General features: G+C 33.9%; 41 protein-coding genes. 20 read left to right on the plus strand and 21 right to left on the minus strand.

Features of this window, described 5'->3' with window-relative positions; genetic code table 11:
- Window positions 1-920 precede the first annotated feature (920 nt).
- From EKL96_RS13830 to EKL96_RS13840, 3 genes are all read left to right on the plus strand, one after another.
- On the plus strand, window positions 921-1748 hold the full coding sequence (locus EKL96_RS13830; protein ID WP_199739627.1) for a phosphatase PAP2 family protein: 828 nt from the start codon (window positions 921-923) through the stop codon (window positions 1746-1748).
- Complete coding sequence (gene eptA, locus EKL96_RS13835) at window positions 1729-3258, plus strand: phosphoethanolamine--lipid A transferase EptA (RefSeq protein ID WP_126463379.1); 1530 nt, start codon at window positions 1729-1731, stop codon at window positions 3256-3258. Before EKL96_RS13830 ends, eptA begins: the two co-directional genes overlap by 20 nt.
- 781 nt (window positions 3259-4039) lie before the next feature.
- Window positions 4040-5392: a DEAD/DEAH box helicase gene (locus tag EKL96_RS13840; protein ID WP_126463381.1), complete on the plus strand. Its 1353-nt coding sequence runs from the start codon at window positions 4040-4042 to the stop codon at window positions 5390-5392.
- A 147-nt stretch (window positions 5393-5539) separates the two neighbouring features.
- Here the strand turns inward: EKL96_RS13840 and EKL96_RS13845 are convergent, their stop codons facing one another.
- Window positions 5540-6652, minus strand: a complete 1113-nt coding sequence (locus EKL96_RS13845) for a lactonase family protein (RefSeq protein WP_126463383.1) — start codon at window positions 6650-6652, stop codon at window positions 5540-5542.
- Window positions 6653-6834: 182 nt separating this feature from the next.
- On the opposite strand from EKL96_RS13845, the gene EKL96_RS13850 reads away from it, so the two are divergent.
- From EKL96_RS13850 to EKL96_RS13865, 4 genes are all read left to right on the plus strand, one after another.
- Window positions 6835-8763: a BatA domain-containing protein gene (locus EKL96_RS13850; RefSeq protein ID WP_126463384.1), complete on the plus strand. Its 1929-nt coding sequence runs from the start codon at window positions 6835-6837 to the stop codon at window positions 8761-8763.
- Window positions 8764-8874: 111 nt separating this feature from the next.
- Window positions 8875-10128 carry a dihydroorotase gene (locus EKL96_RS13855; protein WP_126463386.1) on the plus strand — a complete coding sequence of 418 codons (1254 nt, stop codon included), beginning with the start codon at window positions 8875-8877 and terminating at the stop codon, window positions 10126-10128.
- Window positions 10129-10132: 4 nt separating this feature from the next.
- Window positions 10133-10471: a hypothetical protein gene (locus tag EKL96_RS13860; RefSeq protein WP_126455457.1), complete on the plus strand. Its 339-nt coding sequence runs from the start codon at window positions 10133-10135 to the stop codon at window positions 10469-10471.
- A 3-nt stretch (window positions 10472-10474) separates the two neighbouring features.
- The gene (locus EKL96_RS13865) at window positions 10475-11125 is read left to right on the plus strand and encodes an alpha/beta hydrolase (RefSeq protein WP_126463388.1); all 651 of its coding nucleotides are present in this window, start codon (window positions 10475-10477) and stop codon (window positions 11123-11125) included.
- A 51-nt stretch (window positions 11126-11176) separates the two neighbouring features.
- On the opposite strand, the gene EKL96_RS13870 is transcribed toward EKL96_RS13865, so the two are convergent.
- Complete coding sequence (locus EKL96_RS13870; RefSeq protein WP_126463390.1) at window positions 11177-11677, minus strand: hypothetical protein; 501 nt, start codon at window positions 11675-11677, stop codon at window positions 11177-11179.
- Between the two features lie 11 nt (window positions 11678-11688).
- The gene (locus EKL96_RS13875) at window positions 11689-12453 is read right to left on the minus strand and encodes an MBL fold metallo-hydrolase (protein ID WP_126463392.1); all 765 of its coding nucleotides are present in this window, start codon (window positions 12451-12453) and stop codon (window positions 11689-11691) included.
- A 94-nt stretch (window positions 12454-12547) separates the two neighbouring features.
- Here EKL96_RS13875 and EKL96_RS13880 point away from each other — a divergent pair, with 94 nt between their 5' ends.
- Window positions 12548-14011 (plus strand): TonB-dependent receptor, encoded by a 1464-nt coding sequence (locus EKL96_RS13880; protein ID WP_126463394.1) that lies wholly within the window; start codon window positions 12548-12550, stop codon window positions 14009-14011.
- 144 nt (window positions 14012-14155) lie between these two features.
- Here the strand turns inward: EKL96_RS13880 and bcp are convergent, their stop codons facing one another.
- Entirely contained in the window at window positions 14156-14608 is a 453-nt protein-coding gene (gene bcp / locus EKL96_RS13885) for a thioredoxin-dependent thiol peroxidase (RefSeq protein ID WP_126463396.1), read from the minus strand.
- 77 nt (window positions 14609-14685) lie between these two features.
- Here bcp and EKL96_RS13890 point away from each other — a divergent pair, with 77 nt between their 5' ends.
- Window positions 14686-15336 carry an endonuclease III domain-containing protein gene (locus EKL96_RS13890; protein ID WP_126463398.1) on the plus strand — a complete coding sequence of 217 codons (651 nt, stop codon included), beginning with the start codon at window positions 14686-14688 and terminating at the stop codon, window positions 15334-15336.
- Between the two features lie 287 nt (window positions 15337-15623).
- Here EKL96_RS13890 and EKL96_RS13895 read toward each other — a convergent pair whose 3' ends face one another.
- Both EKL96_RS13895 and EKL96_RS13900 read right to left on the minus strand, forming a co-directional pair.
- On the minus strand, window positions 15624-16208 hold the full coding sequence (locus tag EKL96_RS13895) for an RNA polymerase sigma factor (RefSeq protein ID WP_126463400.1): 585 nt from the start codon (window positions 16206-16208) through the stop codon (window positions 15624-15626).
- Between the two features lie 226 nt (window positions 16209-16434).
- Window positions 16435-16770 carry a hypothetical protein gene (locus tag EKL96_RS13900; RefSeq protein WP_317125149.1) on the minus strand — a complete coding sequence of 112 codons (336 nt, stop codon included), beginning with the start codon at window positions 16768-16770 and terminating at the stop codon, window positions 16435-16437.
- A 224-nt stretch (window positions 16771-16994) separates the two neighbouring features.
- Between EKL96_RS13900 and uvrA the strand changes: the two genes are divergently transcribed.
- On the plus strand, window positions 16995-19790 hold the full coding sequence (uvrA, locus tag EKL96_RS13905) for an excinuclease ABC subunit UvrA (protein WP_126463402.1): 2796 nt from the start codon (window positions 16995-16997) through the stop codon (window positions 19788-19790).
- 3 nt (window positions 19791-19793) lie between these two features.
- Here uvrA and EKL96_RS13910 read toward each other — a convergent pair whose 3' ends face one another.
- The 7 genes from EKL96_RS13910 to EKL96_RS13940 form a co-directional block, all read right to left on the minus strand.
- The gene (locus EKL96_RS13910) at window positions 19794-20093 is read right to left on the minus strand and encodes a hypothetical protein (RefSeq protein ID WP_126463404.1); all 300 of its coding nucleotides are present in this window, start codon (window positions 20091-20093) and stop codon (window positions 19794-19796) included.
- A 202-nt stretch (window positions 20094-20295) separates the two neighbouring features.
- Complete coding sequence (locus tag EKL96_RS13915; protein WP_126463406.1) at window positions 20296-21756, minus strand: lipopolysaccharide biosynthesis protein; 1461 nt, start codon at window positions 21754-21756, stop codon at window positions 20296-20298.
- A gap of 41 nt (window positions 21757-21797) precedes the next feature.
- Window positions 21798-23087 (minus strand): glycosyltransferase family 4 protein, encoded by a 1290-nt coding sequence (locus tag EKL96_RS13920; protein WP_126463408.1) that lies wholly within the window; start codon window positions 23085-23087, stop codon window positions 21798-21800.
- A 2-nt stretch (window positions 23088-23089) separates the two neighbouring features.
- A complete protein-coding gene (locus tag EKL96_RS13925; RefSeq protein ID WP_126463410.1) occupies window positions 23090-23317 on the minus strand; it encodes a hypothetical protein in 228 nt (75 codons plus the stop codon).
- Between the two features lie 274 nt (window positions 23318-23591).
- Entirely contained in the window at window positions 23592-23795 is a 204-nt protein-coding gene (locus EKL96_RS14530) for a hypothetical protein (RefSeq protein WP_233579320.1), read from the minus strand.
- A gap of 235 nt (window positions 23796-24030) precedes the next feature.
- Window positions 24031-26451 carry a YfhO family protein gene (locus EKL96_RS13935; protein ID WP_126463412.1) on the minus strand — a complete coding sequence of 807 codons (2421 nt, stop codon included), beginning with the start codon at window positions 26449-26451 and terminating at the stop codon, window positions 24031-24033.
- A 48-nt stretch (window positions 26452-26499) separates the two neighbouring features.
- Complete coding sequence (locus EKL96_RS13940; RefSeq protein ID WP_126455421.1) at window positions 26500-26784, minus strand: DUF4834 family protein; 285 nt, start codon at window positions 26782-26784, stop codon at window positions 26500-26502.
- Between the two features lie 123 nt (window positions 26785-26907).
- Between EKL96_RS13940 and EKL96_RS13945 the strand changes: the two genes are divergently transcribed.
- Window positions 26908-27792 carry a transporter gene (locus tag EKL96_RS13945; RefSeq protein WP_199739629.1) on the plus strand — a complete coding sequence of 295 codons (885 nt, stop codon included), beginning with the start codon at window positions 26908-26910 and terminating at the stop codon, window positions 27790-27792.
- A gap of 144 nt (window positions 27793-27936) precedes the next feature.
- Here the strand turns inward: EKL96_RS13945 and EKL96_RS13950 are convergent, their stop codons facing one another.
- Window positions 27937-28869 carry a peptidylprolyl isomerase gene (locus EKL96_RS13950; RefSeq protein WP_126463414.1) on the minus strand — a complete coding sequence of 311 codons (933 nt, stop codon included), beginning with the start codon at window positions 28867-28869 and terminating at the stop codon, window positions 27937-27939.
- Window positions 28870-29093: 224 nt separating this feature from the next.
- Between EKL96_RS13950 and EKL96_RS13955 the strand changes: the two genes are divergently transcribed.
- Window positions 29094-31613 carry a M14 family metallopeptidase gene (locus EKL96_RS13955; protein WP_126463416.1) on the plus strand — a complete coding sequence of 840 codons (2520 nt, stop codon included), beginning with the start codon at window positions 29094-29096 and terminating at the stop codon, window positions 31611-31613.
- Window positions 31614-31700: 87 nt separating this feature from the next.
- Here EKL96_RS13955 and EKL96_RS13960 read toward each other — a convergent pair whose 3' ends face one another.
- Complete coding sequence (locus EKL96_RS13960; RefSeq protein ID WP_126463418.1) at window positions 31701-32879, minus strand: MFS transporter; 1179 nt, start codon at window positions 32877-32879, stop codon at window positions 31701-31703.
- A gap of 143 nt (window positions 32880-33022) precedes the next feature.
- Window positions 33023-33559, minus strand: coding sequence for a lipocalin family protein (locus EKL96_RS13965; protein ID WP_126463420.1), 537 nt, complete (start codon window positions 33557-33559; stop codon window positions 33023-33025).
- A gap of 419 nt (window positions 33560-33978) precedes the next feature.
- Between EKL96_RS13965 and EKL96_RS13970 the strand changes: the two genes are divergently transcribed.
- The gene (locus EKL96_RS13970) at window positions 33979-34497 is read left to right on the plus strand and encodes a GNAT family N-acetyltransferase (protein ID WP_126463422.1); all 519 of its coding nucleotides are present in this window, start codon (window positions 33979-33981) and stop codon (window positions 34495-34497) included.
- 120 nt (window positions 34498-34617) lie between these two features.
- On the opposite strand, the gene EKL96_RS13975 is transcribed toward EKL96_RS13970, so the two are convergent.
- Window positions 34618-35175, minus strand: a complete 558-nt coding sequence (locus EKL96_RS13975; RefSeq protein WP_126455916.1) for a DUF4494 domain-containing protein — start codon at window positions 35173-35175, stop codon at window positions 34618-34620.
- A 243-nt stretch (window positions 35176-35418) separates the two neighbouring features.
- Here EKL96_RS13975 and EKL96_RS13980 point away from each other — a divergent pair, with 243 nt between their 5' ends.
- The 4 genes from EKL96_RS13980 to EKL96_RS13995 all read left to right on the plus strand — a co-directional run bounded on the left by EKL96_RS13980 (window position 35419) and on the right by EKL96_RS13995 (window position 40196).
- On the plus strand, window positions 35419-36072 hold the full coding sequence (locus EKL96_RS13980; protein WP_126463424.1) for a TetR/AcrR family transcriptional regulator: 654 nt from the start codon (window positions 35419-35421) through the stop codon (window positions 36070-36072).
- 52 nt (window positions 36073-36124) lie between these two features.
- Window positions 36125-37456 (plus strand): TolC family protein, encoded by a 1332-nt coding sequence (locus EKL96_RS13985; protein WP_126463426.1) that lies wholly within the window; start codon window positions 36125-36127, stop codon window positions 37454-37456.
- A 10-nt stretch (window positions 37457-37466) separates the two neighbouring features.
- Complete coding sequence (locus EKL96_RS13990; protein ID WP_126463428.1) at window positions 37467-38546, plus strand: HlyD family secretion protein; 1080 nt, start codon at window positions 37467-37469, stop codon at window positions 38544-38546.
- Between the two features lie 66 nt (window positions 38547-38612).
- Window positions 38613-40196, plus strand: coding sequence for an MDR family MFS transporter (locus EKL96_RS13995; protein ID WP_126463430.1), 1584 nt, complete (start codon window positions 38613-38615; stop codon window positions 40194-40196).
- Window positions 40197-40219: 23 nt separating this feature from the next.
- Here the strand turns inward: EKL96_RS13995 and yaaA are convergent, their stop codons facing one another.
- A complete protein-coding gene (gene yaaA, locus EKL96_RS14000) occupies window positions 40220-40978 on the minus strand; it encodes a peroxide stress protein YaaA (protein ID WP_126463432.1) in 759 nt (252 codons plus the stop codon).
- 170 nt (window positions 40979-41148) lie between these two features.
- Here yaaA and EKL96_RS14005 point away from each other — a divergent pair, with 170 nt between their 5' ends.
- Window positions 41149-41676 (plus strand): GNAT family N-acetyltransferase, encoded by a 528-nt coding sequence (locus EKL96_RS14005; protein ID WP_126463434.1) that lies wholly within the window; start codon window positions 41149-41151, stop codon window positions 41674-41676.
- A 526-nt stretch (window positions 41677-42202) separates the two neighbouring features.
- Here EKL96_RS14005 and EKL96_RS14010 read toward each other — a convergent pair.
- The gene (locus EKL96_RS14010) at window positions 42203-43735 is read right to left on the minus strand and encodes a SulP family inorganic anion transporter (RefSeq protein ID WP_126463436.1); all 1533 of its coding nucleotides are present in this window, start codon (window positions 43733-43735) and stop codon (window positions 42203-42205) included.
- A 373-nt stretch (window positions 43736-44108) separates the two neighbouring features.
- Between EKL96_RS14010 and EKL96_RS14015 the strand changes: the two genes are divergently transcribed.
- A complete protein-coding gene (locus tag EKL96_RS14015; protein ID WP_126463438.1) occupies window positions 44109-45527 on the plus strand; it encodes an adenosine deaminase in 1419 nt (472 codons plus the stop codon).
- A gap of 90 nt (window positions 45528-45617) precedes the next feature.
- Here EKL96_RS14015 and EKL96_RS14020 read toward each other — a convergent pair whose 3' ends face one another.
- On the minus strand, window positions 45618-48086 hold the full coding sequence (locus EKL96_RS14020) for a zinc-dependent metalloprotease (protein WP_126463440.1): 2469 nt from the start codon (window positions 48084-48086) through the stop codon (window positions 45618-45620).
- A 344-nt stretch (window positions 48087-48430) separates the two neighbouring features.
- Between EKL96_RS14020 and EKL96_RS14025 the strand changes: the two genes are divergently transcribed.
- Window positions 48431-49492: an alkaline phosphatase D family protein gene (locus tag EKL96_RS14025; RefSeq protein WP_126463442.1), complete on the plus strand. Its 1062-nt coding sequence runs from the start codon at window positions 48431-48433 to the stop codon at window positions 49490-49492.
- A gap of 244 nt (window positions 49493-49736) precedes the next feature.
- On the opposite strand, the gene EKL96_RS14245 is transcribed toward EKL96_RS14025, so the two are convergent.
- Entirely contained in the window at window positions 49737-49886 is a 150-nt protein-coding gene (locus tag EKL96_RS14245; protein WP_158615230.1) for a hypothetical protein, read from the minus strand.
- Between the last annotated feature and the right edge of the window lie 221 nt (window positions 49887-50107).

Consider the following 50107-nt stretch of genomic DNA (forward strand, 5'->3'; position numbering starts at 1 on the left):
GAGCAAAAGCAAGACCCTAGGATAATAAAAGTTATTAAAACGTAACAATATCAACCGGTTAGAAATGGAATACAAATCCCTCTTTCTCCGCAAAAGAAAAACCTAATTTTTTTTCATATTTTTATATATACTTTTTTCTATTACTCTAATCTCTAAAGTGTTCGACTGTGAAAAAGAGTTCGACAGTCGAACTCTAACGGTTCTTTTAAACACAACTTTTTATCTTTAAAAAACTTAGAATTATTGAAAAACGTTAAAAACAGTTAGGTAAATATTTTAAACCTAAAAAATAATCATTGAATTAAAAAAAATCAAATCACTTAAAATCAAATGATTACATTACAATTTTAAGCTGTCAAAAAAAGTTAATATAGGAATTAGGTGTTCGATTGTAGTCCCATCGACTCCACTTTAAAAAAATCGTAATAAGCTATATTTTAAGCTTTTACGATTTTTTTATTTTACTATTTCCCAACAAAATAAATTAAAATTTATTTACAATAGAATACAATCCTATTTTTTGTTTTTAACTTGTAAATTCCATTCCTGATTCATAGAAGCGTTTCACAGAAAACATTGTTATATGGCTTTGCATATCCCTCTTTTATCAAAATTTCGTTTAAAACTCTACCAATCATTTAGAATTAGATAGCCAAGTTTGCTTTATTGCAACCTAAATAGTTACAGATAGGATAATTCACTCCGCAATTAGGTTCGAACATAAGGGTGAATCGATGCATAAAAAAATGAAAAATAATTAGAAAAAAACATCTAATTTTGATCCCAGAAAATATCATTAAAAAAGTGGTACAGTTTCACCGGAATACTTATTAAGTGGTTCGTTAACCGAATAAGGTGTCATAAATGTATGTGAGTTTTAAATAAATTTGTTCATCTAAATCTGAAAACATAAAATTATAATGAATGTAAAAGTTATTAATAATTACGCCAAACTAAAAACAACTTTGTTTTTTTTACCGCTTATATTGTTATTGGTTATTCTTATATTTCTTTTCAGCCAAGATTCTTTAACTACTTTTAAGTATGTACAAATTCAAAAGGACTACTTTTTATATATTAACCATTATTTAGGTCAATATCCAAATTTAGAATACAATCTTACCCAATTAGGCGATGCCTCTGTTTTTTTGTCATTTTTAATTATTTTCATCGTGTATGCACCTAAAATATGGGAGGCAATATTAACAGCTTCATTGGCTTCCCTCCTATTTTCTTGCCTCTTAAAAAACTTGTTCTTAGTACCTCGACCTGCTCAAATTTTTGACAATCATAGTTTTATCATTGTAGGAAAAACAGCTATCGGATTTAGTAGTTTGCCTTCTGGGCATTCCATTACAGTTTTTACTATACTCACCGTTTTGTTGTTTGCATTTATGACTGAAAAGTTAAACTATAAAATCTTATGGGTCTTTTCTGTTGTATTTACAGGATTGATTATTGTGTTTTCCAGAGTGGGTGTTGGAGCACATCATCCGCTAGACGTCATTATAGGCAGTATTATAGGATATATTTCGGGTCTTATTGGTATTTTTGCCAGCCGAAAATATAAAATATGGAATTGGGTGAATAATAAAAAATACTATCCAATTTTTATTCTGTTGATTGTGATCTGCGGTATTTCATTCATCATCAAAATAAATCGAGAAAGTTTCATCATATTTGATTTGGCGTTAATTAGTTTAATTGTTTCACTTTATAAAATCATTCATGTATACGTTAAAAAATAATTTAAAATTAACTCGTTTTGTCTTATTGATGAGTTTTCTTAATTTTATATTCTTTCATTATCCGTTTTTTAAATTTGTGTTTAATAACGTTGAATATAAAAACTTGAACGGAATGTTTTTAATTCTTAGTTTGATGATTCTAATGTTAGTGCTAAATGCTTTCGTTTTTTTTCTGCTTTTTTTCCTGTCGCGTTATGTTGGGAAATTTCTTTTAGTGTTGTTCTTTATAATAAATTCAGTTGCCGTTTACTTCGTTAATACCTATAGTGTTATCATTGACGAAAGTATGATAGGCAATATACTTAATACCAATTATGACGAGTCTAGCAGTTTTTTTTCATTCAAATTAGTTGTATACTTACTTTTTCTGGGCATAATCCCTAGTATTTATATCATCAAAGTTAAAGTCATAAATGTTACAATAAAAAGATTTTTTGTCCTGATCTCATTGACTTTATTATTTATTTTAGGTTTAGTAATTGCCAATTCAAGTAATGTTTTGTGGATTGATAAAAATTCAAAAACTTTGGGCGGACTTGCAATGCCTTGGTCTTATACTGTAAATATTTCACTTTTTTATGCACATGAATCCAAAAAAAATGAAAAAGAAATTTTATTACCAAATGCAACAATAAAAGATAATCAAAAATCAGTTGTAGTTTTAGTTATTGGCGAATCTGCAAGAAGTCAAAATTTTTCTTTGTATGGATACAACAAAAACACAAATCCCCTACTCTCTAAAACTAATAATGTATTTCATTTTAATGCAAAATCGGATGCAACCTATACCACTGCAGGTGTGAAAAGTATTTTAGAACATAAAAAGACCGATGATTTGTATGAAATTTTGCCCAATTATTTGCATCGAAATAATGTTGAGGTTATTTGGAGAACAACAAATTGGGGAGAGCCACCAATTCATATAAAAAATTATCAAAACAGAGCATTTCTAATGCCAAATTGCAAAGGCGATGGCTGTAATTATGATGAAGTACTTTTGAGCGGATTAAAGGAACAAATTTTAGCCAGTAAAAAGAATAAAATATTAATCGTTTTACATACAAGTACAAGTCATGGACCTACATACAGCAAGAAATATCCTTCTGAATTTGAGACTTTTAAACCCGTTTGCAAAAGCGTTGAATTAGCTAATTGTTCTCAAACAGAACTAATCAATGCTTACGACAATACCATTGTGTATACCGATTATATATTAGCCAATATAATTAAAGATTTAAAGCAATTGACTGCCTATAAAAGTACTATGATTTTTGTGTCTGACCATGGTGAATCTTTGGGAGAAAAAAACCTATACATGCATGGTTTACCTTTGAGTATTGCACCAAAAGAACAATATGAAATCCCTTTTATAGTTTGGTATTCTGATAACAGTTCAAAACATTTAAAACCTAATGAGATGTTGTCTCAAAACCATGTATTTCACAGTGTTTTAAATTTTTTAAATATTCAAAGTCCTATTTATAACGAAGAATTGAACATTTTTAAATAAGTAAAACTTCGTATCTCTTTTAGTAAAAACATTTTTAACCCTTGGAATTCAGTGCTTTTTATTCACAAACTATTTAAAATGATTACTTTCAAGAAATCGATCATTTGATTTATATTGTCAATATAGTAGTGACCAAAAGAGCATTACCGTTTTTCGGTTTCTGGCGTTGCGAGTTTTTAAGTCCTGCTTGACTATTTTCTGCTTGAAGTATAATCTTAATTAACCTGGATTTGTTGATTTGTAAAAGTATATTTGCTATTCTTTCCATATCTTGGTTGAGACACTATTTATCATCAACCGTCAATTCATTGCTAATTTAATTATAAAACTTCGAGGTCGGTATCTAACTAACCGCATATTATTTCTTTATGACAAATATTATTTGCCTTTACCATCCTTTTGATATAAATTATTAAATATTGTGCATCTAAGTAATGACTAAAATTTAATGTCGTATTTTAATAAAGCACTAAATTTCTTTACCACAGATTTCACAGATTAGCACAGATTAATTCGTTATGTAATTTTAAAAATATTTTTAATCCTTACAATCTGTGGCAAAAACTCTTTTTAATAATTGCGACAATATATCTTTCTTGCTACTTATCAAATAAATACACTAACAACAAACATATTTATCACGTATAATCTGTTGAATTTAATATAATTTGCTTGAAAAATTAAATGGAAAACTGGTGATTTTAATGCGTTTGATTTGTGATATTTATCATTTTTAGAGCATTACTTTCAAAAAGACTATATTTGCAAAAAATTTAAGCAAATGACTACTTTTGAGCAATTCAATCTTCCTAAATCCGTACAAAAAGCGATAGATGATTTAGGGTTTACAACTCCTACTCCTATTCAAGAAAAAACATTTTCTGTGATAATGTCAGGAAGAGATATGATGGGAATCGCTCAAACCGGTACTGGTAAAACATTTGCTTACCTTTTGCCTTTGTTGAAACTATATAAATTTACTCCCGGGCATACCCCAAAAATAGTGCTCCTGGTTCCTACTCGTGAACTTGTTGTACAAGTTGCGGAAGAAATTGAGAAATTGACAAAATACATGTCGGTTCGTACTATTGGAATCTTTGGAGGTGTCAATATCAATACCCAAAAGAAAGCAGTGTATGCAGGTTGCGACATACTAGTGGGAACTCCAGGAAGAATCATGGATTTAACGCTGGATAATGTGATTCGTTTTGAAGAAATGCAAAAGCTGGTAATAGATGAGTTTGATGAAATGCTGAATTTAGGTTTCCGTACCCAATTGACCTCTATATTGGCCATGATGCCTAAAAAACGTCAAAACATTCTGTTTTCAGCAACTATGACAGATGAAGTAGATGCGATTTTGAATGATTATTTTGATTATCCTCAAGAAGTTACGCTTTCGGCATCAGGAACACCTCTGGAAAACATCAAACAAATATCCTATCAGGTTCCTAATTTTAATACTAAAATAAACCTTTTAAAACACTTATTGCAAAACAACGAAGACATGAGCCGTGTGCTGGTGTTTGTCAATAATAAGAAAATTTCTGATATGGTTCACGAACGAATCGAGGAGGATTTTGAAGGTCAGTTTGGAGTAATTCACTCGAATAAATCACAAAATTATCGTTTGAGTACGATGGCTTCGTTCCAAGAAGGAAATTTACGTGGTTTGATTACTACTGACATCATGGCCAGAGGTTTGGATATTTCTAATATTACCCACGTTATCAATTTTGAAATGCCTGAATTACCTGAACTATATATGCACAGAATTGGTCGAACCGGTCGTGCAGATGCTACAGGAACCGCTATAAGTCTTATCGCACCTCGCGAAGAAGAATTTAAAGTAGAGATTGAAGTGCTGATGAATATGGAATTAGCTATTGAACCTTTCCCAGAAACCGTAGAAATTTCATCAAAATTAATTGAACCTGAAAAAGAGAGACAACCGATCAAGTTTATGATGAAAAAACAAAAACTTGACGGAGATGGCGCTTTTCAAGAGAAAAGTAAAAAGAATAAAAAAGTCAATTTAGGCGGCCCTGGTGTAACTAAGAAAAAAACACATGGTTCTGTAAATAGGAATATGCTAAAAACCAGAGACAAAAAGAGAAAAGACAAGAACAAATAGTGATCAGTATTCCGTGTTCAGTGTTCATTTTCTAAATCCTGATTTTTTTCTGAACATCGGGGTCTAAAGATAAAAACAAAAATAAATAGTAAAAAGTGTTGAAAAATAATTTTCGTTTTTCAACACTTTTTTTGTGAGTTTTTAATTTTAATTCTTAGTAAAAACCAAGCAAACCGGAGAACACAAAACAATTTTTTTACCAGTATCAGCAAGCAATCCAGTCTTTTTATTTCTTTTAAAAATCACTACATCATTGGTATATTGATGTGCTACCACAAGAAAATTTCCCGTTGGGTCAATGGTGAAATTTCGAGGTCCTTTTCCTAAACTACTGGTTTGCCCTTTCAATAGTAATTTTCCGTTTTTTAGAAGTTCAAAAATGGTGATATTATTTGCTTCACCGCGATTAGAGGCATATAAAAACTTACCGTCAGGTGAAATATGGATATCCGCAGCACTAAATGATCCTTTGAAATCTTTGGCTAAAATAATCGTTTCATCAATCTTTGTCAATGTTCCGTTAGAATAACTAAATACTGTTAGCGCGCCGTCCAGTTCCTGTAATAAATAAACAAATTTACCATCTTTGCTAAAGGTTAAATGTCTGGGTCCACTCCCGGATTTCACTGAAATGCTGTCTTTTAATTCTAAAACAGTGTGTTCAGCATTAGGATTATAAGCGTATGAATATACTTTGTCATTCCCTAAATCGTTAGACAAAACAAACTTTTTATCTGGAGAAAAATGAACCATGTGTACGTGCGGACCTTCTTGTCTTTGTGTATTAGTTCCTTTTCCATAATGTTGAATAACTTGCTTCGCTTCAGCTAGACTTCCGTCGTTATTTTTAGCAAAAACGGAAATATTTCCCCCGGAATAATTAGCAACAATTACATTTTTATCGTCATTGATTATGTAACAAGGATCCGCACCCTTGGAGCTTTGCTTGTTGATTAAGTCTAATTTTCCTCTTGCTGGATTATAGCTAAAAGAACTCACCGTACTTTTAGTCCCATTTTCGTTTACGGAATACACAAAATTATTATTTTTTGAAACCGTTAAATAACTGGGATTTATAACCTTTTCAGTCGCATTTTTAAAACTGAAATCGCCTGTGTTTGAATCAAAATCATATACATAAATTCCTTTACTGTCACAACTTTGGGTATAGGTTCCTATTAGTAAATTCAATTTGTTTTTTTGTGCATGAACACTTGTAAAAAGGAAGATTAATAGAAGAACCGCAAACGGCTTTTTCATGTTTTTAAAATTTATTAGAAAGCTAAAATACACATTATATTCCTAATGAATGTCAATAGTTTATTCCTTTGAAAAATTATAACAACTTCATCTAAAACTGTCAACAAATTTGTATTTTTGACTCCTGAAATTCAATGAACACCGTTGAAAACAAAATACAGTAAAGTAAACTCAACCTCAGAATGCATTTTAAACATCCCGAAATTTTATACTTTCTGTTCTTGTTGATTGTTCCAATTTTGGTTCATTTGTTTCAATTACGCCATTTCAAAAAAGAATATTTCACCAATGTTCGGTTCTTAAAAGCACTTTCAATTCAAACCAGAAAAAGCTCTAAAATCAAAAAATGGTTGCTTCTCGCCTGTCGTTTATTACTTCTAACTTGCCTTATTTTCGCATTTTCGCAACCTTTTTTCGAGTCCCAAGACAGCAAAAATGCCACCAATGAATTGTATATTATTTTGGACAATTCTTTTAGCATGCAAGCCAAAGGCAAAAAAGGGGAATTATTAAAAAGAGCGGTTCAGGAATTACTTGAAGAAACTCCGGAAAATGTAAATTTTTCTTTAATTACCAATTCCGAAAATTATTGGAACACGGATATAAAGTCTGTTCGTAGTGCTTTACAAAATCTAAAATACAGCCCAACTCCGTTCCAATTAGACAATATAATGGCAAAAATAAAAGCGCATAAATCAGCTTTTAATAAAGATATCGTCATCATTACGGATGCGGTAGGTCTTGATGAAAAACAACTGAAAAATAGTGATGCAACTGATTCTCCTTCATTTATAATTCCAAAAGCAGAACAAAAAAACAATGTTTTTATTGACAGCGTATTCATCCATAAAACAGTAGAAAATTTTTATGAAATTAGTGTCCAAATATCCAGTTATGGCAAGAATTTCAACCCGATTCCAATTTCTCTATACAATGAAAACAAGCTTATTGCTAAAACGATAACAACTTTAGACACAAAGAAAAAAAACCTCAGTTTCACGATTCCTAAACAATCCTTTCATGGTTATTTTTCTATAGTTGACGATGGTTTATCTTATGACAACACGTTTTTTTTCAGTATTTCAAAAACGAAGAAAACCAACATTATCAGCATTGGAGAACTAGCGAAAAGCAACTTCCTTTCCAGAATTTATACCAGTGAAGAATTCAATTATAACAATTATACCTTAAGCACCTTAGACTATAATAAACTGGAAGAACAAGACGCAATTATTCTTAATGAATTGGATGAAATTCCGCAAGCTTTGGCAACCACGTTGAACTCTTTTGTAGAAAAAGGTGGCAATTTAATTGTAATTCCTTCGGCGATAAGTTCCATTACCAATATAAATTCTTTTTTGTCGAATTTTGGAAACCTCAAATTTAGTTCTTTAGAAAACAGAGAAAAACTGATTACTAAAATCAACTTCAATCATCCTATATTCCATAGTGTTTTTGAAAATAAAGTGACTAATTTTCAATATCCAAAGACAAAAAAATCTTTTGTAATATCCAGTTCCTCTCCTGCTGCTTTGTCTTATGAAGACCAAAGCGTTTTCTTGACATCGATAGCAAATTCGGTTTCAGCAGTTAGTTTTTTTGCTGCTCCTATTAACATCCAAAATTCAAATTTTCAGCAATCTCCATTAATTGTACCTACATTTTACAAGATGGCGATGCACAATCAAAACAACGGAGTAAATGCTTTGATAATTGGTAATAACAACCCGCATTTTATAGAAGCATCGCTAAACAAAGGCGCTATTTTAACGGCAAAAGGCTTAGACGAACAATTTATTCCTATCCAACAAATTCTGAATAATAAAGTCAAAATGACTTTCAATGATTATCCGATACAAGCAGGGAATTTCAGCATTTACAATACAAAAGAGTGGATTGAAAACATTAGTTTCAATTACAACCGAACCGAAAGTGATTTGGCTTCAGCCAATGAGACTATTCTTTCTGACTATAAAACAATCGAATCAATACCATCGTTCTTTGACACTTTACAAACTGACAGAACTGATAATCAAATTTGGAAATGGTTTGTTATCTTTGCACTGTTATTTCTAATAACCGAAATGGCAATTATACGATTCGTAAAGTAAATAACGAAGTTCAATACTTAAAAATCAATATAAAATGAGCATGAATGTACTTTAGTCATAAAAGTCAATGCAAATTTCATATTCAATCAAAAAAACAAATAGTATCTACATATGAAATTAATCCTCAGAGACGCCAAAATTATCGATTCGAAAAGTCCCTTTCATAATAAGACTGCAGATATTTTAATTGTTGATGGTTTTATACAAAAAATTGGAACCTGGCTCCCAAATCTGGATAAAGCAGAAGAAATACAACTTGATAATTTACATGTCTCCCAAGGCTGGTTTGATAGTAGCGTTTCGCTCGGGGAGCCTGGTTATGAAGACCGTGAAACCATAGCAAACGGACTTACCGTAGCTGCCAAAAGTGGTTTCACGGCAATCGCATTACAACCCAACTCCTTTCCTATTATTGACAATCAATCCCAAGTCAATTTTGTTTTGAACAAAGCACAAGGATTTGCAACTCAACTGTATCCTATCGGCGCTTTGAGCAAAGAAAGTGCAGGAAAAGACATGGCTGAATTATATGATATGAAAAAAGCGGGAGCCGTTGCTTTTGGAGATTATAATAAAAGTTTAGATAATGCTAATTTGCTAAAAATAGCCTTACAATACGTTCAGGATTTTGATGGATTGATTCTTGCTTTTTCCCAAGACGAAAATATAAAAGGAAATGGAGTGGCCAATGAAGGCATAGTTTCGACCCGACTGGGTTTAAAAGGAATTCCAAATCTTGCCGAAGAAATACAAATTGCACGGAATTTATTTCTGTTAGAATATACTGGGGGAAAACTTCATATTCCAACTATTTCAACTAAAAAATCAGTACAATTAATCAAAGAGGCTAAGGCCAATGGACTGCAGGTAACCTGCAGTGTTGCTGTGCATCATTTAGTTCTAACTGATGAAAAACTGGAAGGTTTTGATACCCGTTATAAAATTTCTCCACCGCTTAGAACTGAAACCGATAGGAAAGCATTACTGAAAGGAATAAAAGACGGAACGATCGATATGATTACATCCGACCATAATCCGATGGATATTGAGCACAAAAAAATGGAATTTGATGGAGCCAAGAATGGAACTATTGGTCTGGAAAGTGCTTTTGGAGCTTTGATGACTGTTTTGCCATTAGAAACCGTAATAGAAAAACTCACTTCAGGAAAAACAACTTTTGGCATCGAAACAGCATCAATTAATCAAGGTTCAAAAGCAAATATTACCTTATTTAATCCGGAACCAAAAAGCATTTTTACAAAATCATCCATTTTATCCAAATCTAAAAACACTGCTTTTTTAGGAACTGAACTAAGAGGTAAAGTGTACGGAATTGTGAATCAAGGAAAATTAATTTTAGCATAAAAAAATGAATACTATTAATAATAATAATTCAGAGTCAGGAAAGACAGCCGCAATCACCAGTTATATTTTAGGAATTGGCGTATTTATTGCCATGTCTATGAACTCCGAGGACAAAAATGAATTTGCTTCATTTCACATCCGTCAAGGACTGGGACTTACTTTAACATTCATATCACTGGGATTAATCATCAGCAATTTTGACAGCCTAATGATTTCGGCTCCCATGTGGATTTTCGTATTTGTTTTATGGTCTTACGGTATTACCAGTGCTATAAAAGGAGAAACAAAACCGGTTCCATTATTGGGAACGTATTATCAAAAATGGTTATCAAACATCTCATAATCCATGAATTTATCTTTAGAATATAAAATACGAGAGCCTAAAATAAAATTAGACGAAAATCCACTTTTACTTTTATTGCACGGATACGGCAGCAATGAAGACGATTTATTTTCATTTGCAACCGAGCTTCCTGATGAATATTATATTGTTTCAGCACGTGCGCCTTATAACATGCAATACGGTGCATATGCATGGTATGCAATCAATTTTGATGCGGATCAAAATAAATTTTCGGATCACGATCAAGCCAAAGTTTCAAGAGATTTAATTGCCGGATTTATTGATGAATTAATTCAAACCTACCCCATAAATGCTGAGAAAGTCACATTGATTGGCTTCAGCCAAGGATCTATATTGAGTTATGCAGTTGCACTTTCGTACCCTGAAAAGGTTCAAAAAGTAGTTGCGATGAGCGGGTACTTAAATTTAGAAATTGTCACTGAGGATTACCTAAAAAACAACTTTCATACCCTGAAAATATTTGCTTCACATGGAACAGTGGATCAAGTAATTCCAGTTGAATGGGCTAGAAAAACACCAGCAATAGTAGAAAATTTAGGGATAAATATAACCTACAAAGAATATCCTATAGGTCATGGAGTTGCTCCACAGAATTTTTATGACTTCAAAAACTGGATTTTAGAGAATGAATAAATAATATTTGTGCCGTATTCAGGTCTTTATAAACGGAATACGGCACCTTAATTATTTTTGGTACAACAACGATTGATTGACCTCAAAAGAAATACTTTTATCTTCATTGACAAAATATTCCAACAAAACTTCACCCCAAATTTCACCATCACTATAATCAGCAATAATCCATCTGTGGTTTAGTATTTTGACTTTGTTAATAATAAATTTATTTGTGCTAATTTGATCTTGACCCGTATACGGATTTCCCTTTGGGTTGGCGTTCAAATCCAATAATTTTTCAGTGACGAAAGGAATCAATTTCTCGTATTGAATTGTTTTGTTAGCGCTTGTAGTATCAAAATAATTTTGAGCATTCTCATTTTTTTCCAAAGAAAAATAGTTGGCATCCACTAATTGATTCGAAACCAAACTCAGACTGTCTCTTAATTTTTTAGTGGTTTTTTCATATCTAGTTTGCTCAAATACTACTTGTTTACTCAAAAACATATACGTAAAAACAGTAGAAAGCACAGCCAGAATAGTAAGGTACAGGAATAATGAATTTTTCATTTTAAATATAATTAAATTTTAATTTCTAGATTATCATAGGCGAGATAAACATGCTCGGGGAGATTTTTTTGAACCTCCTCGTGATACCCCATGATATGACTAATATGTGTAAGATAGGCTTTTTCTGGTTGGACCAAAGCTATAAAATCCAACGCTTCTTTTAAATTGAAATGCGTTTCATGAGACTCTTCCCGTAAAGCATTTACAACCAATACCTTTAGATTTTTTAACTTGACTATTTCACTTTTTTCAATAGTTTTCACATCCGTTAAGTAGGCAAAATCATCAATTCGATACCCAAAAACCTGAAGATTTCCATGCATGACACTGATGGGGACAACCGTTTTGTTGCCAATGGCAAATGACTGGTTGTTGACAACTTCAATAGTTGTAACAGAAGGCGCACCGGGATATTTATTGACCGTTTCAAAAACATAATCGAAACGTCTTTTTAGATTAGTTATAACCCGTTGATGTGCATAAATTGGAATTTCTCCTTGTTTGAAATTAAAAGGCCGAATATCATCGATTCCTGCGGTATGATCCGCATGTTCATGAGTAAATAAAATACCATCTACTTTCTGGCAATTTGACGCAAGCATTTGCTGTCTGAAATCAGGTCCGCAATCAATTACAAAAGAATAATTCTCCCAAGAAATCCATACAGAGACGCGCAGTCTTTTATCTTTAGAATCAGAGCTTTTACAAACAGGATGATTACTACCAATAACAGGAATGCCTTGTGATGTACCAGTTCCTAAAAAATATACCGTCAACTTTCTTTATTTTATTTGCAAAAATAGGGTTAATTCCCTTTCATTAGAAACCTATTTAACTAACTTTACAAAATATTAGCCATATTAAAAGAAAATGGATACAGAAATAAAATTAAAAGGTGATAAAATCATCGAACAAATCCCTTCAGTCAAAGATAAAGCACTTCGTATCAATTTGAACGAAAATATCTATGGAACTTTTGCAGAAATTGGCGCTGGACAGGAAACTGTAAGACATTTTTTTAGATCTGGTGGATCGTCAGGTACAATTGCAAAAGCAATGTCAGCCTATGACAAAGACTTTAGCGATGCCGTTTATGGAATTGAAGAGGACGGTCGTTATGTGACCGAAAGTCGACTCAAAAAAATGCTTTCTCATGAAGTAAATCTAATAGAAAAAAGGCTAAGCAGAGAAAAACATCCTAATAAAATGTTTTTTAGCTATGCGAATACCGTAGCCACTATTGACTTTGCCAAACAATTCAAAGGACATGGCTGGGTCGGTATTAGTTATCAAATTGAGCCGGATGAGGATTATAATGAAATTATTCTTCACATTCGATTTAAAGAAACTGATGTGCGTTTGCAACAGGAAACATTAGGTATTCTGGGCGTAAACTTAATTTACGGAGCGTATTACAAATACAACGACCCCAAACGTCTCTTGCGTTATTTGTATGACCATTTAGACAAAGATCAATTAGAAATAGACACTATAAATTTCTCAGGTCCGCGTTTTGCTGATGTTGACAATCGTTTGATGAGTTTACAATTAGTCAAAAATGGAATGACTGATGCCGTTATGTTTAATCCTGATGGAATAAACATACTTCCTGCTGCTATATTATACAAGAAAAACATCCTTGCTTTTAGGGGTAGTTTTCGTCCCGTTACAAAAGTCAACATGGACATGTATGAGAAATCATTAAAAATGTTTTTAAATGAGAACAAGGTCAGTCCGGAAAACACATTAGTGATTTTTGAAATTACATTATCCAACCTACGATCTGATGGAGAAATCGATGAAAGAGATTTTATGGATCGAGCTGAATTACTCTGTTCACTTGGACAAACCGTAATGATTTCAAATTTTCAGGAATATTACAAGGTAGTGGAGTATTTTGCGAATTATACCAAAGCCAGAATGGGATTAGCCATGGGTGTGAATAATTTAATAGATATTTTTGACGAGAAATATTACCGTCATTTAAGTGGCGGAATTCTGGAAGCTTTCGGGAAATTATTCTACCGCGACATGAAAGTATTCTTGTATCCAATGATTGGGGAAAATGGAGAAATAATCACCTCCGAAAATTTAAAAGTACACCCAAGAATGAAAGAACTCTATAAATTCTTTAAATTCAACGGAAAAGTAGTTGATATAGATGATTATGACCCCTCTATTTTAGAGGTGTTCTCTCGTGAAGTTTTAAATATGATTAATAATGGAAAGCCCGGTTGGGAAACAATGCTTCCCCCTGGTATTGCAGAAATAATTAAGGAACACAGACTTTTTGGATTTGATCCTAATAAAGTTTTGAAGGAAATCAATTCGTGAATCAGTAGTCAAATTTTGAGTTAAATTAAAAACAAAGTCCAGAGCTGGGGTCGATTAAAACCGCAGATCTGGACTTTGTTTATTATTAAAAGTTGGTTTGCATTTATATTTGCAAATGCAATAAAGGATGACACCACGGAATCATTATTTTAGTATCTGAGCAGCATGCACTTTGGTTTTTACAGCCGAGATAACCTCATCAATAATCCCGTTTTCATCAATTACAAAAGTAGTCCTGTGGATCCCGTCATACTCTTTTCCCATAAATTTCTTGGGACCCCAAACCCCAAAAGCCTGTATCACTGATTTGTCTTCATCTGCAAGTAATGGAAAAGGAAAGTTATACTTTTCCTTAAACTTGGCCTGTGCTTTTTGAACATCGGCACTAACGCCCAGAAGAGCATAATTGTTTGCTTCAAATCGCTCGAAATTATCTCTTAAGTCACAAGCCTCGGCTGTACATCCTGGCGTATTTGCTTTTGGATAAAAGAAAATTACTAATTTTTTACCTGCATAATCTGTTAATTGATGTAATTTTCCATCTTGATCCAGACCTGAAAAATCAGGTGCTTTATCTCCTTTTTTTAATGTTGTCATTATTTTTATTGATTTGAATTTGAATTTTGCTAATGCCGCCGAAATTGTTTTTCTTTACCAATCAAATTTAATAAATAATGAATAAACAGGAACGTGTAATTTTTGTTATAAATACGTTAAAAAAACTATATCCTACGATTCCAATTCCCTTGGATCATAAAGACCCGTATACGTTGCTGATTGCCGTTTTATTATCCGCACAATGTACGGATATTCAAGTAAATAAAATCACTCCTTTACTTTTTGCAAAAGCAGATAATCCGTTTGATATGATCAAAATGTCTGTCGAAGAAATTAAGGAAATCATTCGGCCTTGTGGCTTATCGCCAATGAAATCAAAAGGAATTCATGGTTTATCCCATATATTAATTGACAAACATGGCGGAAAAGTACCTCAGAGTTTTGAATTTCTGGAAGAATTACCCGCGGTAGGACATAAAACGGCCAGTGTTGTGATGTCCCAAGCTTTTGGAGTTCCAGCCTTTCCGGTTGACACACACATTCATCGCTTGATGTACCGATGGAATTTAACCAATGGGAAAAACGTAGTTCAAACAGAGAAAGATGCTAAACGCCTTTTTCCCGAAGCAATTTGGAATGACCTGCATCTTCAAATTATTTGGTACGGAAGAGAATATTCTCCGGCTCGTGGCTGGGATTTAGATCAGGATATTATTACTAAAACTATTGGCCGAAAAATGGTTATTGATACATATTATAAAAAATAAAGCATGCTAAAAAACCGCTGCTTCCAAATGGAATAAGCGGTTTTCTAGTCTTTTACAATCCAAATAAAATAGGAAAGCTGCTATTTCTTGGTCAATTCGATATAATTTCGAAATTTTTATTGTCTATTTTCAGTATGCTTAACGCCTTAGAATAGCTTAATAAAAAAGAAATTGTTTCTTTACTGGGTTTCATTGTTTGAGAAACTAATGATTTTTTTGAGTAAGTTTTTGCCATAGAGTAATACAAATTTGTTTTCTATTACAACGCAGCAAGTTTCAGTATATTGTCAATTAGTCAAAACAATTTGGTGTTTATCAATCACTTTTCTCAAATTCATCAAAGCGTAACGCATTCTCCCTAAGGCGGTATTGATACTCACTCCTGTTGTCTCTGAAATTTCCTTAAAACTCATATCCTGGTACATTCGCATCACCAAAACTTCTTTTTGATCAGCAGGAAGTTCTTCTATTAGTTTTTTTAAATCCATTTCGACTTGTTCCGATATTATTTTGTTTTCTATGGTCAACGAATCATCGGACATAATTGAGAAAATGGAAAACTCTTCCGTTTCTCTGAACATGGGCATTTTTTTAGTTTTTCGGTAATGATCAACAACCAGATTATGGGAAATACGCATTACCCAAGGTAAAAATTTACCTTCTTCATTATACGAATTTGATTTTAAAGTTTTTATTACTTTGATAAAAGTATCCTGAAAAATGTCTTTGGTAATATCTCTATCCGGAATTTTAGAATATATAAAACCAAAAATTTTTGATTCATGCCTTTTTATCAATTTAGCTAAGGCATCCTCATTACCTGAGATGTATTCCTTTACCAATAATGCGTCAGGGAGTTGTATATTAACCATAATTATACTTTTTAGTTTTTAATTAAAATTGGAGAGTTTTCTCTAAAAAGTAGTTTTGTATATAGGCTAAAGAGTTTTTAGGTTTATTAAAGTTTTCAAATTTAACCAATTATTATTTTAAGATCCAAGTAAAATTAATATAAATTAACAGATGTTCATTGAAATTTGTTAAAATTTTTCTTGTTTTTTCACATTTACAACACAAATAGCATGCCGATGAATACATTCAAGTTGTTTGTAATTTCAAAATATTTAGCAGAATAATCAAATTCGCCAATTTTATTTCTAAAACTCCACTAATTATTCGTTTTTTCCAAAACTGAAATTCCATATAACAACCAGTAAAAATCTTATTTCCAATCACTTTTACAGAACGAACAATAGTTTCATTTGGTGATGGATACAATTCCCAATTAGATCCATTAAATTCTAATAATCCCTCATTGTTTGCAAAGAAAACATAATGATTTTGATCTTGAGAAATCATCCAGTTTTGATTTCCTGCACCATAAGTAGTAGAGAAATATTTTACAATTGGCGGTAGCTCTTGCGAAAAACACAAAAAGATATTAAAAAAAGAAAAATGTATAATTTTGTTTTCAAAAGTTCTTGTTATTAATTTTTCAAAAATAAAATTAATAATAGTATTTATTTATTGGATTGAAAATATTAAAACGATACAAGAAGAAAAGCACTTTTCAACCGTGCTTTTAATGATTATTTGTGAGTTGTTCATTCCCTTTTCTCTGTTCAAAATTGATTACTTTTGTAAAAATTATCATTTTTATGCAAGTTGACCTTTCGAAACTAGATCCAAAGAAAAATATTATTATAAAAGGAGCGCAAGTACACAACCTAAAAAATGTAGACGTCGCCATTCCCCGCAATAAATTAGTGGTTATCACGGGACTTTCGGGTTCTGGAAAATCAAGCTTGGCTTTTGATACTTTATATGCCGAAGGACAACGCCGTTATGTAGAAAGTTTATCTTCGTATGCGAGACAATTTCTTGGACGATTGGATAAACCTAAAGTGGAATACATCAAAGGAATTGCTCCGGCAATTGCTATTGAACAAAAGGTGAATACTACCAATGCCCGCTCTACTGTAGGAACCTCAACCGAAATATACGATTATGTAAAATTGCTTTTTGCCAGAATTGGACGCACGTATTCGCCTATTTCTGGTCGGGAAGTCAAAAAAAATAACGTTACCGATGTCGTTACCGATGTCAAAACATTTGCAATAAACAGCAAATGGTTGCTGCTTGCTCCGATTCATCTGGAAGAAGGGCGAAAACTGGAAGACAAACTAAAGGTCCTATTACAGCAAGGTTTTGCCCGAATATTAGTGAATAACGAAATGGTTCGTCTGGACGACTTACCGGATTCACTAGATAAAAAAGAAATATTCTTAATCATTGACCGAATTGTAGTCAATCACGATACTTCCGGAGAAGAAGAATTCTACAATCGTCTTGCTGATGCGGTGCAAACTGCTTTCTTTGAAGGAAAAGGGATCTGCCATTTACAAGAATTAAACGCTGATAAAAAGTATTCCTACTCCAATAATTTTGAGTTGGATGGTATTACATTTCTAGAACCCAACGTTCATTTGTTCAGCTTCAATAATCCGTATGGAGCATGTCCCGTTTGTGAAGGATATGGAAATATTATAGGAATTGATTCCGAATTAGTCGTGCCAAATACCACTTTGTCTGTTTATGAAAACGCAATCTTCCCTTGGCGAGGAGAAAGTATGAGCTGGTTTCGCGACGAATTAGTAAATAATGCCTACAAATTTGATTTTCCAATACACAAACCGTATTATGAGTTGTCTGAGGATCAAAAAGAACTAATTTGGAATGGAAATAGCTACTTTCAAGGGCTGAATGATTTTTTTAAAGAACTGGAAGAAAAAAATTATAAAATTCAAAACAGAGTAATGCTTTCGCGCTATCGAGGCAAAACCAAATGCCATTCCTGCAAAGGAAAACGCTTGAGAGTAGAAGCTTCCTACGTGAAAATAAACGCAAAAACGGTTTCTGATTTAGTTGATTTACCGATTAAACATCTGGTAACCTTTTTCGAAAACATTGATTTAGATGTGTATGAAAAGCAAATTGCGAAGCGATTAATGGTTGAAATCAACAACCGTCTATCGTTTTTAACCGAAGTAGGATTAGACTACCTTACATTAAACAGAAATTCTGCAACACTTTCTGGAGGTGAATCACAACGCATCAACTTAGCCACTTCATTAGGGAGCAGCTTAGTGGGTTCAATGTATATCTTGGATGAACCCAGTATTGGTTTACATCCAAAAGATACAGAACGTTTGATAAAAGTATTGTTATCGTTACGCGATTTAGGCAATACGGTCATTGTGGTAGAACACGATGAGGATATCATGAAAGCCGCTGATATGATTATTGATATAGGTCCGGAAGCAGGAACTTTAGGCGGGCATTTAGTCGCGCAGGGAACCTATGATGAAATACTAAAATCTACTTCACTTACTGCGAAATATCTAAACGGTGATTTAGAAATTAGCGTCCCTAAAAAACGAAGACTTTTCAAGAATTTTATTGACATAAAAGGAGCACGAGAAAATAATTTACAAAATATTGATGTTACTTTTCCACTGGATGTATTAACGGTTATTACAGGAGTTTCTGGAAGTGGAAAAAGTACGCTTGTTAAGAAAATCCTTTTTCCGGCCATGCAAAAAAAGTTGGAAAACGCAGGTGAAAAAGCGGGACAATTTACTGAAATGACCGGTTCTTTTGCTCAAATTAAACACATAGAATACGTAGATCAAAACCCAATAGGAAGAAGTTCCCGTTCTAATCCGGTGACGTATATCAAGGCGTATGATGATATCCGAGAATTGTATGCTAAACAAAAACTATCAACGATTAGAGGCTATCAAGCCAAACATTTTTCTTTTAATGTTGATGGAGGGAGATGTGAAACATGTAAAGGAGAAGGTGCTATCAACGTAGAAATGGTTTTTATGGCTGATGTACAATTACCTTGTGAAACCTGCAACGGGAAACGATTCAAAAAAGAAGTACTGGAAGTAGCTTTTGAAAGCAAAAACATTCATGATATTCTTACAATGACCATAGACGATGCGATTGCGTTTTTCAATACTAATAAACAACCTAAAATAACTCAAAAATTACAGCCTTTGCAAGATGTGGGATTGGGATATGTTCAATTAGGCCAATCATCTTCTACTCTGTCCGGAGGCGAAGCCCAACGAATAAAACTGGCTTCATTCTTAGTGAAAGGAGCTACAAAAGACAAAGCCTTATTTGTTTTTGACGAACCTACAACGGGACTGCACTTTCATGACATCAAAAAATTATTAGCGTCTTTCGATGCATTGATTGATAAAGGACATTCAATTATTGTTATTGAACACAACCTTGATTTAATAAAATGTGCGGATTGGATTATTGATTTGGGGCCTGAGGGCGGGGAAAATGGCGGGAAATTATTGGCGGTAGGAACTCCGGAACAAGTTGTTAAAATAAAAGAATCTGTTACGGGAAAATATTTGAAAGATAAATTATAAATATTATCCCATATAACATTTCTCTTCAAAAGTATTTCCATCTTCATCAATAGCTACAAGTATTTTTTTAGCTTTTGAGGAAACCTGTGTAATATAAATCCAGGCGATGGACCACAGTCCTAATGTAATGCAACAGATACAAAAATTAAAAAGATGATCTACTTTTTTTCTTTTTTTCAATAAAATAGCGAAGGGCAACTTGTCGTTTCGTTCCAACACTATAAATCCATGGTTGGTTTTATTTTCCAGGATGGAGGAAAACTTTATAAAATTCTCCTCGGTTATACTTGTATTGCTTTTCATATTATTTCAGATAATTTATCTCTAATTTTTTTACTAGTAGTGACAAAATGACGTTTACAAAAATAATGGCAATTTTAGAACTTCACAATACCCACTTTTAGTGATATTTTGCATTTCTATTTTTTATTAAATATAAAAAAAATAATTATAAATACATGAAAATAAGCGACTTAATACGTAACAATCCGAAAATAAATAATATTTAGGTGAATTTTTTTACAACCAAATTCAGAGCTTCGTTTATCTCTATTGAAATAACAAACTTGTAATTAATATAAATATATAAAATGGCTACTAAAATAGATTTTAATCCTATGCTTATGATTGGATGAAAAGGAAATTCCCAGAAATAAAACATCAAGAACAATACAAAAGTTATCGCAAGAGAATATAATGTCTGTATTGTAAACGGATACAAGTGCATACGCTTGACTACAAAAAGCAGTTTGGCCAAACTATACAGCGTTATTGATAACAAAGTAGCTACTGCAGTTCCTGTTATAGCATATCTTGGTATAAAAAACATATTCAGTCCTATTGTTAGAAAAACAAGTAATAAACCTAAAAACAAGACCATACGGTAGTATTTTGAATTAAAAATAATAGCATTATTATTTCCTAAAATCAAATCAAAATATTTAGAAATCCCTATCAAAAATACCACTAGAATTCCTCCACTATACTCTTTTGGAACCATTACATACAACTGGTTGATATTGACAAAAATACACAGCATTACAAAACCACCTACAACTTGCAAATTAATTGAAGTCTTTTTGTACAAATCATTTAATTCATCCTGCTTATTCTCATGCATTAACTTAGCCGTTATGGGATATGTAATTTGATGCATCGCCCTACTGGGAACTGCTATGACAGATGCAATATAAGTAGCAACGGAATAATAGGCTATATTCTCAATTTTAATGTATTGATTCAGCATAATTTTATCAATATCCAACAACATAACCGCAACACTACCTGATAAAATAATGAAAAAAGTATATACTAAAACATCTTTCACATTTTGAGGAATGGAAAACTGAAATACAGGTTTTTTTATTCGGAAAGCATAAAACATCGTTATAGCAAAAGCCAGAAAATAAATAATAGCAGTAACATAAATAAATTGTACCACTGTAATCCATTTATAATAGACTCCAATCAAAGCAAATAAAGAAAATAATCTTAGCCCTACCTCTTTCACAAAATTTCCAAAAACCGAATGCATGTGCACTCTGGCCCAAGCATAAAAAATCTCGAAATAAGCCATACTAAGTCCTATAAATGGAATAAGCCATAAATAATCTTTAACTACAGGATTTTCTTTGCTCAAGTATAATGAAATAGGTTCAAAAAAGAATAATCCAATCAATACTAAAGGGATACACAACAAGAAAGGAATTAGTACAGTAAACGAGAGAAACTTGGAGCGTTCTTCTTCTGTTTTATACTGAGTATAAAACTTCACCAACGTATTTTGCATACCAAAAGCCAATAAAGGCATAATGATATTTGCCCAAGAAAGAATGTAGTTTGTTAAGGCATAAAATACTGTTCCTAAAAAAAACGGATACAAATAAAGTGTATTTATTGCCCCAATACCAAAACCAAAATAGGTAATTATTGTATTCTTTAAAGATTGATTTAATACTATTCCCATTTCTTTATCATTGCGAGACACAAAGCAATCTCACTTTTAATTTATATTTTATTAAGCAGTTCAACCAATTCTTTGGTAAGATTTTTTCTGGAATAACGCTGTAATCCAACTCCATTTACTTGCAATTTACCTTCCAAAAACTGATTATAAAAGTCCAAAATTACACTTTTAAGTTTCATTTTCTCCGAATAATCAAAAAATATGCCTGTGTTGGTAGTGGTAATAATTTCGGCAAAATCAGAACCTTTGGGACCAATTGCAATAATTGGACGGTTGGAAACCATATATTCAAATAATTTCCCAGGGATAATGCTTTTAGTCTCTTCAGAATTAATTTCGACAAGCAACAAAACCTGGGATTTTCTTTGATGTGCAATCGCTTCTGCATGCGAAACATACCCCAAATTATTCAAATAGGAATTTAACCCGAATTGTGTCATAGTTTCCAAAACTTCTTGACTGACTGCTCCGATTAGCTTTATTTCTACATGCGATTTGAACTCCGGAATCTCATGAATCAATTCAACCAAACTCTCCCATAAAATCAGAGGATTTCTCTCGGAAAGAAAAGAACCAATGTGCGCCAAAGAAAATTTAGAATCTAACGCTTGTTTTTCGACTTGCTCCGTATCATACCCATTGGTGATAACCGCAATGGGCTTAGCGGTAATCGCCTGGAATTCGGTTTTGGTGGTTTTGCTCGTTACTATAATGGTATCGGCTGTATTCAAAACCTGGTGTTCTAGTGCTTTGTGTTTTTTAGCAGCAAAACTCGACAATCGCAAGGATTTGTGATACCCAATAGTGGTCCATGGATCCCTGAAATCAGCAAACCATTTTAAATCTAATTTCTGTTTTAATTCTAATCCAATAAGATGCAGACTGTGCGGTGGTCCCGAAGTAACAATGGTATCAATATTATTTTCTACAATATATTTCTCCAGATAAGCAACTGATGGTTTTACCCAAAAAACACGCGCATCGGGAATAAAAAGATTCCCGCGAATCCAAAGAAACGTTTTATCCAGAAAAGATTGTTTTTTTTGATTTGGAATAATCCCGGAACTGATTTTTTGGGTTTTGTTTTTCGAAAGAAACGAAGCCAGTTGATACGGTTCAAAAATTTTCTGTTTCAGAATAATGGTCTTATCCGAAACTTCTTTAACCAAGTTTTCATCAACAATAGGATACGTTGGATTCTCCGGAATATACACAATCGGCTGAATGCCAAAATCTGGCAAATACTTAACAAACTTTAGCCAACGTTGTACCCCAGGTCCTCCAGCCGGTGGCCAATAATAGGTAATTATTAAAATTTTTTTTGGTTCCAAGTTTAGGATTTTGTTGTAATTGATTTTAAATCCGTAAAAAACAAAGTACTGTTTTGATACAATCCTTTTGAAATAATGTAAAAAGCCGGTAAAGCGGGGATTACTGAATAATATTTAAATTTGTCAGGTATAAATAAGTAAATACCAAACAATACTCCAAAAATAAAACCTAATAAAAAAAGTAACAACAATATTTGTTGAAACGATTTTAAACCGAATAATTCTATCATAATTTTAATAAATATTTTTGTTATTTAGTTTCTCCAACTCTTCAATATCTAGTTGATCTTTAAGTCTATTAGCTGCTTTTTTGGAAATAATCAAATTATCATAATCAATAAAAAACACTGGAATTCCATCTATATCTATGATATTTGCTTTTTCTAAAAGTACTACAAAAGGCTAATTTTCTAAACCTTTAACAGAAGTCATAATATCCAATCTAAAATTAATATTTAGAGTGAAATCTGTCCGACCCGGAATAAATTGCATTGTATTAATACTTTAAAAATCACCTAAACCAATTTGTTTGATCGCATTTCTTAAATTTCCACGATTAGCAATCGTATCTTCAATGAAAATATCAATATCTCCTGTGTTTCTTCCGTAGCCGTAAATATTTACTGCAAATCCACCGATAGTTAAATAGTTTACCTTGTTTTCTGACAAGTACTTCCAAACATCTATTATTTGTTTATGCATATTCATTTCAAATTATTTTGATTTTGAATATTTCTTTGCTGCCTTTAATAAGCAAGATATTTCGATTATTGCCATCAGTTTTTCAAAACGTTGCTGATAAGTCAATCCTCTTGTTTCCTCAACATATCTAGCCTCCTTTACTGTTGATGTTCGTGATTTAATTTGACTTTACCCATTGCATTAAAAATTTAGAATGTATTCGAAATTTATTAGATCAAATTTACAAATAAATATCAGACAGCTAACGCCTTTTTTTTCTTTCAAAATAAATCCCACCAATCAAAAGCAACAACATTCCTATGGAACTTACCAACGTAATCGTGCTTCCGGTTTTTATAACTTGAGGTTCAAACTTGAATTCTATTTTGTGTTGCCCCCCTGGAAGAACTAGTGCTCTCAATACATAATCAACAGGGAAATGAACTGTTTTTACGCCATCAACATAGGCATTCCATCCCTTTTCATAATATATTTCAGAGAAAACTGCCAAAGCATATTTAGTATTATTAGCAGTATATTTAAGATAATTGGGTTTGTAAACGTCTAATTGAATGGTTCCACTGGTATCCCATCTCCTTTTCAATCCAACATTTCTAAACTTAGATCCATGCTCATGCCGGTTAAATATTGCGACATCTTTAGTATCTAGTTGTCCTAAAGATTTCATCTCATCATCAGGGGTATTAACTACTTTCACACTGCTTACAAACCAGGCATTCCCATTGGCATTTGGGTTCGAAGTTGGAAATTCTTTTCCTTCCTTATCCGTCTGAATTACATACTTGACATTTAGCATGTTTAGGATTTCCATATTATTATTGGCAATTTGATAATCAAATAATTGTTGCATTCTTCGCGGCTTCACGGCACTGTAGCCACCAATTGATTTATGAAAATAAGAAGCACGTGCGCTGGACAAGTTTCCACTTACTTCAAAAACTCTGTAATGAGTTGTATCCTTGAGAATTTCAACATCGGAAGCTGTTTCCTGAAATGGGACTTCCACTTCCCTGCCGCTGACAAAATCTTTTCCTGACACATAATTTTTATCAACAAAAAACAAATCAAAAACCATCAATAAGCCTACAAGTATAATAGCGGTTTTCTGAGCAAACCTATCTTTAATAAACAACCATAAAATACCCGCTGTAATTACTATCAAGAAACCAGATCGCAATAAATCAGCACTATACAAACTCATTCGGTCCTGTTTTAAGGCATTAACAAAGTCAGGTCCGTAACTTTGTTGATAATACGCATCATTACCTCCAGAGAAACTAAACATACTTTTACTAAAAAACAAGATCAGTATTAATCCCAGCCCTAAAACACCGGTCTCCATTACGGCTTTCTTTTGTAGTTTTTTGTCCAATGTAAAGAAAGACTGCAATCCCATAATAGCCAGAACAGGAAAACACAATTCAAGAATAACTTGTATGGAGGAAACTGCTCTAAATTTATTGTACATAGGAATATAGTCAATAAAAAAATCAGTCACTAAAGGAAGATTCTTCCCCCATGAAAGTATCAAAGCAACTACAGCTCCAGAAAGGAATACATATTTTATTTTGCGTGTATCAATAAACAAGGCCATAATAGCCAAAAAGAAAACCACTATACCAATGTATGCGGGAGCAGCAACTATGGGTTGATCTCCCCAATAGGTTGGCATTCCTGAAACAAAATCAGTTGCCTGATCTTCTGGTACGCCCTTGCCCACCATTAGTTCAAACATATTACTGTCTTTTCCTACTGCCTCATTATTTGAGCCTCCAAAAAGTCGGGGCGCTATCAGATTAAAACTTTCCATAATTCCATAACTGTATTCCGTTATGTACTCATACGTCAAGGCGCTATTACTATCCTTTTTTGAACCATCAGGATTAAAGGTTAATTCACTTTTCCCTCGAGTACTAAAATCTGCATATTCGGCAGTAGCTAATAAATTAGTCGCATTGGTGCCAATAGCAAATATTCCCGCAACCGCAAGTATTCCAAATGAATACAGTAGCGATTTATAGTCTTTTTCTTTTACTTGCTGGTACACAAAACATATAGAAAGAATCAATAAGAAAATCAATAAATAATAGGTCATCTGGAAGTGATTCGCATTGATTTCTAATGCTGTCGCAAAAAGCGTAATCAAACCTCCAAGAATATATTTTTTTTGAAACACCAAAATAAATCCAGCAATAACCAGTGGCATATACGCAATAGCGTGTGCTTTAGCATTATGACCAACTCCAAGAATAATTATCAAATAGGTAGATAAACCAAAGGCTAATGCACCAAAAAAGGCTTTCAAGGGATCCACTTTTAATACCAGCATCAAGCCATAAAATCCAAGAAAATATAAAAATAAATAATCCGCAGGACGCGGTAAAAATCGCAATGCATCGTCTATCTCACCAATATAATCGTGAGGATATTTGGCTCCTAGTTGATAGGTTGGCATACCACCAAATGCGGAATTAGTCCAATACGGCTCCACATCATCGGTGGCTCTAAAGTCATTTTGCTCTTTGGCCATTCCTGTATATTGCACAATATCAGACTGGAAAATTTGCTTTCCTTGCAACACAGGATAAAAATATAGCAGAGAAATCACAACAAAACCAAGTATGGCTATGGCGTGTGGATAGAACTTATTTATTATTTTCAATGTAAAATGGTTTGGATTATAGTAAAAATGATGCTAATAATGACAAATTTAATCTATTTCTTCGTAATCTACATAATCGCCCACTTTTTTGGTTTCGCGTGGGTTTTTAGTATTTGCTGTTGTGTAAAGAACTTCTTCCTCCTTAGATTGCGTTTTTTGCCACGTATTCTCTTGTGCATACTGCTGTTGCTTCTGCATGTTTTCGCCTGCTTTCTGCACTACTTTTTTTACTAATAATGGCAGAAATAATTTAGCCAAAAATCTAAAAATATAATAGAAAGCAATCATATAAAAAAGTGCTTTTATAAAACCCGTAAATGAAGCTGTTTGCATATAAGTGTAATTTTTTCCAAAATTAATAAATCAACTGTTCAAAATTAAACTATCTCTCTTAAATAAATAATAAAATATAGTACATTTGAAAAGCGTTGTTACTTTTTAACTAAAAAAAATAAGATGTCCAAAATCAAAATCTTACTAATTGTAGCTCTCTCAATGATTCCAAGTATTCATTATGGGCAACATACGGATCAAATCAATTCGAACAGACCGGGTGAAACCATGTCGGCTTTTGCTGTTGGAAAGTCTGTTATCCAAATAGAAACTGGTGTTTACGGGATCAAACAAAACCATCGTTTATTGAACTATGATGCAAACGGTTTTGGGATTGATGCCACATTGCGATGGGGATTATTCATGGAAAAGCTGGAATTGATAGCCGATATACAATACCAAAACGAACTGTACACTTCTTTATTCAACAAAACCAATCGTGCAGACTTCAAGCAAACGGTTCTGGGAGCTAAATATTTAGTGTATGATCCTTTCCGGAATTATGAAAAAAAAACAAACCTCTACAGCTGGAAAGCCAATCAAAGTTTTGACTGGCATCAATTAATTCCTGCTGTATCTATATTTGCAGGAGCTAATTTTACGATGGCAGACAATCCCTATTCTTTTTCCCCTGAATCCAGTATATCTCCAAAAATTATGTTGATTACCCAAAACCACTTAGGCGATGGCAGGTGGGTTTTTGTGACGAATATCATTGCTGACTATATTACTACTGAATTCCCGAGTTATGGCTACGTGGTAACTTTGACTAGAGGGTTTAATGACAAATGGTCCGGATTTGTAGAAAATCAGGGGTTCAAAAGTGATTTTTACAGCGATGCAATTGTTCGTGGTGGCGCTGCTTATTTGTTAAATAAAGACATGCAAATTGATGCCTCAATAAGTACAAGTCTTAAAGATACTCCATCTGCACTGTATGGAGGTATTGGTTTTTCCTGGCGCTATGATGCCAATTACCAAGAAGTAAGAATAAATATTGACAATTAAGTATTCCGATAAAAAAGCCTTAAAAATAAGCGAAAAAATATAAAAATAAGTACAGTAAAATAAGCGGTATAAAAGAATCCCAAAACTTTCGTTTTGGGATTCTTTGTATTTGTCTTTTCTAGTCGCTGAAAAGAGTACTAAAAACTATTTTACTTCCATCAATTCTACATCAAAAATCAAAGTAGCATTTGGCGGAATTGCTCCTCCGGCACCACGAGATCCATACCCTAAATGAGATGGAATCACAAAACGTGCTTTGTCACCTACACGCAACAAGGCAATTCCTTCATCCCAACCCTCAATAACCTGACCTTGCCCCAATCTAAATTCGATTGGTTTTTTTCTTGGATAAGAGGAATCAAACACTTTTCCATTCTCTAATGAACCTTCATAGTGAACAGCAACGGTTTTTCCGCTTTCTGCTTTTTTACCTTCTCCTCTTTGGATGAATTGGTAACGCAGTCCACTTTCTGTTTTTTCAAAACCCGCAGCTAATTTTTCCATCGCAGCTTCAGCATCGGCTTTCAAAGTGGCATCACGTTTGTTCCGTGATCCCTTAAAGCTAATAAAAGCTTCAATTGCATTCCAATTTTTAGCTTCATCTCCTACTCTAACGATCTCTAAAGTCTCTAAAACATCGCCTTGAGCGATAGCATCAACGACATCCTGACCTTCAACTACATGACCAAAAACAGTATGCTTATTATCCAGCCATTCCGTAGGAATGTGTGTAATGTAAAATTGAGAACCATTCGTTCCTGGTCCTGAATTGGCCATCGCCAAAACACCCGGACAATCATGTTTTAGACTTGGATGAAACTCATCATCAAATTTGTACCCTGGATCTCCAGTTCCTGTTCCTTGTGGACAACCGCCTTGTACCATAAAATCAGGAATTACTCTGTGAAATTTTAATCCATTATAAAACTTAACTCCTTGTGGTTTAACTTTATTTTCTAAGTTACCTTCTGCTAATCCTACAAAGTTCCCAACTGTACCAGGAGTCAAATCGTGTGTTAGTTTTACTAAAACAGCCCCTTTTGTGGTGTTGAACTTAGCATATATTCCGTTTTCCATTGCTTTTTAATTTTTATTGAAATGCAAATTTACAAAATTAATTTATTTGAACCTATTCACTAAAACGTTACATTTGATAAATCATCTTGAAATTTCTTCCAATTTTCTGTCTTAAAAAGGATCCTATTTAAAGCCACTTGAAATTTAATCTTTGATGTAATTCTAACACAACCTGTATTCAAATGATTCTTTTTATACCGTCACCACTAAAAACCTATTTATCTATGAAATCTATTTATTACCTTTTATTCTTTTTTAGTTTCATTTGCAATGCACAAGAAAGACCAGTACCACTAGCGTATTTTTTGCCGCAAAACGAAACGTACAATGACAAAATTCCGACACCTAAAAGTGTTTTTAATTTTGAATTAGGAGAAATGCATACTGATCACAATCAAGTAGTTCACTTTATGGAAGCTATTGCAAAAGCTTCTGACAGAGTGCAAATAGAAACAACCGGTTACACTTATGAAAACCGTCCACTACAATTACTTACCATTTCAAGTCCTGAAAATTTAGCAAAAATTGATGAAATTCATAGAAAACACCTCGCTTTATCGGATTCAGATACTAATGCTTCGGATGTATCTAATTTGCCTATCGTACTCTATTTAGGCTATTCAATCCATGGAAATGAATCCAGCGGAACCGGTGCCGCAATTGCTCTGACCTATTATCTTACAGCCTCAGAAAGTCCTGAACTAAAGAAAATGCTGGATAATACGATTATTCTATTAGATCCAAGTTTAAATCCAGATGGTTTGCATCGTTTTTCAACTTGGGTGAACAGCCATAAAAGTAAAAACTTAGTAACAGATCCTAATGACCGAGAATTTAATGAAGCATGGCCAGGCGGAAGATTTAATCACTACTGGTTTGACATGAACAGAGACTGGCTTCCCGTTCAACTTCCTGAAAGTCAGGCGCGCATTAGGACTTTTAGGAAATGGATGCCAAATGTATTGTGTGATTTTCACGAAATGGGAACTAATTCGACTTACTTTTTTCAGCCGGGAGTTCAAAGTCGCACCAACCCACTCACTCCTGAATTAAACCAAAAACTAACCAAAAAAATTGCAGGCTACCATGCCAAAGCATTGGATAAAATTGGAAGTTTTTATTATGTCGAAGATGGTTTTGATGACTTTTATTACGGCAAAGGATCTACCTATCCTGACATCAATGGAGGTATCGGTATTTTATTTGAACAAGCGAGTTCAAGAGGACATGCCCAACAAAGCGTAAACGGAATAATCACTTTTCCATTTACCATCAAAAATCAATTTACAACCAGCTTGTCATCAGTACAGGCTGCGTATGAAATGCGAAAAGAGTTGCTGGAATACCAACGCGATTTTTTTACTAATTCCAGTGCCGAAAGTAAAAGAAACAAAACAAAAGGCTATGTATTTGGAGACGAAAAAGATGCTACTAAAGTTCAAGAACTCGCCAAAATACTAAGCCAGCATAAAATTGAAATGCTGCAATTGAAAGAAGACATCACCATCAACAAAAAGAATTTCAGTAAAGATTTGAGTATTATTATTCCCATGGAACAAAAAAACTCAAAGCTCATACACGCTATTTTTGATAGACAAACCAAGTTCAAAGACAGTATCTTTTATGACATTTCAGCATGGAATTTTGATCTGGCTTTCAATTTAAATTTTGAGGAACTGAATTCCCTTTCACAAGCCGGGGCACGTTACGAAAATGTATTGAAACCCGGAACGGTCAATCAAAAAAGTGATGTAGGATACCTAATCGAATGGACAGACTACAATTCTCCTAAACTTTTATACCAATTACAGGCCAAAGGACTGCGTATAAAAACCACTAAGAAACCATTTGTCCACAACGGAAAAACTTTTTCCTATGGGAGTTTGTTAGTACCTGTTCAGAATCAGACAATGAGTTCAGATGAAATGTATGCGTACCTGAACCAAATTATCCCGGAATACGCTATTGCTATTACCGCCGTAGAAACCGGGTTTACTGATGGTGCCAATTTAGGAAATCCCAATCTAGTCAATCTTACCATGCCTAAAGTAGCTATGGTCGTGGGACGTGGTGTTGATCCATCAGATGCGGGAGAATTATGGCATTTATTTGATCAAAAAGCACAAATTCCATTGACTAAAATAGATATGGAACAACTACAAAGAGTGACTCTAAGTGGTTATACGACTTTGATCATGGTCAATGGAAATTATGGTGGACTTTCACCAGCTACAGCAGCTAAAATAGAGCAATGGACTCAAAGTGGAGGAACTTTAATTGCGTATCAGGATGCTATTAAATGGCTGAATGATAGTAAATTAATTGAATTAACTTTGAAAACTACTAAAAATGAAGCTAAAGCAATTTCATTTGAACAAACTAGTGATTTCAAGGGAGCACAAGAGATTGGCGGGGCAATATTTGAAACCAGATTAGATTTATCACATCCTATTAATTATGGAATGCCACGAAATACGATGCCTATTTTCAGAAACTCCTCTATTTTTATTGAACCCAATAAAAACAGTTTTGGTAATCCAATCCAGTATACTAAAAATCCATTGTTGAGCGGTTACATTTCGAAACCAAAACTGGAGTTGTTAAAAGAAACCGTACCGTTTCAAGCCATTCGAAAAGGAGATGGAGCTATTTTAATTTTCACAGACAATACTAATTTCCGAGCCTTCTGGCTGGGAACAGAAAAATTATTTTGGAATGCTGTTTTCTTTGGCAAACTCATGTAAAAAACTATATTCTTTTTAAAGTATTTCAGAGTATTATAAAAAAAGCGCAAAGTATTTTGACTTTGCGCTTTTTTTATAATACTCAATTCATTGTACTTTTTGCACTTTGTCTTTGCGTTTATAAGTAACTGCATACACAGTTAATGCTAATAATGACAAAATAATGCAACCCAAAGTAACAGCCTTCCAGCCTCCATATTTCCATAACATCAAACCATAAGCTGAACCTGCCGCAGTTCCTAAAAAACTAAACGACATATACACGGTGTTCATACGGTTTCGTGCCTCTGGAAGTATTGAATATACACGGGTTTGATTTGAAATATGAACACTTTGTAAACCAATATCAATACAGACAATCCCTGTAATTATTCCGATAATACTTTGTGCTGAAAAATAAAAAATAACAAAACTGACTAACATCAATAAACTGCCATATCCCACAACAACTCTAGAACTGCCTTTGTCTCCGATTTTACCTACCAAAGGTGCCGCTAATGCTCCGGAAGCGCCCACCACGCCAAAAAGACCTATTGTTGCGCTATTAAAATGAAAAGGATCATCAGAAAGCAATAACACCATTGTGGTCCAAAACGCTCCAAATTGAGCAAAACAAAATACATTCATCACGGTTGCTTCTCGCAATAACGGTTGGGTTTTTATCAAAGAAAAAAGCGATTGGATTAATTGCGCATAAGTTCCCCCGAATACTGGTTGATTGAATGGAAATTGCTTGTAGATTACAAAAAAAATAAAAAGACATATTCCGGCGGCTATCCAAAACATGGCTCGCCAGCCCCAAATATCTCCAATAAAGCCGCTAAGGGTTCTAGACAATAATATCCCCACAAGCAAACCACTCATAATGGTCCCTACCACTTTACCCCGTTCTTCCGGCTTACTTAAAGAGGCAACCAAAGGTAAAATCAATTGTGGCACTATAGAAGTAATACCTATAAGTAATGAAGCAATTTCTAGCACCACAAAACTTTGGGCAGTAGCCGCAATAATCAAGGCTATTACTGAGGCAAAAGTGGTGATTAAAATCTGTTTTTTACGTTCAATCTTATCGCCAAGCGGAACCATAAAAAAAAGTCCAATAGCATAACCTGCTTGCGTCAGGTAGGTTATTGTACCGGAATCCGTTACGGGGATTTTAAATTCGGCTGCTATTAAAATAATTAAGGGTTGGCAATAATAGAGGTTGGCAACAATAAGTCCAGTGCAGGCTGCCATAAACAAAACACTTGATTTGGATAAATTCATGTGACAAAAATACTATTCTAATTTTTCCTGAAAAAATTAATAAATATTTTTTTTCATACATTCCTGCACAATTTACGGCTTCAATTGGAACGTACTAAGTACCAATTATTGAAAATAAGCAAGTACGTTTTCAATTGTATCAATTAATTGTGTTGGACCCAAATGAGCTGGGAAGTATTGTAGCCAAGGTCTTGTGCTGTTTTTAGATACTCTTGTTTTATATTTTGAGGCATTGTTTTATCTCGTGAAAGAAACCATAAATTCTTAAGACTTCTCCCAGCCATCAAAGCATATTTATAATCCGAATCAAGTGCTATAATGGTGTACCCTGAATAAAATGGACCAAAAAAAGAAACTTTTAATTTTCCGGTGTTTGAATCGCCCGCAAACTTGACCTTGCCTGTAGCTGCAACGTATTTGTTCTTTATAAAATTAAAACCCCGATTTATCACTTTAAGACTTCCATCCTTATTGAGTGAATATTTAGCTGTGGTATTGTTTAAATTTTTTTCAAAAACAAAATCCAGCCGTGCAATTTCGTACCAGTTGCCTAGAAATTTGTCTTTATCAAAATTTTGTATTGCCTTTACCTTTTTAGGTGTAGAGTGGCACAGATTCATTACGAATAAAGTTACTGAGAGCAATGTTAGACTTCCTAAGGCCAGAATTTTCTTTTTCATGATCTATCTTTAGATATCAAAATTCAGAAATAAAAAACTGTAAATCAATACAATTTAGAATACTTTAGGATTTGTTTTGGGTATTGCGCTCGAATAATTTACACACTTATGAAACATAAAAAACGTATTTTATCTATTGACAAATAGTGTTAGATGCCCACCACCGCTATCATTGTTAAATTTGACTCTAGTTTAATTTCAGGAATTGCTGTAGTCTTTTTTTTATTCAACAGTTCTATTCTGTCATTCCATAAACGTTCCAAAAGTTGATTCATTTGTACTCTACAGCTTCTTTTGAGTATAAAAAAACACTCTTTTATAGACCAAAGCTAAAAAAAAACGAAAAAAAAAACCTAATTTAGTACCCTTTGTAAGCGGCAGAAATACTTTAGCGAATACCCTAAAAAACTTAAATTACGATGATCAAGTATCACTTTAGAAAAGCAGAACCCTCTGAGATATCTCCAATATGGGAGATATTACAACAAGCTATCATTCGAAGAAAAAAAGACGGCAGCAATCAATGGCAAGACGGTTACCCAAATCCAGAGGTTGTACAAAAAGATATAGAAAAAGGGGAAGGATTTGTTTTGGTTGAAGGAGAAACCATTATTGGTTATAGCGCGGTACTAATCAATGACGAACCCGCTTATGAGAAAATTGAAGGAAACTGGTTAACCAATGATGATTTTGTTGTACTTCACCGCGTAGCTATTGCTGAAAAGTATTTAGGCAAAGGCTTGGCTAAAATGATTCTCAGACACATTGAGGATTTTGCGGTAAGCAACCTCATTTACAGCATAAAAGCAGACACCAATTTTGACAACATTGCCATGATAAAAATTTTTGAAAGTTCAGGTTATACCTATTGTGGTGAAGTTTATTTTAGAGGAAGCCCACGAAAAGCATACGAGAAAGTCTTGGCTAGACAGAACTAATTACAATTCTGAAAAACTTAGTATTAAAATTTAAAAACCGCAAATTCGCAGATAAAAACAGTTAGCAACGGTTTCTATAATTTGCGAATTTGCGGTGAGTTTTATTTAATACAATTTGTCTTAAACTGCAACTTCTTCTTCAAGTGCGGTTTCAAATTCCATGTGATCTTCTATCTCGACAGTTGCTTCCGGTTTAGAAGCTTTGATTGCATTGAACCTTTCTAATTGTTCCAATTCTCCTTCTTCTCCACTGAAATACGGAAAAACATCCATAATAGGAGATTCTGAAATAGCAGGAATCGTATAATCCCCCATCGTGCCTTTCATCACACTGATAGTATTATCATAAGCCTCTTTTACCTCATTGGCTTGCACTAATAAATACATATTGGTCTTGCGTTCTTTGCCACTTTCTTCGTCATAGGCGAGTAATGAAACTTTAGATCTAAACCAGCGATCTGCATTTTCAAAAGGATGAATCTCAGCATAATTAGCCACTTTTATATTCGTGATTTTGAATTCTTCACTGATATACGCTGACATTTCTTCATTAATTCGGCTTTCGGCTTCTGTGTAAGATAACGCATCTACCAAGTAGGGTTCGGTCGTAATTTTTTGCCCGCCGGTTTCATCTGTTTTTCTATATTTCACTTTGCATTCGTACCAAGTTGTGCTCATTTTATTTTATTTTTAGGATGTCAAAGATAGATTTTAAAGGAAACTAAATTTACTATTCCTAAAATAGATATTCACAATTTTAGATAGAAGTCACCGTTCCCGAAACCTTCCTTTTTGAGACTATCAAAAATAAAAAAAACCGTTCGGCTTTATTTAAAATGTTAAAACAATGTTAAATAAAAACCAAACGGTTGTTTAATTTAAACGCTTGTTTAGTTTTGTTTTTGAAAAAATTAAATTCTCTTGAAACGTAATTTTAACGACAAACAAATTCAAATCCTGGAAGTTGCAGAAACTCTTTTTGCAGAAAAGGGATTTGACGGTACTTCGATTAGGAACATAGCAAAAATAGCAAAAATCAATATTGCTATGGTTTCGTATTATTTTGGGTCCAAAGAGCGACTACTGGAATCGCTTATAGTGTACAGAACTTCAGATCTTAAAAATCAATTAGAACATTTATTACTGGAAGATCTGGAACCCCTTGACAAAATCAATAAGCTGATTGAACTGTACATCAACAGAATCAATAGTAATCGAGGGATTTATAGAATATTACACTTTGAATTCCCCTCCAAAAAAAGCAAACAAAATCTTTCGGTTTTTTCAGAATTAAAAAAAGGAAATCTAAAATCCCTTGAAATTATAATTAAAGAAGGCCAGAATAAAGGCATTTTCAGAAAAGATATTATTATTCCGCTTATCACACCCACAATTCTGGGCACTTTTTTTCATTTTCACATGAACAAACCTTTCTTCGAAAATTTATTAAACTTGAAAACTGAAGATTTATACAATAATTACATCAAAACCAATTTGACAACGCACATTCAACAAACTGTAAAGGCACTTCTGATCTATGAAATGGGCACACCAGAAATGCTATGCAAACAATAATAAAGACCTATGCGAATTCCATATTCCTACAAAAAACAAAAATTATCTACGTATGAAAGTTAGTCCATTCATGCTCATTGTGATTTTCTTCATTGGAATTTCATCTGCAGCAGCGCAAGAAAAAACAAGTTTAACATTGAACGAAGCCATCAATTTGGCTTGGGCCAAAAGTAATGAAGTTACACTAGCCAATACAAAAGTAAAAACTAAAAAGTACGAACTGCAATCTACCAAAAACAATCAATATCCTGATTTGAAACTTTCAGGGCAATACCAAAGATTAGCAAATGCTTCCGTTAATTTCAAACTCAATCAAAATAATACAGGAACTCAGGAAGCACTCCCAATTGTCAATCAATTGATGATTGGACAGTTGAATGCTAGTGTTCCGGTTTTCTCAGGTTTTAAAATTCAAAATAGCATCACCGTTTATGAAAATTTGTATCAGGCAGAAATGGCTACGGCATTGCAAACAAAGGAGGAAATTGCGTTGCGGGTGATTGATTATTATGCCAGTTTATACAAAGCCCAGAAAACAATTGAACTACTAAAAGAAAATCAAAAAAGTGCGCAACAGCGGGTAAACGATTTTATAGCCCTTGAAAAAAACGGAATTATCCCCAGAAATGATTTGTTAAAATCCCAATTACAGGCTTCGAAAATCCAATTGTCATTAGACGAAACAAATAATAATTTAAAAATCATCAACTTTTATCTGGTTACGCTTTTAAAACTAAATCCGGACACAAAATTAGAGATTCGAGAGCGTGATTTTGCCGATTTCCAAATGACTAATATCCCTGAAAATGAATTACCGGCACTAGAAAATCGGAAGGATTTAGAAGCCCTTCGGTTTCAGGGAAAAGCCAGTGAAGCCAATATAAAAATAGCTAAAGGGTCGTACTATCCGGCCATTGCGTTAGTTGGCGGGTATACGGCATTAGACCTGAGCAATGTGATTACGGTGCAAAACGCGATGAATATAGGCATCGGGCTTTCGTATGATTTGAGTGCCATTCTAAAAAACGGAACTTTAGTGCGGCTGGCCGAAAATAAATTTTTAGAAGTCCAAAACTCTGAAGCCATACTAACGGATTATATTAAAATCCAAGTTCAAAAAGCGATTGAAGATTATGATTTAGCTTTAAAACAAGATGTTGTATATGGACAAGCGCTGGAACAATCTTCTGAAAATTACAGAATCATCAAAGATAAATATGACAACGGTCTTTCGGACACCAATGATTTACTGGAGGCTGATGTAGAGCAATTGAGTTCTAAAATCAATAAGACTTTGGCCAAAGCCAATACCATTCAAAAATACTATGAGTTACTCTCGGTAACCGGCCAATTATCTCAAACCTTCACACTTTCAAAATTATAATATACCTACCATGGAAAACAAAAAAACAAATACAAAATTTATCATAATCCTAGTGGCATTGGTAGTTTTAGGTGGGACGTACGGAACTTTTAAATACCTGCATTCACAATCTCACGAAGAAACTGATGATGCCCAAATTGAAAAAAACATGAACCCAATTATCCCAAGAGTTTCAGGATATGTGGATAAAGTGTACATCAAGGACAATGATTTTGTAAAGAAAGGCGATACGCTTTTTACCATTGACAAAAGGGATTACCAGTTAAAAATTGAAGAAGCACATGCTGCAATGATTGGCGCTGAAGGTAATTTTGAAGTTACTAAAGCTGATATAGGAAGTGCTTTAGCCAGTATTTCTGTTTCGGATGCCAATGTACGATCTGCAAGTGGTAATATCGAATCCGCAAAAATAAGATTGGGACGCATAACCAGTGATTACAATCGATATGATAATTTATACAAAAGCCATTCGATCACAAAACAACAATACGAACAGGCTTTAGCCGCCAAACTGGAAGCTGAAAGTCAAGTACGCGTGTTACAACAACAGGAAAGAGCCACTGCCTTTCAAAAATCAGTTATTATAGCTAAATCTAAAGTTTCAGGTAAACAGACAGAAGTGGCTGCAGCCAATATACAAAGAGCAAAAGCAATGCTTGATGCCGCAAAATTAAATTTAACCTACACTGCTATCACTGCTGCTATTGATGGTCAGGTATCAAAAATTGATATTCAGCCGGGACAACTAGTGCAACCAGGGCAATCCCTATTTTATATTATCAACAACAATGAAGCATGGGTAGTTGCTAATTTCAAAGAAACGCAACTCAACAAAATGGTTATTGGTCAAAAAGTAATCGTAAAAGTAGATGCGTATCCCGAATATGATTTCAAGGGAACCATTACTTCCTTTTCCCCAGCAACAGGATCCCGTTTCTCCTTATTACCGCCAGATAATGCCACAGGAAATTTTGTGAAAACCATTCAAAGATTACCTGTTAAAATAAGTTTGATTCCAACAAATGACCCTGAAAAAATAAAATTACTGCGTCCGGGAATGAATGTAGATGTTGATGTACATTTAGATTAAAGCTGTTTTTTTTGAATTAAAAACGGCACCTCTTTTAATAAAATGATAGTTTACACTTTAGTATAAATGGCACAAGCAGGAGAAGACGATTTAGTAGAATATGGCTACAGACGAGTTCTTATTACGATCACAGCAGTACTTTGTGCTTTACTTGAAATCGTAGATACCACTATAGTCAATGTGGCACTGACAAACATGAGAGGAAGTCTGGGTGCCACATTAAATGATGTTGCTTGGGTCATTACCGCTTATGCTATTGCAAACGTGATTGTAATCCCTATGACCAGCTGGCTTTCACAACAATTTGGAAGACGAAATTATTTTGTGACTTCCATTATCATTTTTACAGTAGCCTCTTTTTTGTGCGGCAATGCCAATAATATATGGGAACTTATTACGTTTAGATTTATTCAGGGTTTGGGCGGTGGTGCTTTATTAGTGACCGCACAAACCATTATAACAGAGAGTTATCCCATTGCAAAACGAGGTATGGCACAGGCTATTTATGGAATGGGAGTTATCGTGGGACCTACTTTGGGTCCACCATTAGGGGGTTATATTGTTGACAATTTCTCTTGGCCTTATATTTTTTATATTAATATTCCCATTGGTATCATAGCTACTATTCTAGCTTTAACTTTTGTTAAAAGTCCTAAATATGGCGAAAAACTAAAAGCCAATCAGGTCGATTGGTTGGGGATTTTTCTGTTGACTGTGTTTATTGGTTCTTTGCAATATGTTCTAGAACACGGACAACAAGATGACTGGTTCAACAATAAAATAATTATATTCTTGAGTACGGTATCCATTTTTGGCCTGGTATCATTCATTTGGAGAGAAATGACCTACAAACATCCTGTTGTCAATTTGCAGGTTTTAAAAGATGGAAATCTAAGAATTGGTGTCATAATGTGTTTCATATTAGGCTTTGGTCTTTATGGTTCCACATTAATAATTCCAATTTACACCCAAACCATTCTAGGCTGGACCGCTACAGATGCAGGATTATTGCTTATTCCGGGTTCAATCACCACTGCTATTATGATGCCCATTATTGGTAAACTAATTCAAAGAGGTGTTCCGCAAAGTTATATGGTGGGTCTTGGTTTTTTGATTTTCTTTTTCTTTACCCTAATGATGCACAACAGCTTGACTCCTAATACGGGTGTTGAGCATTTGTATTGGGGATTAATTTTAAGAGGAATAGGATTGGGACTGCTGTTTGTACCCATAACCACACTGTCACTCTCCACCTTAAAAGGAAAGGATATTGGCGAAGGGGCAGCCTTTACAGGAATGATGCGCCAATTGGGAGGTTCATTTGGAATAGCAATTATCACCACCTTTATCACGAGATTTGGTCAGGAACACAGAGTAAATTTGATTTCAAATTTAGATGCCAGCAAGTTCGAAGTCCAACAACGCGTTATAATGTTGCAAAAAGGGTTTATGTCAAAAGGATTTAGTGCTAATGAATCGCTGAAAAAAGCCTATCAGGTTATTGATTATTCAGTGATGAAACAAAGTACCGTTTTATCGTATATGGATATTTTTCTGTATCTGGGAATTATGTTTCTGTGTTGTATTCCAATCATCTTTTTTATCAAAAAAGGGAAAAACAAAATCAATCCTGCTGATGCCATGCATTAATAAAGAGCCGATTAATAGCGTCTCTAACGGGTAAAAACCAAATGATTGCCCTCCGATAAATTTGCATCAAATTGATAGCTATCATAATTGAACCCTTTCAAATCTTCAATCGTTTGAGCATCCGTATCAATAATATAACGCACCATCATTCCCCTTGCTTTTTTGGCAAAAAAGCTGATGATCTTTAATTTTCCGTTTTTGTACTCTTTAAATTCCGGAGTGATCACAGGAACTTTCAACGCCTTGACATCAATTGCCAAAAAGTATTCCGTACTTGCAAGATTGACAAACAATTCGTCTTCTTTGAGCTCTTTATTTAAAGCTTTTGTAACGATTGGTTTCCAAAATTCATACAGATTTTTGCTTTCGCCAATGGGTAATTTGGTGCCCATTTCCAATCTGTACGCCTGAATTAAATCCAATGGTTTCAGCAAGCCATACAAACCGGATAGGATTCTTAAACGATCTTGTAAAGCTTCTGTTTTTTTTTCTGGAATCGAATACGCATCTAATCCAATGTACACATCACCATCAAAAGTAAACACAGCCGGACGTGCATTTGAAGTGGTAAAAGGTGTTTTCCAATCTTGATTTCGTTTCCAGTTCAAATCAGCTAGCTTATCTGAAATACTCATCAAAATTGATAAATCAGCAGGCTTCATCTCTTTTAAAACTTTGTGGACTTCTCGCGATTCTTTTAAAAACAAAGGTTGGGTGTGCAACTCCGTAGGTAGCTGTTTCTCTAAATTTAACGACTTGGCTGGCGATATTACAATTTTCATACACATTACTCTTTCGAGCGCTTTTTATTAATTCTCCCAAAAGTACTAATTGAAATCAAGAAATCAAGAGCCTTTAAACTAATTTGTTTAATAGTGTACTAGAGGATTTAGTTTAGCAACCTTTTTTTTGGTATTTTTGAGTTTAAAAATAACACAAAGAGTAGGTCAACATGAATCTAATTGAAATTAGAAAAGCTACAATCGCTGATCTTAAAGAACTGCAAAAGATAAGTATCCAAACATTTACAGCAACTTATGCCGCTGTAAACACCCCTGAAAACATCACTAATTACATCGAAAAAAACTTCAATGCAGTACAATTAACAACTGAATTGAACAATCCAAATTCCTTTTTTTATGTAGCCATTTCAAAATCAGAAATCGTTGGATATTTAAAAATAAACATTGGTGATGCTCAAACGGAAAACATAAACAAAAATGCTTTAGAAATACATCGGATTTATGTTTTACAAACTTTTCATGGTAAAAACATTGGGCAACTGTTGCTGAACGAAGTAAAAAAGATTGCACAACGTACTGGCGTTGATTATATTTGGCTTGGTGTCTGGGAAGAAAATCACCGAGCCATTCGATTTTATACTAAAAATGGATTTGTAGTATTTGACAAACACATTTTTACCTTAGGAAATGACGAACAAATTGACTTAATGATGCAATTTCAAATACAGCAACAATAATCAAAATTTAAATTGTCGTTTATTTAAGTGACTATAAAACTCTATTTGGTCTGTTTTTATACGAAAATTTATCAAAAAGCTATGAAACAGGATGTAATTATTGTGGGAGCTAGACTGGCAGATCCATTCTGAATACCATCGGCCGCACTTGCCACTCTTTTTGCTCCCGTTGGGAATTTAAAAGATAAAATAAATACCCTTGGTTCAAAAATAAGTTCGTGGAAAATTCTAAAGGCGTATCACATTGACTATGCTTTGCCTAATCAGGCAAGTGTGCGAAATACGATTGCTGTTTCGGAAATAAAAATATCAGATACGCTGTTCATTTGTGGCGACAACTTACTGAATAGTTCTATCAATGCCGCTCTCAAAACAGGATGATTAGCAGCAGAGGCGATGAAAGTATAGCTTATTATGAAAATAAGCAATAAGATTATCGCCACATTTTTAATGATTTTAATTCGAATAAAAAATAAAATTAGTGAATCTGTGGCTATTCTTTTTTGAATAGCTTCAAGTTGTAATGCTAATCAACAACAACTTTATAAGTAGGATCTTCTAAAATATTTACGTCAATTACGCTATCCGCGTTTTTTAGTAACACTCTGCAATCTTCGCTTAAATGTCGCAAATGAACCGTTTTATCGACTTTTGCATACCGCTCTGTAATTTTATTTACGGCATCAATAGCACTCATATCGGTAATTTTACTTTCTTTAAAATCAATAATGACTTCGTTTGGATCATTCAAAATATCAAATTTTTCCAAAAAAGCGGTTGTTGAAGCAAAAAATAAAGGCCCATAAATTTCGTAATGCTTCACTCCTTTATCATCTAGGTATTTTTTAGCCCTAATTCTTTTGGCGCTTTCCCAAGAGAAAACTAATGCAGAAATGATGACTCCAACTAAGACGGCTAAAGCCAAATTGTGTAATACTATAGTAATTAGTGCCACTAAAATCCCAACAAAAATATCGTGTTTTGGCATTTTATTGATGATTCTGAAACTCGCCCATTCAAATGTTCCAATTGCTACCATAATCATGACACCAACCAGAGCCGCCATAGGCAACTGTTCAATTATTGGAGCACCAAACAAAATAATTACAAGTATGGTTAGTGCAGCTATGATTCCTGATAATCGCGCTCTGGAACCCGCCGAAAGATTAACTAATGTTTGTGCAATCATAGGGCAACCGCCCATTCCAAAGAAAAAACCATTCAAAATATTAGCACTTCCTTGGGCGATACACTCTTTATTTCCTTTGCCTTTTGTTTCAGTTATTTCATCGACTAAGTTCAAGGTCAATAACCCTTCTGTCAATCCCACAGAAGCCATGATTAATGCGTAAGGAAATATTATTTGTAACGTTTGCAGGTTAAGAGGAATATTAGGAATATGAAAAGGTGGAAAACCGCCACTTACGGAAGCAATATCCCGCACCGTTTTAGTCTCAATTCCAAAGAAAAAAACCAGTCCAAATACCACAATAATTGCCACTAATGAAGATGGAACTACTTTTGTTATTTTGGGTAGCAACACCACAATTGCTATTGTCAATGCAACCAATCCTGTCATAATAAAGAAAGAAGTTCCAGAAAGCCATTCGCTTTTACCATTAACAAAGGTTTTGAATTGATCCAATTGCGACATGAAAATAATTACGGCTAATCCATTTACAAAACCAAACATAACGGGCTGTGGTACCAGTCGGATAAATTTTCCAAGTTTAAAAAGCCCTACTAAAATTTGTAAAACTCCTGCCAAAGCAACTGCTGCAAGAACATATTCTAATCCATTTGAATTCATTAAAGCAATTAAAACAATTACCGTTGCTCCTGCTCCTCCAGAAATCATTCCCGGTCTACCACCAAAGACAGCCGTAATCAATCCCGCAATAAAAGACGCATATAAACCCATCAATGGCGGAAAACCTGCTACTATTGCAAAAGATAATGATTCCGGAATCATAGTCATAGCCACGGTTAATCCTGCTAAAATTTCAGTTTTGTAATTGACTTGCCGTGAAAAATCAAATAAGTTAAATACTTTTTTCATGTGATAATTATAATAAGAATATTTTGGTACAATTTCATATAAAGAAGTTGTATCGACAAAAAATGCGATAAAATGTTTTTAAAAACTCTTTTAATTTAAAAACTATAAATCAAGGCGGAGTACCTTGAGAGATTAGAATGGTACCGTTTTTCATAAGAGTTGCAAAAATAAAACTTTTTAATTGTTTCACCAAACAGAAAGTGAAATTGCTTAAATTTGGCAAAAGGTATATCTTTTTTTCAAAAACAAGGGTTTAAATGCCACATCAATAGATTCAAGCATAAAAAAATATCCTTTGCATTAAAAGCTTAAAAGCAAAAAAACCGTTTTGAAAAAAGAACCAGCAAAATACTATCAATACAATTAAAAAATCATGAAATTACTCTATACTTTATTCTTCGCACTTTTTTTAAATAATAGTTACTCACAATCCACGAATGACTATTTTGAAAAGATCAGAAACAATGAAGCGGAACTAACTGCTTTCTTTTCGCAAATGCCAAAAGGCGGTGATTTGCATCATCATTTCTCAGGTTCCATTTACGCTGAATCCATATTGCAACGCGCTATTGCAGACGATTTTTATCTCAATATTGAGACGATGGATGTGTTAAAAGAAAAACCAGCAACGGGAAACTGGCTACTATTTTCGACATTGAAAAATAACGGAACATTAGAAGCATATAAGCAAAAAATCATGCAAAAGTGGTCTATAAAAGACTATAATGATGTAGATTATCCATCCGACAAGTTGTTTTTCGAATCATTTATGAAGTTCGAACCGGCCATCAAAGGGAATTTTGGACAAGGATTATTGGAACTTAAAAACAGAGCTATTTCAGAAAATGTCAGTTATATTGAAACCCAATTGTCTACAATCCCAACAGATATGAATACCGATGATTTAACAAAATTCAATTCCAGATTGCGAAAATCAGCTTTAGCAAAAGATGAAAAAGCAGTTTTAAAATCATTGGATTCGGTGTACAATTCACTACTAAAAAAAGATGCCGAATCCTATGCTAAAGCCTTCAATACCAATTTTGTTACTAAGCTGCACAAAGACCTTAAAATCGATGACAAGCAATTTACAATGCGGTATCAAAATTTTGTATTGCGATTTATGGAACCCGTAGATTTATTCAAAAATCTGGTAATCGCATTCATATCTGCAGATGAAAGTTCACTGATGGCAGGAGTTAACATTGTTTCTCCGGAAGATGGCGAAACCTCGATGAAGGATTATTGGTTACACATGCTAATGTTTAAATACTGTCATTCCCGTTATCCAAATGTAAAATATACAATGCACGCCGGCGAGTTGACGCTTGGTTTAGTACAACCGGAAGAGTTAACGTGGCATATTGGATCAGCCGTTTATACTGCAGGAGCCAACCGTATTGGGCACGGAGTAGATATGGCCTACGAGAAAGATTCGTATAATTTGCTGCGTTATATGGCAAAGAAAACCATTCCTATCGAAATCAATTTAGTAAGCAATGAGTTTATTTTGAAGGTAAAAGAAAGCCGTCATCCATTGACTTTATATAAAGAATTTGGCGTGCCAATCGTAATTAGTACGGATGATGCCGGGATTTTACGCACGAATATGACCGAACAATATGTCTTGTTAGCCAAAAGATACAAAGACATTTCCTATAAAGATATAAAGCAATATGTGTACAACAGCATTCAGTACAGTTTCATCAAAGAGGTTTCTGTAAAAAAACAATTGCTAAATGATTTAGAGTCCAGATTTAAGGCTTTCGAAGCTACATTTCCTTTGAAGTAAATCATTTTCATAGTATAAAATCTTTTTTTATAACACCAAAAAATCCGCTCGAAAGCGGATTTTTTTTGTAAAACAGAATCTAAGTTTTGATTATTTTGGATTTAAAATCAATTCAATTCTTTTAATCGCGTCTTCATAATGGTATCTTGTTTCTGCATTTACAACTCTGGTTTTAGCAACTGCTAAGGTGGTTTTTAATGCATTCAACTCGCCTCTCACCAATCCTCTCACATCGGACTGAGCCACATTATAATAGTCAGAAGAACGTCCGGATTTAATTTCTTCTTTCATCAGATAACTCATTCTTTCAATGTATGCGCGTTGCAAATTTCTTCTGTAAATAGTCACATTCGAAGCTAAATTGGCTTCTTTCCAAATTCCTTTACGCATATCACTCAATAAATCCAATGCTTTATAATTAGTAGTTCCCATTATTTCCGCATCCATCAATCGACCAATTCGTTCAAAACTCAACATAGCATTCAAATGTCTGGCTTGTAAATTTCGAAAACGTTCTGTGTAACCGGAGTAATCAATATTTTTCAATGTACTTACATTCACCAACCACGTTGGAGAAGTAAAAGCATTGGCTTGTAACCATTGCATGGCTTCTTGTTGTTTTGCTTTTGGTACAATTTCATAAATATTTCCGGTTTGGTTTGGCTTTTTGGTTGTTTCATAAACACCGCCCACATTCGTTACCACATGTCCCACATATCTACTCCAGACATCCAGCATTTCTTTGTATAATTCGTCTAAATCCTCATAGTTATTAGTCACATCACTCGTCCATTCTGATAAATGAGAAGCTACATATTGCAAGTTTTTAAGTCCGTATGAACTTGCTTTCATGGAATTATTTCCGATATCTTCCGTTTGTGAAGTTGGATCAAAACTACTGCTTTGTTTCCCATATTTATAAACAAGATTTCCTGCTTTTTCCATAATCCATTGGTCTAAAATAGGCACTTCTACTTCCGGAGAAGAGGCATTAGGAATGACTCTGTATCCCCAATTGGTAGCATAATGATCGTAAGGCCCCATCTGGCGTATGAAACGAATGTCTTTATCTCCAGGTTGAGCGATATAATTAAAACGGGCATAATCCATCAAACTCGCTGAAATTCCATTTTTTTGAGTAAAGGCACCGTCTCTGTAATTTTCAGTATCATACGCACAACTCGCGCCCATATTATGAGGAAAACCAAGCGCATGCCCTACTTCATGTGCAATAACCATGCGCATCATTTCACCCATCTCTTCGTCGCTGGTATTCAAGGTTCTTGCTGAAGGATTTGCTGCTCCGGTTTCTAACAAATAACGGTTTCTATAGGAACGCAAATGATTGTGGTACCAAATAACATCACTCTCTATAATTTCTCCTGTTCTGGGATCAGAAACACTTGGTCCAACCGCATTACGCGTCGTACTCGCTACATAACGAATCACAGAATACCGAATGTCTTCCGGGCTAAAATCAGGATCCTCGTCTTTAGTAGGCGCATCTTTGGCAATAATTGCATTTTTAAAACCAGCAGTTTCAAAAGGCTTTTGCCAATCTTCAATTCCTTGTTTAATGTATTTGCGTAGTTTTTCAGGCGTGGCAGGATCTAAATAGTACACAATAGGTTTGATGGGTTCTACCAGTTCACCTTTTGCGTAAGCGACAGGATCTTTAGGCTCCAATTTCCAACGGCGGATATAGGTTTTACTGTCGGATTTCAATTCATTACTTCCATAGTCAATCTGGCTCATGGTAAACCAACCCACTCGCGGATCTGCTAATCTGGGTTGCATCAGTTTTTCTGGCAACAAAATCATCGATTGATTCATTTGGATGCTAATTGTTTCTGCATCTTCCTGAACAGGCGGTTTAGATGCATTGTAAGTGAAATCCTGAACCACTTCAATATTCATAGGATAACTTTTCATCGTATTGATAAAACTGCGGGATTCATCGAGGCCTTTTACTTTATAGGTTTCTCTCATTTCACTAGATAAACCGCTGATTGATTTGACATCAGTGCTATAAAATTTAGTCACATCAATAACGGTATTTAAAGAATCTTTACTAAATGCTACAATATCAAAAGCAAATAAAGTAGGTTCATAATTATTTGATTTTACTGAAATACTAATGGGTAAACTGTCATTGGCAACGGCACTAAATGATTTTAATTTGATCAGAATTTTGTCCTGAAAACGATGCCAGATAATTAATTGTTCATTGGTTTCGGAACCCGCATTTACATATCCGCCTCCTAAATTAGCCGGTAATTTAGCCAACCTACTTACCAAAAGCATGTCTTTATCCAAGTATTTATTCGGGATTTCGAAAAAATATTTTTTGTCCACTTTGTGTACCATAAACAAACCTTCGTCAGAAACGGCGTCTTTGGTAATCACCTTGCTGTATTCCTTGATGGTAGCTTCTGGTTTCTTTTCTGGTGGAGGGGCTACAGTGGTGTTTTTATCTTTTTTTCTTTTCGATTGTGCAAATTGGGTTGTAGGCACAAGCATTAATGCTGCGATTGCAGTTAAAATGAAAAATTTCTTCATTAATAGGTTTTTTATTGGTTAATCAATATCAAAAATAAATTTTAGCACCTGTAAATTACATATAATCTATTGGTTTAACTTTTAATTAACAGCAAACCAATCTATTTTAAGGTAATATAGTAGCAATACGTTTCTAATGTGATTTTAGTTAGATCCCTTTTTTTATTACATTTGGGAAGATTTTTTTTTATAATTAAGTTCAAAATTATTACTCAAACCTATATTTTTAATTGTCACCGTTTAAAAATACTTTCTAAAAGTCACCATGTGATTTGTAGAGAAGCATTAATTTTTTTGGACAACCAATCTCCTTTTAAATACGATTATAAACAAAACAATAAAAAATGATTCAAAATAATCTCTTTAAAATACCCTTGTTTTTAGCAGCTTTAACATTGCTTTCCTGCAATGGTTACTCGCAAAAAAACCTTTCAAAAATTGCTTTTGGATCGTGTTCAAACCAAAGTAATTCCCTGTCTATTTTTGATGTCGTGGTAAAACACCAACCAGATTTATTTATATTTCTGGGAGATAATATTTACGGTGACACTGAAAATATGCACACACTGCAAGCCAAATACGAGCGATTGGCAGCTAAACCTACTTTTCAAAATTTAAAAAAAAATATGCCTATCATAGCTACTTGGGATGATCACGATTACGGCCAAAATGATGCAGGAAGGCATTATCCCAAAAAGAAAGAATCAAAAGAACTTTTTCTTAATTTTTTTGGGGAACCTATAGCTTCCGAAAGACGAAAACACGAGGGAATATATACCTCTTATTTGTATGAAACTAAAGGCAAAAAAGTACAGATTATCCTGTTAGACAACCGTACTTTCCGGGATGATTACAAGCTATATAATAACGAACTTGAGGATGACAAACGTTATTTTTACTCCTTGGACTATGCACCAGTACAAAACCCGGATTCCACATACTTAGGAGCCGAACAGTGGAAATGGTTAGAAACAGAACTACAAAAACCAGCTGATCTTCGCCTAATTGGTTCAGGATCCCAGTTTGGGATTGAGTACAACGGGTATGAAGGCTGGGCTAATTTTCCGCTGGAGCAACAAAGATTTTTAGATCTAATCAAGAAAACCAAAGCAAACGGTATTTTGTTTTTGACCGGAGACGTTCATTATGGTGAAATTTCTAAACTTACAGAACCCGGATTATATCCTATTTACGACTTTACCTCCAGCGGACTTTCCTCCACCTGGCACTTTGCGACACCCAACAAAAATAGAATTGAAGGCCCTATTATGGATAACCATTTTGGCTTATTAACAATTAATTGGGGGGGGGAAATTCCTCAAATAAAAATGGAAATTTGGGATGTCAATAATAATCAACGTGCAGAATACACAATTGGGTTGGATGAAATTAGTTTTAGAAAATAGCAGATTTTAAGAATGATTTTTTATGCTAGCCTATAATTTTCTTAAAAATCAAAAGTTCGCTTCCTAAACCATAAAAACAAGCTCAAGATATTTTTATATTGAAAATAAGTCTGGATAAAGAATGAATTCAGTGACTATTCTTATTTTTTTAGCAATCTCATTCACTCGGTTGCAAACATAACTAAGACTTAGGTAGAACTGTAGTACTTAAAAATCATAAAGATACAATATGAAAATCCTTAACTTAATGACATTGGGCACGAGCCAGAGGCATCGCGCTAGCCGTTGGGATTATTTCCGCTCGGACACCAGCTTTCTGAATCATTGAATCATCTATTAAAGAAATCAACTGTCCGAAAACAGATTTAGTCGAAAAATACTTATTTTTACCCATCGTTATTTGATTTATGCAACTCAAAATTACGATGATTTTTAAGAAGCCATTAATTTGACTTCTTTTTTATCGGACAACAATGAAACAAAACAAAAAAAACATAATTTTTTAAAACAAAAAACCCCTATTCCTATCGGAATAGGGGTTTTCAAAGAAAGGCGACGAACCGAGCCCGCATGGCGAACACGTGGTATCTATAAACAAAAGAACCCCAGTCTTTT

Origin of the sequence: Flavobacterium sp. LS1R10 (genome assembly GCF_003968825.1) — a bacterium.
Lineage (GTDB): Bacteria > Bacteroidota > Bacteroidia > Flavobacteriales > Flavobacteriaceae > Flavobacterium.

Bases quoted from the DNA above. Each gene is read 5' to 3' on its own strand.
- EKL96_RS13830 (WP_199739627.1), top strand. From the start codon at position 921: ATGAATGTAAAAGTTATTAATAATTACGCCAAACTAAAAACAACTTTG.
- eptA (WP_126463379.1), top strand. From the start codon at position 1,729: ATGTATACGTTAAAAAATAATTTAAAATTAACTCGTTTTGTCTTATTG.
- EKL96_RS13840 (WP_126463381.1), top strand. From the start codon at position 4,040: ATGACTACTTTTGAGCAATTCAATCTTCCTAAATCCGTACAAAAAGCG.
- EKL96_RS13845 (WP_126463383.1), bottom strand. From the start codon at position 6,652: ATGAAAAAGCCGTTTGCGGTTCTTCTATTAATCTTCCTTTTTACAAGT.
- EKL96_RS13850 (WP_126463384.1), top strand. From the start codon at position 6,835: ATGCATTTTAAACATCCCGAAATTTTATACTTTCTGTTCTTGTTGATT.
- EKL96_RS13855 (WP_126463386.1), top strand. From the start codon at position 8,875: ATGAAATTAATCCTCAGAGACGCCAAAATTATCGATTCGAAAAGTCCC.
- EKL96_RS13860 (WP_126455457.1), top strand. From the start codon at position 10,133: ATGAATACTATTAATAATAATAATTCAGAGTCAGGAAAGACAGCCGCA.
- EKL96_RS13865 (WP_126463388.1), top strand. From the start codon at position 10,475: ATGAATTTATCTTTAGAATATAAAATACGAGAGCCTAAAATAAAATTA.
- EKL96_RS13870 (WP_126463390.1), bottom strand. From the start codon at position 11,677: ATGAAAAATTCATTATTCCTGTACCTTACTATTCTGGCTGTGCTTTCT.
- EKL96_RS13880 (WP_126463394.1), top strand. From the start codon at position 12,548: ATGGATACAGAAATAAAATTAAAAGGTGATAAAATCATCGAACAAATC.
- bcp (WP_126463396.1), bottom strand. From the start codon at position 14,608: ATGACAACATTAAAAAAAGGAGATAAAGCACCTGATTTTTCAGGTCTG.
- EKL96_RS13890 (WP_126463398.1), top strand. From the start codon at position 14,686: ATGAATAAACAGGAACGTGTAATTTTTGTTATAAATACGTTAAAAAAA.
- EKL96_RS13895 (WP_126463400.1), bottom strand. From the start codon at position 16,208: ATGGTTAATATACAACTCCCTGACGCATTATTGGTAAAGGAATACATC.
- uvrA (WP_126463402.1), top strand. From the start codon at position 16,995: ATGCAAGTTGACCTTTCGAAACTAGATCCAAAGAAAAATATTATTATA.
- EKL96_RS13910 (WP_126463404.1), bottom strand. From the start codon at position 20,093: ATGAAAAGCAATACAAGTATAACCGAGGAGAATTTTATAAAGTTTTCC.
- EKL96_RS13915 (WP_126463406.1), bottom strand. From the start codon at position 21,756: ATGGGAATAGTATTAAATCAATCTTTAAAGAATACAATAATTACCTAT.
- EKL96_RS13925 (WP_126463410.1), bottom strand. From the start codon at position 23,317: ATGATAGAATTATTCGGTTTAAAATCGTTTCAACAAATATTGTTGTTA.
- EKL96_RS14530 (WP_233579320.1), bottom strand. From the start codon at position 23,795: ATGAATATGCATAAACAAATAATAGATGTTTGGAAGTACTTGTCAGAA.
- EKL96_RS13940 (WP_126455421.1), bottom strand. From the start codon at position 26,784: ATGCAAACAGCTTCATTTACGGGTTTTATAAAAGCACTTTTTTATATG.
- EKL96_RS13945 (WP_199739629.1), top strand. From the start codon at position 26,908: ATGTCCAAAATCAAAATCTTACTAATTGTAGCTCTCTCAATGATTCCA.
- EKL96_RS13950 (WP_126463414.1), bottom strand. From the start codon at position 28,869: ATGGAAAACGGAATATATGCTAAGTTCAACACCACAAAAGGGGCTGTT.
- EKL96_RS13955 (WP_126463416.1), top strand. From the start codon at position 29,094: ATGAAATCTATTTATTACCTTTTATTCTTTTTTAGTTTCATTTGCAAT.
- EKL96_RS13960 (WP_126463418.1), bottom strand. From the start codon at position 32,879: ATGAATTTATCCAAATCAAGTGTTTTGTTTATGGCAGCCTGCACTGGA.
- EKL96_RS13965 (WP_126463420.1), bottom strand. From the start codon at position 33,559: ATGAAAAAGAAAATTCTGGCCTTAGGAAGTCTAACATTGCTCTCAGTA.
- EKL96_RS13970 (WP_126463422.1), top strand. From the start codon at position 33,979: ATGATCAAGTATCACTTTAGAAAAGCAGAACCCTCTGAGATATCTCCA.
- EKL96_RS13975 (WP_126455916.1), bottom strand. From the start codon at position 35,175: ATGAGCACAACTTGGTACGAATGCAAAGTGAAATATAGAAAAACAGAT.
- EKL96_RS13985 (WP_126463426.1), top strand. From the start codon at position 36,125: ATGAAAGTTAGTCCATTCATGCTCATTGTGATTTTCTTCATTGGAATT.
- EKL96_RS13990 (WP_126463428.1), top strand. From the start codon at position 37,467: ATGGAAAACAAAAAAACAAATACAAAATTTATCATAATCCTAGTGGCA.
- EKL96_RS13995 (WP_126463430.1), top strand. From the start codon at position 38,613: ATGGCACAAGCAGGAGAAGACGATTTAGTAGAATATGGCTACAGACGA.
- yaaA (WP_126463432.1), bottom strand. From the start codon at position 40,978: ATGAAAATTGTAATATCGCCAGCCAAGTCGTTAAATTTAGAGAAACAG.
- EKL96_RS14005 (WP_126463434.1), top strand. From the start codon at position 41,149: ATGAATCTAATTGAAATTAGAAAAGCTACAATCGCTGATCTTAAAGAA.
- EKL96_RS14010 (WP_126463436.1), bottom strand. From the start codon at position 43,735: ATGAAAAAAGTATTTAACTTATTTGATTTTTCACGGCAAGTCAATTAC.
- EKL96_RS14015 (WP_126463438.1), top strand. From the start codon at position 44,109: ATGAAATTACTCTATACTTTATTCTTCGCACTTTTTTTAAATAATAGT.
- EKL96_RS14020 (WP_126463440.1), bottom strand. From the start codon at position 48,086: ATGAAGAAATTTTTCATTTTAACTGCAATCGCAGCATTAATGCTTGTG.
- EKL96_RS14025 (WP_126463442.1), top strand. From the start codon at position 48,431: ATGATTCAAAATAATCTCTTTAAAATACCCTTGTTTTTAGCAGCTTTA.
- EKL96_RS14245 (WP_158615230.1), bottom strand. From the start codon at position 49,886: ATGGGTAAAAATAAGTATTTTTCGACTAAATCTGTTTTCGGACAGTTG.